This is a genomic window from Amycolatopsis sp. lyj-90, from assembly GCF_046549035.1.
Taxonomy (GTDB): Bacteria; Actinomycetota; Actinomycetes; order Mycobacteriales; family Pseudonocardiaceae; genus Amycolatopsis.
In genome coordinates, this window is the sequence record NZ_JAJPWP010000003.1 from 502797 (window position 1) to 557507 (window position 54711).

Annotated in this window: 64 protein-coding genes and 1 tRNA gene (2 of these 65 running past the window's edge); 35 read left to right on the forward strand and 30 right to left on the reverse strand. The window is 67.0% G+C overall.

All coding sequences use genetic code 11. From position 1 onward, the window contains the following. The 3 genes from mfd to ACLJPX_RS13880 form a co-directional block, all read left to right on the forward strand. A protein-coding gene (mfd, locus tag ACLJPX_RS13870) for a transcription-repair coupling factor (RefSeq protein ID WP_410600743.1) crosses the window boundary here: on the forward strand, positions 1–3373 show its 3' portion. 182 nt of this gene lie to the left of the window's left edge; the window shows 3373 of its 3555 coding nt (coding positions 183–3555); its start codon lies off the left edge, out of view; its stop codon occupies positions 3371–3373. Positions 3374–3615: 242 nt separating this feature from the next. Further along, positions 3616–4620, forward strand: coding sequence for a hypothetical protein (locus ACLJPX_RS13875; RefSeq protein WP_410600435.1), 1005 nt, complete (start codon positions 3616–3618; stop codon positions 4618–4620). Continuing rightward, positions 4617–5537 carry a MazG family protein gene (locus ACLJPX_RS13880; RefSeq protein WP_410600436.1) on the forward strand — a complete coding sequence of 307 codons (921 nt, stop codon included), beginning with the start codon at positions 4617–4619 and terminating at the stop codon, positions 5535–5537. The genes ACLJPX_RS13875 and ACLJPX_RS13880 overlap by 4 nt, the downstream gene beginning before the upstream one ends. Here the strand turns inward: ACLJPX_RS13880 and ACLJPX_RS13885 are convergent. Further along, positions 5534–6448 (reverse strand): NADP-dependent oxidoreductase, encoded by a 915-nt coding sequence (locus tag ACLJPX_RS13885; protein WP_410600437.1) that lies wholly within the window; start codon positions 6446–6448, stop codon positions 5534–5536. The genes ACLJPX_RS13880 and ACLJPX_RS13885 overlap by 4 nt on opposite strands. Before the next feature lie 67 nt (positions 6449–6515). Here ACLJPX_RS13885 and ACLJPX_RS13890 point away from each other — a divergent pair, with 67 nt between their 5' ends. From ACLJPX_RS13890 to ACLJPX_RS13915, 6 genes are read left to right on the forward strand one after another with little or no spacing between them, the layout of a single operon-like run. Next, positions 6516–6932 carry a winged helix-turn-helix transcriptional regulator gene (locus ACLJPX_RS13890; RefSeq protein ID WP_410600438.1) on the forward strand — a complete coding sequence of 139 codons (417 nt, stop codon included), beginning with the start codon at positions 6516–6518 and terminating at the stop codon, positions 6930–6932. Between the two features lie 54 nt (positions 6933–6986). Next, entirely contained in the window at positions 6987–7529 is a 543-nt protein-coding gene (locus ACLJPX_RS13895) for a sigma-70 family RNA polymerase sigma factor (protein WP_184895647.1), read from the forward strand. Continuing rightward, positions 7526–8344, forward strand: a complete 819-nt coding sequence (locus ACLJPX_RS13900; RefSeq protein WP_410600439.1) for a zf-HC2 domain-containing protein — start codon at positions 7526–7528, stop codon at positions 8342–8344. The genes ACLJPX_RS13895 and ACLJPX_RS13900 overlap by 4 nt, the downstream gene beginning before the upstream one ends. Before the next feature lie 17 nt (positions 8345–8361). Continuing rightward, positions 8362–9165, forward strand: coding sequence for an ABC transporter ATP-binding protein (locus tag ACLJPX_RS13905; RefSeq protein ID WP_410600744.1), 804 nt, complete (start codon positions 8362–8364; stop codon positions 9163–9165). Continuing rightward, complete coding sequence (locus tag ACLJPX_RS13910) at positions 9162–10532, forward strand: hypothetical protein (RefSeq protein ID WP_410600440.1); 1371 nt, start codon at positions 9162–9164, stop codon at positions 10530–10532. Before ACLJPX_RS13905 ends, ACLJPX_RS13910 begins: the two co-directional genes overlap by 4 nt. Next, positions 10529–11101, forward strand: a complete 573-nt coding sequence (locus tag ACLJPX_RS13915; protein ID WP_410600441.1) for a hypothetical protein — start codon at positions 10529–10531, stop codon at positions 11099–11101. The genes ACLJPX_RS13910 and ACLJPX_RS13915 overlap by 4 nt, the downstream gene beginning before the upstream one ends. A gap of 65 nt (positions 11102–11166) precedes the next feature. Here ACLJPX_RS13915 and ACLJPX_RS13920 read toward each other — a convergent pair whose 3' ends face one another. From ACLJPX_RS13920 to ACLJPX_RS13940, 5 genes are read right to left on the reverse strand one after another with little or no spacing between them, the layout of a single operon-like run. Further along, positions 11167–11577 carry a PPOX class F420-dependent oxidoreductase gene (locus ACLJPX_RS13920; RefSeq protein WP_101610599.1) on the reverse strand — a complete coding sequence of 137 codons (411 nt, stop codon included), beginning with the start codon at positions 11575–11577 and terminating at the stop codon, positions 11167–11169. Between the two features lie 34 nt (positions 11578–11611). Next, positions 11612–12877: an iron uptake transporter deferrochelatase/peroxidase subunit gene (gene efeB, locus ACLJPX_RS13925; protein ID WP_410600442.1), complete on the reverse strand. Its 1266-nt coding sequence runs from the start codon at positions 12875–12877 to the stop codon at positions 11612–11614. Further along, positions 12874–14004 carry an iron uptake system protein EfeO gene (efeO, locus tag ACLJPX_RS13930; protein ID WP_410600443.1) on the reverse strand — a complete coding sequence of 377 codons (1131 nt, stop codon included), beginning with the start codon at positions 14002–14004 and terminating at the stop codon, positions 12874–12876. The genes efeB and efeO overlap by 4 nt, the downstream gene beginning before the upstream one ends. A 5-nt stretch (positions 14005–14009) precedes the next feature. Further along, positions 14010–14852, reverse strand: a complete 843-nt coding sequence (gene efeU, locus ACLJPX_RS13935; RefSeq protein WP_410600444.1) for an iron uptake transporter permease EfeU — start codon at positions 14850–14852, stop codon at positions 14010–14012. A gap of 38 nt (positions 14853–14890) precedes the next feature. Beyond that, positions 14891–15037, reverse strand: coding sequence for a hypothetical protein (locus ACLJPX_RS13940; RefSeq protein WP_410600445.1), 147 nt, complete (start codon positions 15035–15037; stop codon positions 14891–14893). Between the two features lie 78 nt (positions 15038–15115). Here ACLJPX_RS13940 and ACLJPX_RS13945 point away from each other — a divergent pair, with 78 nt between their 5' ends. Then, the gene (locus ACLJPX_RS13945) at positions 15116–15823 is read left to right on the forward strand and encodes a murein transglycosylase (RefSeq protein ID WP_410600446.1); all 708 of its coding nucleotides are present in this window, start codon (positions 15116–15118) and stop codon (positions 15821–15823) included. Here ACLJPX_RS13945 and ACLJPX_RS13950 read toward each other — a convergent pair. Beyond that, positions 15796–16716: an NAD(P)/FAD-dependent oxidoreductase gene (locus tag ACLJPX_RS13950; protein WP_410600447.1), complete on the reverse strand. Its 921-nt coding sequence runs from the start codon at positions 16714–16716 to the stop codon at positions 15796–15798. The two genes, ACLJPX_RS13945 and ACLJPX_RS13950, sit on opposite strands and share 28 nt — an antisense overlap. Positions 16717–16770: 54 nt before the next feature. Between ACLJPX_RS13950 and ACLJPX_RS13955 the strand changes: the two genes are divergently transcribed. Further along, positions 16771–17340 (forward strand): helix-turn-helix domain-containing protein, encoded by a 570-nt coding sequence (locus tag ACLJPX_RS13955; RefSeq protein ID WP_101610594.1) that lies wholly within the window; start codon positions 16771–16773, stop codon positions 17338–17340. Between the two features lie 9 nt (positions 17341–17349). On the opposite strand, the gene ACLJPX_RS13960 is transcribed toward ACLJPX_RS13955, so the two are convergent. Next, positions 17350–17763 (reverse strand): tetratricopeptide repeat protein, encoded by a 414-nt coding sequence (locus ACLJPX_RS13960; RefSeq protein WP_184895625.1) that lies wholly within the window; start codon positions 17761–17763, stop codon positions 17350–17352. Positions 17764–17835: 72 nt separating this feature from the next. Between ACLJPX_RS13960 and ACLJPX_RS13965 the strand changes: the two genes are divergently transcribed. From ACLJPX_RS13965 to ACLJPX_RS14020, 12 genes are all read left to right on the forward strand, one after another. Beyond that, entirely contained in the window at positions 17836–18312 is a 477-nt protein-coding gene (locus tag ACLJPX_RS13965) for a VOC family protein (RefSeq protein WP_410600448.1), read from the forward strand. A 93-nt stretch (positions 18313–18405) separates the two neighbouring features. After that, entirely contained in the window at positions 18406–19692 is a 1287-nt protein-coding gene (gene eno, locus ACLJPX_RS13970) for a phosphopyruvate hydratase (protein ID WP_101610592.1), read from the forward strand. Between the two features lie 186 nt (positions 19693–19878). Further along, positions 19879–20241, forward strand: coding sequence for an FtsB family cell division protein (locus ACLJPX_RS13975; protein WP_101610591.1), 363 nt, complete (start codon positions 19879–19881; stop codon positions 20239–20241). Between the two features lie 18 nt (positions 20242–20259). Continuing rightward, positions 20260–20775, forward strand: a complete 516-nt coding sequence (locus tag ACLJPX_RS13980) for a DUF501 domain-containing protein (protein ID WP_369862179.1) — start codon at positions 20260–20262, stop codon at positions 20773–20775. Between the two features lie 184 nt (positions 20776–20959). Beyond that, on the forward strand, positions 20960–22117 hold the full coding sequence (locus ACLJPX_RS13985; RefSeq protein WP_410600449.1) for a lytic transglycosylase domain-containing protein: 1158 nt from the start codon (positions 20960–20962) through the stop codon (positions 22115–22117). 76 nt (positions 22118–22193) lie between these two features. Next, a complete protein-coding gene (locus tag ACLJPX_RS13990; RefSeq protein ID WP_410600450.1) occupies positions 22194–23147 on the forward strand; it encodes an exopolyphosphatase in 954 nt (317 codons plus the stop codon). 257 nt (positions 23148–23404) lie between these two features. Further along, a complete protein-coding gene (locus ACLJPX_RS13995) occupies positions 23405–25021 on the forward strand; it encodes an ABC transporter substrate-binding protein (protein ID WP_101610588.1) in 1617 nt (538 codons plus the stop codon). A 93-nt stretch (positions 25022–25114) separates the two neighbouring features. Next, positions 25115–26041, forward strand: a complete 927-nt coding sequence (locus ACLJPX_RS14000) for an ABC transporter permease (RefSeq protein ID WP_101610587.1) — start codon at positions 25115–25117, stop codon at positions 26039–26041. Beyond that, positions 26034–26987 carry an ABC transporter permease gene (locus tag ACLJPX_RS14005; RefSeq protein ID WP_101610586.1) on the forward strand — a complete coding sequence of 318 codons (954 nt, stop codon included), beginning with the start codon at positions 26034–26036 and terminating at the stop codon, positions 26985–26987. The genes ACLJPX_RS14000 and ACLJPX_RS14005 overlap by 8 nt, the downstream gene beginning before the upstream one ends. Before the next feature lie 5 nt (positions 26988–26992). Continuing rightward, positions 26993–27994: an ABC transporter ATP-binding protein gene (locus tag ACLJPX_RS14010; protein ID WP_101613508.1), complete on the forward strand. Its 1002-nt coding sequence runs from the start codon at positions 26993–26995 to the stop codon at positions 27992–27994. Further along, on the forward strand, positions 27987–28985 hold the full coding sequence (locus tag ACLJPX_RS14015) for an ABC transporter ATP-binding protein (protein ID WP_410600451.1): 999 nt from the start codon (positions 27987–27989) through the stop codon (positions 28983–28985). The genes ACLJPX_RS14010 and ACLJPX_RS14015 overlap by 8 nt, the downstream gene beginning before the upstream one ends. 76 nt (positions 28986–29061) lie before the next feature. Then, positions 29062–30783, forward strand: coding sequence for a S8 family serine peptidase (locus ACLJPX_RS14020; RefSeq protein WP_410600452.1), 1722 nt, complete (start codon positions 29062–29064; stop codon positions 30781–30783). Positions 30784–30874: 91 nt separating this feature from the next. Here the strand turns inward: ACLJPX_RS14020 and ACLJPX_RS14025 are convergent, their stop codons facing one another. After that, on the reverse strand, positions 30875–31843 hold the full coding sequence (locus ACLJPX_RS14025; RefSeq protein ID WP_410600453.1) for a hypothetical protein: 969 nt from the start codon (positions 31841–31843) through the stop codon (positions 30875–30877). A gap of 116 nt (positions 31844–31959) precedes the next feature. Continuing rightward, a complete protein-coding gene (locus ACLJPX_RS14030) occupies positions 31960–33456 on the reverse strand; it encodes a S10 family peptidase (protein WP_410600454.1) in 1497 nt (498 codons plus the stop codon). 28 nt (positions 33457–33484) lie between these two features. Between ACLJPX_RS14030 and nfi the strand changes: the two genes are divergently transcribed. The 5 genes from nfi to ACLJPX_RS14055 all read left to right on the forward strand — a co-directional run bounded on the left by nfi (position 33485) and on the right by ACLJPX_RS14055 (position 36972). Continuing rightward, the gene (gene nfi, locus ACLJPX_RS14035; RefSeq protein ID WP_410600455.1) at positions 33485–34165 is read left to right on the forward strand and encodes a deoxyribonuclease V; all 681 of its coding nucleotides are present in this window, start codon (positions 33485–33487) and stop codon (positions 34163–34165) included. Continuing rightward, positions 34162–34854, forward strand: a complete 693-nt coding sequence (locus tag ACLJPX_RS14040) for a uracil-DNA glycosylase (protein WP_410600456.1) — start codon at positions 34162–34164, stop codon at positions 34852–34854. Before nfi ends, ACLJPX_RS14040 begins: the two co-directional genes overlap by 4 nt. Before the next feature lie 84 nt (positions 34855–34938). Next, a complete protein-coding gene (locus ACLJPX_RS14045; RefSeq protein ID WP_007028829.1) occupies positions 34939–36267 on the forward strand; it encodes an NAD(P)/FAD-dependent oxidoreductase in 1329 nt (442 codons plus the stop codon). 77 nt (positions 36268–36344) lie between these two features. Continuing rightward, positions 36345–36845, forward strand: a complete 501-nt coding sequence (locus tag ACLJPX_RS14050; protein ID WP_410600457.1) for a DUF4231 domain-containing protein — start codon at positions 36345–36347, stop codon at positions 36843–36845. Positions 36846–36895: 50 nt separating this feature from the next. Then, positions 36896–36972: transfer RNA gene (locus ACLJPX_RS14055), tRNA-Leu, on the forward strand. 10 nt (positions 36973–36982) lie between these two features. Here ACLJPX_RS14055 and xerC read toward each other — a convergent pair. From xerC to ACLJPX_RS14140, 17 genes are all read right to left on the reverse strand, one after another. Continuing rightward, positions 36983–38107 carry a tyrosine recombinase XerC gene (gene xerC, locus ACLJPX_RS14060; protein WP_410600458.1) on the reverse strand — a complete coding sequence of 375 codons (1125 nt, stop codon included), beginning with the start codon at positions 38105–38107 and terminating at the stop codon, positions 36983–36985. A gap of 104 nt (positions 38108–38211) precedes the next feature. Next, the gene (locus tag ACLJPX_RS14065) at positions 38212–38388 is read right to left on the reverse strand and encodes a helix-turn-helix transcriptional regulator (protein ID WP_410600459.1); all 177 of its coding nucleotides are present in this window, start codon (positions 38386–38388) and stop codon (positions 38212–38214) included. Then, a complete protein-coding gene (locus ACLJPX_RS14070; RefSeq protein WP_410600460.1) occupies positions 38385–39734 on the reverse strand; it encodes a replication initiator in 1350 nt (449 codons plus the stop codon). The genes ACLJPX_RS14065 and ACLJPX_RS14070 overlap by 4 nt, the downstream gene beginning before the upstream one ends. Positions 39735–39829: 95 nt before the next feature. Beyond that, entirely contained in the window at positions 39830–40675 is an 846-nt protein-coding gene (locus ACLJPX_RS14075; RefSeq protein WP_410600461.1) for a hypothetical protein, read from the reverse strand. A 56-nt stretch (positions 40676–40731) separates the two neighbouring features. Then, positions 40732–41433, reverse strand: a complete 702-nt coding sequence (locus ACLJPX_RS14080) for a DNA methylase (protein WP_410600462.1) — start codon at positions 41431–41433, stop codon at positions 40732–40734. An 81-nt stretch (positions 41434–41514) separates the two neighbouring features. Then, on the reverse strand, positions 41515–41835 hold the full coding sequence (locus ACLJPX_RS14085; protein ID WP_410600463.1) for a hypothetical protein: 321 nt from the start codon (positions 41833–41835) through the stop codon (positions 41515–41517). Positions 41836–41853: 18 nt separating this feature from the next. After that, positions 41854–42096 (reverse strand): hypothetical protein, encoded by a 243-nt coding sequence (locus tag ACLJPX_RS14090; RefSeq protein WP_410600464.1) that lies wholly within the window; start codon positions 42094–42096, stop codon positions 41854–41856. A 25-nt stretch (positions 42097–42121) separates the two neighbouring features. After that, on the reverse strand, positions 42122–42346 hold the full coding sequence (locus ACLJPX_RS14095) for a hypothetical protein (protein WP_410600465.1): 225 nt from the start codon (positions 42344–42346) through the stop codon (positions 42122–42124). Then, positions 42343–42765, reverse strand: a complete 423-nt coding sequence (locus ACLJPX_RS14100) for a hypothetical protein (protein ID WP_410600466.1) — start codon at positions 42763–42765, stop codon at positions 42343–42345. The genes ACLJPX_RS14095 and ACLJPX_RS14100 overlap by 4 nt, the downstream gene beginning before the upstream one ends. Before the next feature lie 22 nt (positions 42766–42787). Next, positions 42788–44233 carry a type IV secretory system conjugative DNA transfer family protein gene (locus tag ACLJPX_RS14105; RefSeq protein WP_410600467.1) on the reverse strand — a complete coding sequence of 482 codons (1446 nt, stop codon included), beginning with the start codon at positions 44231–44233 and terminating at the stop codon, positions 42788–42790. A 136-nt stretch (positions 44234–44369) separates the two neighbouring features. Continuing rightward, complete coding sequence (locus tag ACLJPX_RS14110) at positions 44370–44588, reverse strand: hypothetical protein (protein ID WP_410600468.1); 219 nt, start codon at positions 44586–44588, stop codon at positions 44370–44372. Between the two features lie 286 nt (positions 44589–44874). Then, on the reverse strand, positions 44875–45051 hold the full coding sequence (locus tag ACLJPX_RS14115) for a hypothetical protein (protein WP_410600469.1): 177 nt from the start codon (positions 45049–45051) through the stop codon (positions 44875–44877). Next, a complete protein-coding gene (locus ACLJPX_RS14120; RefSeq protein WP_410600470.1) occupies positions 45051–45326 on the reverse strand; it encodes a hypothetical protein in 276 nt (91 codons plus the stop codon). The genes ACLJPX_RS14115 and ACLJPX_RS14120 overlap by 1 nt, the downstream gene beginning before the upstream one ends. Further along, positions 45326–45715, reverse strand: a complete 390-nt coding sequence (locus ACLJPX_RS14125; RefSeq protein ID WP_410600471.1) for a hypothetical protein — start codon at positions 45713–45715, stop codon at positions 45326–45328. The genes ACLJPX_RS14120 and ACLJPX_RS14125 overlap by 1 nt, the downstream gene beginning before the upstream one ends. Next, on the reverse strand, positions 45712–45852 hold the full coding sequence (locus ACLJPX_RS14130) for a hypothetical protein (protein ID WP_410600472.1): 141 nt from the start codon (positions 45850–45852) through the stop codon (positions 45712–45714). The genes ACLJPX_RS14125 and ACLJPX_RS14130 overlap by 4 nt, the downstream gene beginning before the upstream one ends. 197 nt (positions 45853–46049) lie before the next feature. Then, a complete protein-coding gene (locus ACLJPX_RS14135) occupies positions 46050–46277 on the reverse strand; it encodes a hypothetical protein (RefSeq protein WP_410600473.1) in 228 nt (75 codons plus the stop codon). A 269-nt stretch (positions 46278–46546) separates the two neighbouring features. After that, positions 46547–46885 (reverse strand): hypothetical protein, encoded by a 339-nt coding sequence (locus tag ACLJPX_RS14140; protein WP_410600745.1) that lies wholly within the window; start codon positions 46883–46885, stop codon positions 46547–46549. Between the two features lie 110 nt (positions 46886–46995). On the opposite strand from ACLJPX_RS14140, the gene ACLJPX_RS14145 reads away from it, so the two are divergent. The 4 genes from ACLJPX_RS14145 (at position 46996) to ACLJPX_RS14160 (ending at position 50338) form a co-directional block, all read left to right on the forward strand. Next, the gene (locus tag ACLJPX_RS14145; protein WP_410600474.1) at positions 46996–47784 is read left to right on the forward strand and encodes a GntR family transcriptional regulator; all 789 of its coding nucleotides are present in this window, start codon (positions 46996–46998) and stop codon (positions 47782–47784) included. Between the two features lie 399 nt (positions 47785–48183). Then, positions 48184–48630 carry a GntR family transcriptional regulator gene (locus ACLJPX_RS14150; protein WP_410600475.1) on the forward strand — a complete coding sequence of 149 codons (447 nt, stop codon included), beginning with the start codon at positions 48184–48186 and terminating at the stop codon, positions 48628–48630. 367 nt (positions 48631–48997) lie between these two features. Further along, positions 48998–49228 (forward strand): DUF2188 domain-containing protein, encoded by a 231-nt coding sequence (locus ACLJPX_RS14155; RefSeq protein ID WP_410600476.1) that lies wholly within the window; start codon positions 48998–49000, stop codon positions 49226–49228. 777 nt (positions 49229–50005) lie between these two features. Then, on the forward strand, positions 50006–50338 hold the full coding sequence (locus ACLJPX_RS14160; RefSeq protein ID WP_199192890.1) for a RidA family protein: 333 nt from the start codon (positions 50006–50008) through the stop codon (positions 50336–50338). Here the strand turns inward: ACLJPX_RS14160 and ACLJPX_RS14165 are convergent. Then, entirely contained in the window at positions 50286–51599 is a 1314-nt protein-coding gene (locus ACLJPX_RS14165; protein ID WP_410600477.1) for a LysR family transcriptional regulator, read from the reverse strand. The genes ACLJPX_RS14160 and ACLJPX_RS14165 overlap by 53 nt on opposite strands. Between ACLJPX_RS14165 and ACLJPX_RS14170 the strand changes: the two genes are divergently transcribed. Next, a complete protein-coding gene (locus ACLJPX_RS14170) occupies positions 51598–52554 on the forward strand; it encodes a ParB/RepB/Spo0J family partition protein (RefSeq protein ID WP_410600478.1) in 957 nt (318 codons plus the stop codon). The two genes, ACLJPX_RS14165 and ACLJPX_RS14170, sit on opposite strands and share 2 nt — an antisense overlap. A 33-nt stretch (positions 52555–52587) precedes the next feature. Here the strand turns inward: ACLJPX_RS14170 and ACLJPX_RS14175 are convergent, their stop codons facing one another. Next, on the reverse strand, positions 52588–53154 hold the full coding sequence (locus ACLJPX_RS14175) for a GNAT family N-acetyltransferase (RefSeq protein WP_410600479.1): 567 nt from the start codon (positions 53152–53154) through the stop codon (positions 52588–52590). 130 nt (positions 53155–53284) lie between these two features. Then, positions 53285–53662 carry a cupin domain-containing protein gene (locus ACLJPX_RS14180; RefSeq protein WP_410600746.1) on the reverse strand — a complete coding sequence of 126 codons (378 nt, stop codon included), beginning with the start codon at positions 53660–53662 and terminating at the stop codon, positions 53285–53287. Between ACLJPX_RS14180 and ACLJPX_RS14185 the strand changes: the two genes are divergently transcribed. Both ACLJPX_RS14185 and ACLJPX_RS14190 read left to right on the forward strand, forming a co-directional pair. After that, a complete protein-coding gene (locus tag ACLJPX_RS14185) occupies positions 53570–53845 on the forward strand; it encodes a hypothetical protein (protein WP_410600767.1) in 276 nt (91 codons plus the stop codon). The genes ACLJPX_RS14180 and ACLJPX_RS14185 overlap by 93 nt on opposite strands. 138 nt (positions 53846–53983) lie before the next feature. Then, a protein-coding gene (locus ACLJPX_RS14190) for a non-ribosomal peptide synthetase (protein ID WP_410600480.1) crosses the window boundary here: on the forward strand, positions 53984–54711 show its start. Its footprint extends 1069 nt past the window's final position; the window shows 728 of its 1797 coding nt (coding positions 1–728); its start codon is at positions 53984–53986; its stop codon lies off the right edge, out of view.

Sequence of the window (54711 nt, forward strand, 5' to 3'; positions counted from 1 at the left end):
GGCCGAAGAACTGACAGCCTCGCTGAAGTCGTTCCTCGGCGAAGACGCCGTCGTCGACTTCCCGTCCTGGGAGACGCTGCCGCACGAGCGGCTGTCCCCGCGGGCGGACACCGTCGGACGGCGGCTGGAGGTGCTGCATCGCCTGAAGACCGGCGCCGACGCCCTGCGCGTCGTCGTCGCGACCGTCCGCAGCCTCATCCAGCCGATGGCGCCCGGGCTCGGTTCGCTCGCGCCGATCGACCTGGTCGTCGGCGAGGAGCAGAGCTTCGAAGGGCTGCTGGAGCAGCTGGTCGAGCTGGCGTACACACGGGTGGACATGGTCGAGAAGCGCGGCGAATTCGCCGTGCGCGGCGGCATCCTCGACCTGTTCGGACCGACGGCGCAGCATCCGGTGCGGATCGAGTTCTGGGGCGACGAGGTCAGCGAGATCCGCGCGTTCGCGGTGTCCGACCAGCGCTCGCTGCCGGGGGAGATCCAGCACGTCAGCGCGCCGCCGTGCCGTGAGCTGCTGCTCACCGAGTCGGTGCGGGCGAAGGCCGCCGAGCTGGCGACGACCTACGAGGCGGACGCGCAGCTCACCGAGATGCTCACCAAGCTGTCCGGCGGGATCCCCGTCGAGGGCATGGAGGCGCTCATCCCCGTGCTGTGCGAGGGCGAGCTGGACCTGCTGACCGACGCGATGCCGCAGGGCACGCACGTGCTGCTGGCCGATCCGGAGAAGATCCGCGCCCGCGCGGCCGACCTGGTCCGCACCGGGCAGGAGTTCCTCGAGGCGTCCTGGACCACGGCCGCCGCGGGCGGCCAGGCGCCGATCGATCTCGGCGCGTCCGCGTACCGGGACCTCGCGGAGATCGCGAAGCGCGCTCAGGAGACGAAGCGTCCGTGGTGGACGCTGACGCAGCTGGCCAGCGACGATCCCGACGTCTACAGCGTCTCGATCGAGGCCGCGCCGAACTACCGCGGCGAGGTCGAGCGCGCGACCACCGACCTGCGCGCGCACACGGCCGCGGGCGGGACGGCCGTGCTCGTCGTCGCCGGGCACGGCACCGCTGCCCGCGCGGTCGAGCAGCTGTCGGCGGGGGACGTGCCCGCGTCACTGGCGGAAGGTCTCATCGGGCCGCTGACGGCGGGCGTCGTCACGGTGACGTGCGGCGGGCTTTCGGACGGCTTCGTGTCGCCGGAGCGGGCTCTCGTGGTGCTGTCCGAGTCGGACCTGACCGGCCGGGGTTCCGGCGCCGGAACGTCCACAAAGGACTTCAGTACCAAGATGCCGTCGCGGCGGCGCAACGCCGTCGACCCGCTCGCCCTCAAGACGGGCGACTACGTCGTGCACGACCAGCACGGCATCGGGCGGTTCGTCGAGATGGTGCAGCGCACCGTCGCCGGCGCGACCCGTGAGTACCTGCTGCTGGAGTACGCCTCCTCCAAGCGCGGGCACCCCGGAGACCGGTTGTTCGTGCCGACCGACCAGCTCGACGAGGTTTCCCGCTACGTCGGCGGCGAGCTGCCGACGCTGAACAAGCTCGGCGGGTCCGACTGGAAGAACACCAAGGCCAAGGCGAAGAAGGCGGTCAAGGAGATCGCCGCCGAACTGGTGCAGCTCTATGCCGCGCGGCAGGCCGCGCCCGGGCACGCGTTCGGGCAGGACACCCCGTGGCAGGGCGAACTCGAGGACGCCTTCCCGTTCACCGAGACCAACGACCAGCTCGCCGCGATCGACGAGGTCAAGTCGGATATGGAACGCGGTGTCCCGATGGACCGCGTCATCTGCGGCGACGTCGGCTACGGCAAGACCGAGATCGCGGTGCGCGCGGCGTTCAAGGCGGTGCAGGACGGCAAACAGGTCGCGGTGCTGGTGCCCACGACACTGCTCGCGCAGCAGCATCTCAACACCTTCACCGAACGGATGAGTTCGTTCCCGGTGAAGATCAGGGGACTCTCGCGGTTCACGAACAAGGTCGAGTCCGACGCGATCCTCGAACAGCTGTCCTCGGGTGACGTCGACATCGTGATCGGCACGCATCGCCTGCTGCAGACCGGGATCCGGTACAAGGATCTCGGCCTGGTGATCGTCGACGAGGAGCAGCGGTTCGGCGTCGAGCACAAGGAACACATCAAGGCGCTGCGGACACACGTCGACGTCCTGACGATGTCGGCGACGCCGATCCCGCGAACGCTGGAGATGTCGCTCGCCGGGATCCGCGAGATGTCCACGATCCTGACCCCGCCCGAGGACAGGCACCCGATCCTGACCTACGTCGGCGCGTACGACGACAAGCAGGTGGGCGCAGCGATCAGGCGTGAACTGCTGCGCGACGGCCAGGTCTTCTACGTGCACAACAGGGTTTCTTCGATCGAAAAGGCCGCGAAGCGTATTCGCGAGATGGTGCCGGAGGCGCGTGTCGTCACCGCGCACGGGCAGATGAACGAGGACAAACTCGAGAAGATCATCCAGGGTTTCTGGGAGAACGAGTACGACGTACTCGTCTGCACCACGATCGTCGAAACCGGGCTGGACATCTCGAACGCCAACACGCTGCTGGTGGAACGAGGGGACCTGCTGGGCCTGGCGCAGCTGCACCAGCTGCGCGGCCGGGTCGGGCGCGGTCGCGAGCGCGGGTACGCGTACTTCCTGTACCCGCCGGAAGCGCCGCTCACCGAAACGGCGCACGACCGGTTGGCGACCATCGCGCAGAACACCGAACTGGGCGCGGGGATGGCCGTGGCGATGAAGGACCTGGAGATCCGCGGCGCGGGCAACATCCTCGGCGCGGAGCAGTCCGGGCACATCGCCGGTGTCGGTTTCGATCTGTACGTGCGGCTCGTCGGCGAAGCGGTCGACGCGTTCCGGCGGCACGCGGGCGCGGACACGGCGGAGGAAGAAGAACTCGCCGATGTCCGGGTCGACCTCCCGGTGGACGCGCACATCCCGCACGACTACGTCCCGGGTGAGCGGTTGCGGCTGGAGGCGTACCGCAAGATCGCGGCCGCGCCCGATCAGGCCGGGCTCGACGCCGTGCGCGAAGAACTGGTCGACCGCTACGGCCAGCCGCCCGCCGCCGTGCGACGGCTGCTCGCCGTCGCCGCGTTCCGGCACACCTGCCGCGCGGCGGGTGTCACCGAGGTCGCCGTCCAGGGCTCGTCGATCCGGTTCGCGCCGCTGCCGCTGGCGGATTCGCAGATGGTGCGGCTGAAGCGCTTGTACCCCAAGGCTCTCTTCAAGGCGGTGACGAACACGGTTTCCGTGCCGAAGCCGACCGAGGGGCCGGCGGGCGGCCGAATCGGTGCTCCGGTGCTGAGGGACGAGGAACTGCTGGATTGGTGCGCGAAGCTGCTGACGAACCTGATGAAGTCGCCGGCACCCGTCGCGTGAGCGAACTCGAATCGCACCAGATGTCTACCGGTGAACCCGCGGCCGCGATCGACGTCGACAGGGCGTGACCTGGTCTTCCACGTCAGGGAGAGCGGAGACGGCGCCCTGCCGCCGCGATAGCGGGGCCTTCGGCCGAGGCGGGTTCACGCGTTGGGTTGCTTCCGGTCGAATCTCAGCTCCGCCAACAGGCCCTTATGACCTGGTTCTCTCGCTGGGGCCGGTATGAGAGGGTAGGCCCTGTGATGCGGATCATGGGGCGCCGTCGTGCGCTGGTCGGGGTTCTTGCCGGGTCTCTCCTTCTCGCCGGATGCAACGCCGGACCGGGACAGGTCGGTGCGGCGGTGATCGTCGACGGCAAGTCCGTTTCGGTCGATCGCGTGCAGCAGCTGATCGACAAGGCCGTCCGTGAGCATCCGTACGGGCAGCAGCTCGCCAAGGAGCACAAGCTCGACCTCGTCGGCCGCGAGATCGTGCGCCAGGAGATCCTCCACGACCTCACCGAGCGTGCCGCTCAGCGCGAAGGCGTCCGCGTCGACGAGTCCCTCGTCGTGGCCGCGTTGCAGAACGATCCGCTGGCGAAGCCGATGGAGGCGAAGCAGCAGGACGATCCCGCGATCAGCGTGCAGCAGCTCGTCGCGCGCGTGCGGGATCACCGCGAAGCCCTGGTCGACGCGGCGCTGCAGACCCAGCTCGCGGTGAAGTATCTGGACAAGCTCACCGTCAGTTTCGATTTCAGCTCGGTCTCCTCGACCGACGCCACCGGTTCCGACGCGGACAAGCTGCGCGAGCAGGCGATCGAGAAGGCCCGGAAGTTCGCCGCCTCGCCGAACGCGGCCGCGGAACTGATCGCGCAGGACCAGAAGACGTCCGACACGCAGGCAGGCACCGGTCAGAAGCTGCCGGCGATGCAGTCGCCCGCGACCGCGGCCACCGTCCTGTTCGGGCTCGAGCCCAACACCGTCGCCGCGTTCCAGCCGACGCCGCAGCAGCCGCTGTGGGTCGTCGTCGTGGTGCGTGAGCGGACCGCCGACAAGCCCGTCGCGTCGGATCAGGCCGCGCAGCCCAGCGCCCAGCAGCTGGCCAACGTGGGTATCCGGCTCCTCCAGCCGTACCTGGACCAGGTCGGCCTCAAGGTCAACCCGCGCTACGGCGTGTGGGATGTCGTGGGCATGGACCTCGCGCCCAACGAAGCTTCGAAAAAGGGCATCGTGCTGCCGGTGCACGGCGCCACCCCGCAAAACCCGTGACCGCTGCCGTCGTCGTGATCGCCCGCGGGGCGACACTGCCCGCCGCGGCACTTCCGATCTTGCGAAACAGCGACGCCGTGTACGCGGCTTCGGATGTCGATCCCGGCGTTTTCGGTGTGCCCGCGCTCGGTGACGCACCGGTGCGCGGCCTCGTGCTCATCGCCGGTTCGCGCCGGGAACCGAAGGCCGCGGCGCTGATCAGGGCGGGTGCCCGGGTGCTGGAAGCGCCCGTTCCGCCGCTGGTCGAGGCCGCCGAGGTGATGGACCGGCTCCGCTCGCCGGGCGGATGCCCGTGGGACGCCGTCCAGACGCACGAGTCGCTGCGTCAATACCTGGTCGAGGAGACCTACGAGCTGCTCGACGCGATCGAGGAAGGCGACCGGGCCGCCCTGCGCGAAGAACTCGGTGACGTCCTGCTCCAGGTGTTGTTCCACGCGCGCGTCGCCATCGAGGACGCGACCGATCCGTTCGGGATCGACGAGGTCGCGTCCGATCTGGTCGCGAAGCTCGTCGGACGTCACCCCCACGTCTTCACCGACGCCCCGCGAGTCGAGACCGTCGACCACCAGAACCTCAAGTGGGAAGAACTGAAGCAGGCCGAGAAGAGCCGCCAGTCCATTGTGGACGGCGTCGCGCTCGGCCAGCCCGCCGTGGCGCTGGCCGGGAAGCTCGGGCAGCGCAGCGGCCGGGCCGGGATCCCGCTCGACCTGTTCCCCGAAGGTTCCGAAGCGGCGGCCCAGTTGTTCCGGGTCGCCGCGACCGCTCGCCGGGCCGGGATCGACCCCGAAGGCGAGCTCCGTGCCGTCGCGAAGCGGTTCGCGCAAGACATCCGCGATGCCGAACAGGCCGCCCGAGACGCCGGTCTCGAACCGACGACGCTCGAGGCCGACGGCTGGCGCAAGTTCTGGCCGAGCTAGACCGTCAGGACGAGCTTGCCCTGGACGCGTCCGGATTCGCTCAGTTCGTGCGCCTTCGCCGCTTGTTCGAGCGGGAGGACCTCGGCGATCGAGACCCGCAGGGAACCGGCGTCGGCCAAAGTCGCGATTTCCGCCAGATCCGTTCCGGACGGGGCGACGTAGAACTCGGCGAAATGGAGACCGAGGCCCTCGGCCTTCCGCCGGACCTCCGTCCGGTCCGGACCGTGCCCGACGATGTCGATCAGCGCACCGCCCGGTTTGAGCGTGTCCAGTGACCGGGGACCGTACTCGCCGGAGATCGGGTCCAGCACGACGTCGACGTCCTGCGATTTCGCGAAATCGCTGGTCGTGTAGTCGATCAGTTCGTCCGCGCCGAGCTCACGGAGGAAGTCGTGCTTGGCCTCGCGCGCGGTGCCGACGACGTACGCGCCCTTGGCCTTGGCGATCTGCACGGCGAGATGCCCGACCCCGCCCGCCGCGGCGTGGACGAGCACGCGGTGTCCCGGTCCGACCGGGAACAGCCTGGTGAACGGCTGCCACGCGGTCAGCGCCGCGATCGGGAGCGCGGCCGCGTGGACGTGATCGAGACTTCGCGGTTTCAGCGCGAGCGCGTCCTCGCTGACCGCGACGTATTCGGCGTACGAGCCGTCCGGCGGGAACGTGACGCCGTAGACCTCGTCGCCGGGCTGGAACCGCGTTCCGGCGGAATCGACCACGCCCGAGAAGTCGAGCCCCACGGTCAAGGGCAGGTCGCCGACGACCAGCCCGTTCCGGATCTTCCAATCCGCCGGATTCACTCCTGCGGCGTGGACGCGCACGAGGACCTGACCCTCGCCCGGAACAGGCTTTTCCGATTCGGTGAGGTGGAGAACGTCGGGTCCGCCGAACGAGACTTGCTGGATCTTCCGCATGGGAACGAGCATGTCGCTGCCAGGTACCCGTTGTGAAGTAGGCACCGCACTGGTATCTAGGTACCTCATGGGTACCTTCGATGAGCGGCGGATATTCGAAGAATGGGTGGCGGTGCACGGTCGTGACTGCCCGTCCAGGACGGTCATCGAGGTGCTCGCGAACAAGTGGGCGCTTTACGTTCTCGGGGCGATCCGGCGCTACGAGCGGCCGATGCGGTTCAGCGAACTTCGCCGTTTGCTCGACGGGATCACGCAGAAGATGCTGACCCAGACCCTCCGCTCCCTGGAACGGGACGGGCTGATCCGGCGGGACGTCTATCCCACCGTCCCGCCGCGGGTCGAGTACGGGCTCACCCCGCTCGGCGTCGATGTCGGCAGGCTGACGAACGCCGTCGCCGAATGGGCCGTCGAGAACGTCGACCAGATCTTCGCCGCACGCTCCGCTTTCGACGAGAAAGCGTCCGAAGTGGTACGGCCGCTGTGATGCGGGACACAATCGGGTGAGAACCGATTCGGCGGACTCGGCGTCTTGCCGGGTGTGAAGGGAACGGAACCGGACGAAGAGCAGCTCGTCCGCCGCACGGCCAAAGGTGACCGCGCGGCGTTCGAGGAGCTCTACCGCCGCACGTCGCCGTGGCTGGCCGTACGCCTGCGCCGTCGCTGCGCCGACGAGCAGATCGTCGCCGAGGTGATGCAGGAGACCTACCTCGCGGTTTGGCGTGCGGCCGGCGCGTTCGCCGGTTCGGCCGTCGGCGGGAGCGCCGTCGGCTGGTTGTGGACGATCGCCGCGAGGCGGCTCGTCGACGCTTTCCGCCGCCGGGCGAAGCACGCGCTGCCGCTGCCGGTCGCGGAGGCGGCCGTGGCGCCCGCCGCCGAAGACGAGGCGCTGGCCGGTGCGGTCGGCGACCACGTCGGCGACGCGCTGCGCCGGCTCGCTCCCGAACTAAGGCAGGTCTTGCAGGCCATGGTGCTCGACGGGCTGACCGTCCGGGAGACCGCGGTCCTGCTCGGCGTGCCGGAAGGAACCGTCAAAACCCGCGCCAGGCGGGCTCGGATCGCGATGCGGGAGGCGCTGTCGTGAACAAGGAACACGTGTCCGGACAGCTCCTTGCCGGCTATGTCCGAGGGGACGAAGGCTTGGCGGGCGACGAGGTCTGGGCGATCGAAGCCCATCTCGAAACCTGCGCGGAATGCCGGGGGAGGCTGTCCGCGGTCAGCCTGCCCACGGTGTCGGCGCTGGTGGACGACGTCTGGGCGGGGCTGGGCCCGAAACTAGCCGAAACGGGGCCGGGGCGGTCACGGAGCCGGTGGGCCGGGCGGCTGCACACCTGGGTGACGCCGGTGATGCTGCCGTGGCTGGTGATGATCATCCTGCTCCCGGCGACGGGATTCCTCTTGGACTGGGCCAGCTTCACGTGGAGCCGGAACTACTCGTTCGTCCAGCTCTTCTCACCGGTGCTGCCGGTGCTCGGGGTCGCGGTGTCCTGGTCCAAGGGCCTCGATCCCGCTTACGAACTCGTCACTTCCGCGCCGAGGGGCGGGTTCTACCTGCTGCTGCGCCGGACGACGGCTGTCCTCGCCATAGTGCTGCCGATGCAGGTTCTCGCGAGCTGGCTCGGCGGTGATGGCTTCGGGGGGCTCGCTCTCCTGCCGAGCCTGGCCTTCACCACCGGGACACTCGCGCTCGGCGGGCTGATCGGGGTGACCCGCGCGGCGTATGTCCTGGCCGGGATCTGGGTGGTGGTGGTCCTGGCGCCCGCGGTGGCTTCGCAGGGACGAGCCACCGTGCTCGAACCCGACCTGCTTCCGGTTTGGGGCGTGATCTTCGCGCTGACCATGGCCGTGGTGGTGCTCCGCCGGAGCGCCTTCGGCCTGCTCGGCGGATCCGAACGATGAACGAAGGGGAGAACATGATGCGTGCCGTCGGGGCCGCGGAGGTCGCACCCACGACCTACGCGTGGCAAATCGAGGCGGAGGAACTGAAGGTCCGGGTCGGCAAACGCAAGTACGCCGTGAACGGGCTCGACCTGGAACTGGGCACGGGGGTGCACGGTCTGCTCGGCCCGAACGGGGCGGGGAAGACCACGCTGATCCGGGCGCTGGCGACGGTGCTCCGGCCGGCGGAGGGAAGGCTGGCGCTGCTCGGTGAGTCCGTCGGGGGGCTCACCGATCAGCGCCGCCTGCGCCGCCGGATCGGCTATCTGCCGCAGAATTTCGGCTACTACAAGCGCTTCACCGTCCGCGAGTTCGTCGAGTACATCGCGTGGCTCAAGGAAATGTCCAAAGAGGACATCCCGGGAGCGGTGCAGCGTTCGATCGAACGGGTCGGCCTCGCCGATCGCGCCGACGACAAGATGAAGACGCTTTCCGGCGGCATGGTGCGGCGGGTCGGGATCGCCCAGGCGATCGTGAACGACCCCGACCTCCTCCTGCTGGACGAGCCGACCGCCGGACTCGACCCGGCGCAGCGCGTGCGGTTCCGGGAACTCATGCAGGAAATGGGGCGTGACGCCTGCGTCGTCGTCTCGACGCACCTCGTCGAGGACGTCGCCACGGCGTGCACCGACGTCGTCCTGTTCGAAAACGGCAAACTCGTCTTCCAGGGGACCCCGGACGAAATGGCCGCCGCCGGGACCGCGGAGTACGTCGGCGACAGCCCGATCGAGCGCGGCTATTCGGCGCTGCTCGGGCACGAGCCGGGGAGGGGTAACTGGTGAACACGCGGATTCTGCGGATCGAACTCCGCCGTTCCATCGCCCCTTGGGCCACGCTCGCGATCCTCGTCGTCGCGTTCGGATTCCTGTACTCGTTCTCCGGTCCGTGGACGAGATCACCGATCGCGTGGAACGAGCACTGGGTGCCCGCCGCGGAATGGAGCCGGTTCCTGCTGGTGTTCCTGTGGCCGATCGCGATCGGCGCCGGTGTCATCCAGGGGATGCGGGACAGCCGGTCCGGCACGGCCGAACTCATGACCACCCTGCCGCGGCCCGGCTGGCAGCGGGCCGCGAAACTCGCCGGCGCGCTGGGCGGCCTGCTGGTGCTGGGCTACCTGCTGATCTTCGCAGTCGGCGCCGTCCAGGCGATCTTCAACGGCGGGTTCTTCACCTTCGGCTGGCTGCCGATCGTCGTGGTCGGTGTCCTCGGGATGCTCGCGGGCGCCTGGATCGGGCTCGGGATCGGCCGGTTGCTGCCGCATCCGCTGACCGCGCCCGCGGTGGCCGTCGCCGCGTTCGCGGCCGCGATCCTGTTCCAGCTCGCCGCGGGGGAGGGCAGCTTGCTGTCCGGGTTCGTGCCGTTCCGGGTCTCGCTGCTCTCTCCCGCGATGGACGTCGTCGACGATCCGTTCAACACCACCGCAGGCCGGATGGATCTCGGGCAGGTGATCTGGCTCGCCGGACTGGCCGCGACAGGGTTCCTCCTGCTGGCGGTCCGCTCCAAGCGGGCGAAGGCACTCGCCGTCGTCCCCGCGCTGGTGGCGGTCGGGATCGCCTTGCCCGTTCTTCCCGGCACCACGGCCGAAGGGAAGGTCATCGACCCGCACGCGACGGCGATGATCTGCGACGGCCCGGTCTGCGTCCCCCGCATGCTCGAGTCCGAACTGCCCCGTCTCGCCGGGCCGGGCAAGAAGGCGTTGCGGCTGCTGGGAACACTGCCGGACGCGCCGGTCAAGGTCGCGGTACAGGACCGGCGGCTGGGCTACGACGAGGTGCCGCCGCGTGCCGCCGACACCGTCTCCCTGGACCTGCTGGATTGGTCCGTCCGTTCGCTCTTGGTCCCGGAAGACGTGACGCGGGCGCTGGTCGCCGGCGCCGGGACGCCGACCTGCTATTCCGCCCATGGCGTCGACAAGTCCTTTATGGACGAACTCACCGCGCGATCGATCACCTCGAACTGGTTCCTCGGCGAGTGGAAGACGCTGAGCGGTTACTGGAGCGACGAGGTGAAGAACGAAATCGCCCAGAAGCAGGAGACCTTCCGTGCCCTCCCGGCCGACGTGCAGCGAGAGCGGGTCATCGCGGTGCGACAGGCGGGCCTGGCCTGCCGGGGTAACCAGCTCGACATCCTGCTCGGTGGGGCCCGATGAGGTGGGCGGTGCTGTACGCGCGGTCGCGGAGCGTGCCGGCCTCGTTCGCGGCGCTGGTGGTGACCACGGCGGTGATCTGGTTCCTGGCCAGGGACCACTGGTCGATGATCCCGGTTTCCCTGGCGCTCACGGCCGCGGTCGCGGTGATGGCGACCGGGCTGAGCGGACAGGACGCCGATCTCGACCGGACCGCCGCGATCCGGTGGATTCCCCGTCGCGGCCTGCATCTCCTCCTGATCGGCGGCCTCGGTTTCGGCGCCGTGCTCCTGCCCCGGCTGTGGGAGGCGGAGCAGGTGCCGGTGGAGATCCTTACGCGGAACGCGGGCGGACTGCTCGGCCTCGCGGGGATCTCCGCGGTGCTGTTCGGCGGGGCCTTCGGGTGGGCGTTGCCGCTGTTCGTGTTCGTCGTCTCGTTCGTGGTCTGGGCCACCACGTCGGGCACGGACACCGCGCACCTGGCGATCACCTGGCTTCTCCAGCCCGCCGGCGTCCCCGCGGCCACGTGGACCGCCGTGGTACTCGGTGTGGTGGGCCTGGGTACCTACGCGGTCTTCGGTAATCGCCGCTGAAGTGTCATGAAAGGGGCTTTCCTGACGGAATTCGTCAGGAAAGCCCCTTTCATGACATCCGCCGGTCAGACGTTCCGGTTGTGCGGGACGAGGTCGAGCGGGTCGTGGTCCGGGTCGTCGACGCCGAGGCTGATGATCCGCGAGGGGTGGATCCGGATCACCGCGCCGTCGAAATGACCGTCGGCCGTGCGGGCGCCCGTCAGCGCCTCGGCCCGGCCGCGGATCTCGAGGCAGCGGATCCTCGGCGGGTCCTGCGACGGCATGTCGTCCACCACGAACGCGGCCTGCCCGTTGGCGGCCACGTTCCGGAACTTCTTGCTCTTCGCCAGTTCGTAGCCGGTGATGTCGATCGTCCGGGTCTCGGTGTTGTAGGCATAACCGACCGGGCTGACCTGCAGTGTCCCGTCCGGCTGGGCCGTCGCGAGCCGTCCGAGTCCCTGAGTGGCGAGGTAGTCGAGTTCCGCTTCACTGAACATGGAATCCAGTGTGCGACCTCCACTTAGCTGGAGGTCAAGCGAACAGGCCCTCGCCCCAGAAACCGCCTTCACGCACGCCCGGTGGCACGGCGAAATGAGCGGATCCGGTGTGCTGGAGGTACTCCATCATCGCGTCCTTCGACGACAGCGCCTGCTGCATCGGCACGAACTGCTTGCGCGTGTCCCGGTTGAAGGCGAGGAAGAACAGCCCCGCGTCGAGGTGCCCGACACCGTCGGAACCGTCGACGAAGTTGTAGCCGCGCCGCAGGATGCGCGCCCCGTTCAGGTTCTCGTGCGAGGCGAGCCGGACGTGTGAATCCTCCGGGATGAGTTTCTCGCCACCCGCGCCGCCGACGTTGAAGTCGGGCTCGTCGAACTCGGCGGCCTGTCCCAGCGGCGCGCCCGTGCCCTTCGACCGGCCGACGATGCCTTCCTGCCCCCGCAACGATTCCCGGTCCCAGGTCTCGATGTGCATGCGGATCCGGCGGGCCACCAGGAACGACCCGCCCGCCATCCACGGCTGCCCGTCTTCGGCCGTCGCCCACACCTGGTCGCGCAGGACGTCGGCCTCCTCGGCCTTGACGTTGCGCGTCCCGTCCTTGAACCCGAACAGGTTCCGCGGCGTGGACTGCGCCCGCGACGTCGACGAACTGCGGCCGAACCCGAGTTGCGACCAGCGCACCGCGGTGACGCCGAAGCCCAGCCGCACCAGGTTCCGGATCGCGTGCACCGCGACCTGCGGATCGTCCGCGCACGCCTGGATACAGACGTCGCCACCGCTGCGTGCGGGGTCGAGTTTGTCCGCCGGGAACAGAGGGAGGTCGATCAGCGCGGCGGGCCGTTTCGGGGCGAGCCCGAACCGGTCGTCGAACAGCGAAGGGCCGAAACCGATCGTCAGCGTCAGCGACGACGCCGCCAGGTCGAGGGCCTCGCCGGTGTCACTCGGCGGCGCGGCGGGGGCGCCACCGACGGCGCCGCCCGTTCCGACCTCCCGGCCCGCGGTCATCCGCCGTGCGGCGTCCGTCCACGTGCGCAGCAGCTTGACGAGCTTTTCGCGATCCTTCGTCGTCACGTCCAGCGCGACGAAATGCAGGTTCTCCTGGACCGGCGTCACGATCCCGGCCTGGTGCTCGCCGTGGAACTCGACGACGCTCTGCGCGGCCTGTGCCGGGCTGTCCCCGCCGAGCAGCCGGTTCGCCCCGAATCCGGCGGCCGCGCCGGTTCCGACGAGAGCGGCACCCGCTCCCGCCATGCCGAACAGCTTCCGGCGGGAGACCCGGGTGTCCTCCGTCCCGGTCATTGCGCCGCGACCTCCGCGACCTTGCTCAGCGGCTCGCTCAGCGCGTCGACCGCCGACGCGAATTCCTTGATCTGGTCCTGGCTCAGCGCGGTGTACAGCTTGAAACCGTCGCCTTCGCGCTGCTTGTCCAGCAACGCCTGCACATTGCCGAACTCCTTGTCCAAAGTGGACACCAGGGCCGGGTCTTTCGCCTGCAGCAACGGGCGCAGCGAGGCGATCGCGGCCTTCGAACCGTCGAGGTTGCCCTGGAAGTCCGAGAGGTCGGTGTGCGAGAACGCCTCCTCTTCGCCGGTGATCTTGCCGGTGGCGATCTCGTCGAGCAGTTCCTTGGCGCCGTTGGCCAGGTCGAGCGCGTTCAGTTCGATCGCGGCCGACTTGGTGACGAGTTCCTTGACGTCGGCGAGCAGCTGGTCGGCGATCTGGGGCGCGTCGGGCTGCAGCCCGGTCACCCAAAGGTCCTTCTCCAGCCGGTGGAACCCGGTGAACTTCTGACCCGGTTCGAGGTCGGCTTCGCGCGCGTCGATCTTCGGGTCGAGGTCGCCGAACTTCTCGGCCACCGGCTCGACCCGCTCGAAGTAGACGCGGGTCCGGGCGTAGGCGGCCTTCGCCTCGTCGGTCTTGCCCGTCTTCACGAGCGCGACGAATTTGGTGGTCTCCTCGTCGAGCGCCTTGGTGTTGTTCGCGACGTACTCCGCGTAGCTCTTGACCGCCTGCGCCTTCTGCGAGTTCGGGTCGGTCTGCTTCGCACCGCCGCCCGTGACGGTGAAGTCGCCGCGGAGGCCGTTGCCGGTCATCCCCGGCTTGCACGCGGTCTGGTACTTGCCCGCTTCGGCGACCTCGACGATGAGCCGCCGGTTCAGCCCGGGCGCGATGTTCTCGACCTCGCCCATGATCCGGTCGCCCTCGGCGTAGAGGTAGAACTCGGTGACCTTGCTGCCCTTGTTGGTGATTTCGAAGGTCACGTTGCCCGCGCTCGCGGTGTTCACCGAGACGGCGCACGCGCTGTCCGTTGCTTCGACCTTGATCGGGCCGCCTGCCACGGCGGGGGTTTCCTCGCCACCACCGCAGGCGGTGAGCACCAGGGCGCCGACGCCGGCGAGAGCGGCGAGCGGGAATCGACGGGACACGGTGGTCACTCCTTAACCGCGGCCGCGACGGGAGCCGTCGCGGCCTTCTTCTTGGGCCTGAGGAAAAGCGGCAGCACGATCGCCACGTACGCGACCCACGCGACGGCCTGCAGGACCGTCGTCTGCTGCGAATAGTTGAAGATCCCCTTGAGCAGCGCGCCGTACCAGCTGGTCTCCGGCAGGACGGCCGACGCGTCGAAAGCGAGCGTGGTCAGACCGGGGAGGAAGGCGGCTTCCTGCAGGTCGTGCAGGCCGTAGCCGAGGACGCCCGCCGCGACGAACACCAGCAGGACGCCGGTGATCGTGAAGAACCTGCCGAGGTCGAACCGGACGGCGCCGCGGTAGATCAGATACGCCAGCACGACCGCGGTGAGGATGCCCGCGGTGAAACCGATCAGCGGTTCGGTCGTCCCGCCCTGGGCGGTCTGCACGGTCGAGTAGAAGAACACCGCCGTTTCCAGGCCTTCGCGGCCGACGGCGAAGAACGACAGGACGAGGACGGCGACCGGGCCCACGTTGAGCGCTTCGTCCAGCTTCCCGCGCAGCTCGGCGGCGATCGTCCTCGACGCCTTGCGCATCCAGAAGATCATCGCCGTCACGAAACCGACCGCGACGATCGACAGGGTGCCGCCGAGCAGTTCCTGCTGCTCGAAGGACAGCTGAGCGGTGGAGTAGGTGAGGATCGCGCCGATCCCGACCGACAGCAGGACGGCGACGCCGACACCGAGCCACACCCAGCGCAGCGCGTGCTTCCGATCGGTCTTGACCAGGAACGCGACGAGGATGCTGACGACGAGGGCGGCCTCCAGACCTTCACGCAGGCCGATGAGCGCACTCGCGAACCACACGTCGTTCTCCCTGGTCGTCCTGACTGAACCCCCTGGTTTTAGGTAAGCCTTGCCTGAAAGTCCAGCTCGGCCGGGTGGTGGCGAATGTGGACGAACCGCTTGAACAGACCTTGATCGGACGGGCGCGCGGAAAGCATCCGCAGGTCAGCGCGCACCGCGCGGATCACATAACGAATCGGCGCCACGATCGCCGGTTTACCGTCCGCTGACCTGCTCCTCCGAATGGGTCATCCCCCGGCAGTGTGGCGAAGTAACCTGACCGGGTGGCCGAAACCGCCCAGTCGAGCATCGACGCCCCGGAGCATCCAGCGCGCCCTCTGCCGCCGTACGTCCCCAGGCTCGCTTTCGCGGGCGGGCTCGTGCTGACCGGTGTGGTGCTGATCATGACCGTCGGGATGAACCGGCCGGGTGGGGACGAGCCGCCCCCTCCGGCGCAACCGCAGCCCGCGCTCGCGGTTCCCGACCAGAAGCCGCAGCCGGGGGTGGCGACGCCGCGAGCCGGGCTCGCCGCGCCGCCCGACCGGCCCACCGTTTCCGACGCGGCCGAACTCGAGACCTGGGCGAACCGGGTGGCCGCGAAGACGCGGCTGTCCGCCACCGATCTGTCCGCTTACGGCCGGGCGGAGATGTGGCTTCGGCGGCAGAAGCCGGGTTGTCACCTCTCTTGGGCGACCCTCGCCGGTATCTCCCACGTCGAGACGGCGCAGGGCAGGCCCGGCCCGATCACGCTCACGCCCGACATCTGGGCCAAGCACGCTGTCCGGGCCACCAGCGACGGGAAGCCGCCGGATCCGAAGAACCTCGATGACGCCGCCTTCGCCACCGCCCGCTACCTGTGCGCCGCCGGCGACGACGTCGCCACCCCGGAGGGATGGTGGAAGTCGATGCGGATGTTCAACCCCGCCGTTCCGTACGCCCAGGAGGTCTTCAGCGCGGCCGACGCCTACGCGGACGCCAGCGTCGCGCCCTGATCCTCGAGCACCAGGCCGAAGTTGAGCGCGGTCGCCATCCGGTAGGCGTCGCCCGCCGCGACGACCAGCTGCGCCATCGGGTCGACGACGTTCCCCGCCGCCCAGACGCCGTCCACGTTCGTCCGGCCCTGCGCGTCCACCGCGACGAAACCGTCTTCGGTGCGCGCGCAGCCGAGCTGGGCGAGCAGCCGGTCGTGCGGGACGAACTTCGGGCCGACGAACACGACGTCGCGTTCGACGAGGTCGCCGTCGACGAGCCGGACCCCGGCCAGCCGGTCGTTTTCGACGGCGAGCTCGGACACCTTCCCGTCGACGATCCGGATGCCCAGTCCGGTCAGCTTCGCCCGGTCGTCCGCCGAGATCTCCTGGGTGTGTGCGAAGAACGTCAGGTCCTTGCTCCACTGCCAGACGATCAGCGCCTGGTGGACCGACTTCTCGGAGGTGGCGAGCACGCCGAAGCGCTGATCGCGCACTTCCCAGCCGTGGCAGTACGGGCAGTGCAGCACGTCGGTGCCGAACCGCTCCGCGACGCCGGGGACGTCCGGCAGTTCGTCGGCCAGCCCGGTGGTCATCACGATCCGGCGCCCGCTGACGACCCGGCCGCTCGCCAGCTCCACCGCTTTGTCGTGCCGCAGCCGGTGGACGACGTCGTCGATGAGTTCCACGCCGTATCCGCGTACTTCGTCACGGCCTATGCCCAGGAGTTCTTTGGGCGGGATGCCGTCCCTGGTCAGGAAACCTTGCGCGTGCGCGGCGGGCGCGTTGCGCGGCGTGCCGCCGTCGATCACGGCGACCTTCCGCCGCGCCCTGCCCAGTACCAAGGCCGCGCTGAGGCCCGCGACACCACCGCCGATGATCACCACGTCGAATTCGTTGCTCATGGTCCCGAGCATCCGACTTCCGTCGAAATCTGGCAAAGTTCATTGCCGGTTTGGCAAACTGGGGGCATGCAGGACATCGAACGGCGGCTCGCCGAGGTCGGCCCGAAGCTCAAGCAGCTCCGCAAGGAACGCGGCACCACCCTCTCCGCGCTCTCGGAGGCGACGGGGATCTCCGCCAGTACGCTTTCGCGGCTCGAATCGGGCACCCGGAAGGCCACCCTGGAGCTGCTGCTGACGCTGTCGGAGGCGCACAAGGTCCCGCTCGACGAACTGGTCGGCGAACCCGAGCCGTCCGATCCGCGGGTCCGGATGAAACCGCAGAAGTTCGGCAGGTTCACCGCCTGGTCGCTGAGCGCGCAGCCCGGTCAGCCGCAGGCGTTCAAACTGCTGATCCCGGTCGAGAACATCGAACCGGTGCAACGGACACACGAGGGCTACGAGTGGATGTACGTCCTCAGTGGACGGTTGCGGGCGGTGCTCGGCGACCGTGACTTCACGATGGGTCCGGGCGAGGCCGCCGAATTCGACACGCGGGTGCCGCATTGGTTCGGAAGCGCGGGACCGGGGCCGGTGGAACTGCTGGTGCTGTTCGGCAAGCAGGGTGAGCGGGCCCACCTGCGGGCCAAGTCCACCTGAGAGCCCGGGTCAGTCGCGCAACGCGATCCGCGCGCTGACCTCGCTGATCGCCTCCAGGTACTCCGGGATCGGGTGCATCGCCGACGCGATCCGCATCTGCGCGAGCGCCTCGGTCAACCGGCCGAGGCGCTGGAGGGTCCGCCCCAAGACGAACCGGGCGTAATGATCGGTGGGGTCCAGCTCCAGCACCCGGGTGAAGGCGCGTTCGGCCCGTCGCAACTGTGCGGAGTGGAAGTACGCGCGGCCCGCCAGCAGTTGCACGCTCGGTTTGTCGGTTTCCTCCTCCAGCAACGGTTGGAGGGCCTTGAGGGCGTCGAGCGGCCTGCGGCTTTCGACCAGGGCCTCGGCCTGTCGGAAGGCACGGAACCGCGATTCGCCGGACGAGTCCGGACCGGGTTCTGGGGCGGGTTCGGCATCCATCATGGTCCGCTCCACGATACCCCTGGGCAGGGCCGTTCACGAGGAGCTGAAACGGTCATGGTGGACTGTCTTGCCATGAGCAGTGCCGAAGAGGACAGGCCCGAATACCTCGGTCTCGCGCCGTACCTCTACTACGCCGACGCGACCGAAGCGGTCGCGTGGCTGGTCAGAGTGTTCGGGTTCACCGAGGAGGTGCGCTTCGCCGACGCCTCCGGTGAGGTGTTCCAGGCCACCCTGTGCGCCGGTCCGGCGAAGATCCAGCTGGCCGGGGTCGGTCCCGAATACTGGGCGGCCAAGGGCGTCGACGGCCCTGTCGGGCAGCTGAACATCGTCTACGTCCCCGACGCCGACGCGCAGTACGAGCGGGTCCGCGCCGCGCTGGGCGACGACGCCGACCTCGACGCGCCGCAGGATCAGCCCTACGGTGCCCGCGTGTTCACCGTCTCCGACATCGGCGGCAACAGCTGGACCTTCTGGCAGCAGTTCTCCGACACCGTCGAGTTGCCGTCGGGCTGGCGGGAAGTCCGCGCAGGTGAACCAGTCGCCGAGTAGGTCCTGTGTGGCGCGTGCCTCCAACGGGTGAACCGTGCCGACGGCTAGGCTGGGGCCGGTCACCGCAGGCACAACCCACATGAGGAGCATGGCGTGGCGCTCATCGAGCAGGTAGGCGCTCGCGAGATTCTTGACTCGCGAGGCAACCCGACGGTCGAAGTGGAGGTGGCTCTCGACGACGGCACGCTGGCGCGGGCCGCGGTCCCCTCGGGTGCGTCCACCGGCGAACACGAAGCCGTCGAGCTGCGTGACGGCGACACCGGCCGGTACAACGGCAAGGGTGTCGAGCGCGCGGTCGCGGCCGTCCTGGACGAAATCGGCCCGGATCTGGTCGGCACCGACGCCGTGGACCAGCGCATCGTCGACCAGAAGCTGGTCGATCTCGACGGCACCCCGGACAAGGGCCGCCTCGGCGCGAACGCCATCCTCGGTGTGTCGCTCGCCGTCGCGAAGGCCGCCGCCGATTCGGCCGAACTGGAACTGTTCCGCTACCTCGGCGGGCCGAACGCGCACGTGCTGCCGGTGCCGATGCTGAACATCCTCAACGGTGGCGCGCACGCCGACACCGATGTGGACATCCAGGAGTTCATGATCGCGCCGATCGGCGCCGAGTCGTTCCGCGAGGCCCTGCGCTGGGGCACCGAGGTCTACCACTCGCTGAAGTCGGTCCTGAAGGGCCGCGGCCTGGCGACCGGCCTCGGCGACGAAGGCGGCTTCGCGCCCAGCCTGAAGAACAACCGCGAGGCGCTCGACCTGATCCTTCAGGCGATCGAGAAGGCCGGGTACGCCCCGGGCCGCGACATCGCGCTCGCGCTCGACGTCGCCGCGACGGAGTTCTACTCCGACGGCGCGTACACCTTCGAAGGCGCGAAGAAGAGCGCCGAGCAGATGTCGGCCTACTACGCCGAACTGCTGCGCGACTACCCGCTCGTGTCCATCGAGGACCCGCTGAGCGAGGACGACTGGGACGGCTGGGTCCAGCTGACCGCCGAGGTCGGCGAGAAGGTCCAGATCGTCGGCGACGACCTGTTCGTCACCAACCCGGACCGCCTCGAAGAGGGCATCACCCGCCGCGCCGCCAACGCGCTGCTGGTGAAGGTCAACCAGATCGGCACGCTGTCGGAGACCCTCGACGCGATCTCGCTGGCCACCTCGTACGGCTACAAGTCGATGATGAGCCACCGGTCCGGCGAGACCGAGGACACCTTCATCGCGGACCTCGCCGTCGCGACCGGTGTCGGCCAGATCAAGACCGGCGCCCCGGCGCGCGGCGAGCGGATCGCCAAGTACAACCAGCTGCTCCGGATCGAGGAAACCCTCGCCGACGCGGCGCGCTACGCTGGCGACCTGGCATTTCCCCGGTTCAGCGCCGAGGGATAACGAGCTATGGCGGACCGGGGGAGGGCGCGGACCCGTCGTAACGGGCGCGCGGAAGGCGGTGGCTCCGGCAGGGGCCGCCGTCCGGAGCGCGCCCGCCGTACGACGACGACGGAGGTCCGCGCCCGAACCCGGCTGCGCCGCAGCCTGGCGGCGAAACGGGCATCGGGTGCCGCGAAGGTGCTCGGCATGTCCACCACCCGCCGGGCCGCGGTGGTGGCGATCGTGGTGTGTGCGCTCGCGTTCACCATCGCCGTTCCGCTGCGCACGTACCTCAGCCAGAAGTCCGAGGTGACCGAGCAGCAGCAGCTGCAGTCCGAGCTGCAGCGGAGCGTCGCCCAGCTGGAAGGCCGCAAGGCCGAGCTGAGCGACCCCGCGCAGATCGAGGCGGAGGCGCGTAAACGCTTCGGTTTCGTGAAGCCCGGCGAGACGCCGTACATCGTGCAGCTTCCCGAGGACAAGGCGCCCGAGCAGGGGCAGCCGCAAGGCCAGCAGCCGGTGCCCGCGGGCTCCTGGTACGAGAAGCTGTGGGATCAGGTCGCGGGCGACTGAAGCTCTCCCTTTAGCCTTATGGGCGTGAACAGCACGGAAAAGTCTTCATACGACCCTGTGACCGACGCCGACCGCGAGATCATCGCGGAACAGCTCGGCCGGGTACCCCGTGCGCTGCGTGCCGTCGCCGCGCGCTGCCCGAGCGGTCACCCGTCGGTCGTGCAGACGAGCCCCCGCCTCGACGACGGCACCCCCTTCCCGACGCTCTACTACTTGACCTGCCCGAAGCTGACCTCGATGGTCGGCACGCTCGAGGCGTCCGGGCTGATGAAGGAGATGACCGACCGGCTCGCGGAGGACCCCGAGCTGGCGGCCGCCTACCAGCGGACCCACGAGAGCTACCTCGCCGAACGCGACGCCATCGATTCGCTCGGGCACGAGGTCAGCGCGGGCGGGATGCCCGGCCGCGTCAAATGCCTGCACGTCCACCTGGCGCACACGCTCGCCGTCGGCCCCGGGGTGAACCCGTTCGGGGACGAAACCCTCGCGCTGCTCAAAGCGAACGGCTGGCCGTCGGGTGACTGCCAGGGGTAACACCGGCCCCTGCTGTACAGATAGTTCCTCCAGGTGGGTTAATTCACCCGTTGTCGACCAACTGGTACTCCCCTATGGGGTGAAACCGGTCACCGCATGCGGCAGGCTGTGCACCAGTTGCGGGTTGTCGGGGTGGGCAAGTAACGGATCGCCGAGTCGTGATCCGCCGGGAGGGTTCTGAGGTATGCGCGTGAGGCACGTGCCAGGCGCGGTGACCGGTCATGTCCGGAGACTCTGTCTCCGGCACCGCACGATCGCCGCGGTGACCGGAGGTGTCCTCGCCATCGTCCCGGCCTGTGCCGCGGTCGTCGGTGCCGGCAGCTGGGCCGCGACGGCGAGCACGATCCATTCGGACAACGTCGCCCTCGTCGGCGGCTACGACCCGAAGAACCCGCTCGTCCACCAGATCGGCGTCGACGGCAGCCTGCCGAACGCGCCGACGCCGCTCCCGCTCCCCGCGGACGAACTCCCCAACGGGCCGCTCGGCATCCCGGTCACCGCGCTCGCCGCGTACCGCAACGCCGCCGACATCCTCATCGCCGAACAGCCCGGCTGTCACATCGACTGGGCGCTGATCGCGAGTATCGGCCGGATCGAGTCCAACCACGCGCGCGGCGGCTACGTCGACGCCAAGGGCAACACCCTCGAACCGATCCTCGGCCCGCAGCTCAACGGCGCCGGCCCGTTCGCGGCCATCCCGGACACCGACGGCGGCAAGTACGACGGCGACACGGTCTGGGACCGCGCCGTCGGCCCGACGCAGTTCATCCCCTCCACCTGGAAGGGCTACGCCTCCGACGGCAACGGCGACGGCGAGTCCAATCCGAACAACATCTTCGACGCGGCGCTGGGCACCGGCCGGTACCTGTGCTCCGGCGGGCTCGATCTGTCCAAACCGGACCAGTTGCGCGCGGCCGTCTTCCGCTACAACAACTCCGACACCTACGTGAACACCGTGCTGATCTGGGCCGAGGCCTACCGCACGGGTGTGCTGCCGACGCCGGACAGCAGGGTGCCGATCGGCGCGCCGAACGCCGGGGCCGCCCCGCCGCCCGCCTCGGTGCCGCCGCCTCCGGTGCCGTCGACACCGCCCGGTTCGGTGACGCCTCCGCCGTCTTCGACCCTGCCGGGGACGAGCACTTCTTCGTCGTCGTCGAAACCGCCGACAAGCTCGAAGCCGCCGCAGTGCCCGACGTCCACCGTGACGGAGACGGTGCCGAGTCCGACCACGAGCGCGACGACCACGGCCCCGACCGCGCCGCCGACGACCTGTTCCTCGCCGACGACGACCACGACGACCACGACGGTGACGTCGACCAGCGCCGCCCCTGAATCCCCCTGATCGCAGCTATCTATCCATCCATGCCCCCGCCACCGCCCTCAACGGAGAAGCTTCGCTCCGCTGTAATCTCCGGGGTATGCCTCGTGTTGCCGCGATCGACTGTGGGACCAACTCCATCCGCCTGCTCGTCGCCGAGCTGACCCCGCGTCACGACGGGACGGTCGACCTGCGCGACCTGCACCGCGAGATGCGGATCGTCCGCCTCGGCCAGGGTGTGGACGCCACTGGCAAGCTGGCCCCCGAGGCGCTCGAGCGCACCCGCAAGGCGCTGGCCGACTACGCGATCGCCGCGCGCCGCAAGGGTGTGGAGAAGGTCCGCATGGTCGCGACGTCGGCGACTCGCGACGCGAGCAACCGCGACGAGTTCTTCGCGATGACGCGCGAGGTGCTCGGAACCGAAGCCGAAGTGATCAGCGGCGACGAAGAGGCGCGGCTTTCGTTCACCGGCGCCGTCGGCGAGCAGGATCCCGACGACGGCCCCTTCGTGGTGGTCGACGTCGGCGGCGGCTCGACCGAACTCGTGGTCGGCACCTGGGACGGCCGCAAGGCGGAGGTCATCGCGGCGAAGTCGGTCGACATCGGGTGCGTGCGGATCACCGAACGCGCGCTGAAGTCCGACCCGCCGACCGCGGACGAGATCGCCGAAGCCCGTGAACTGGCCACCAAGGTGCTCGCCGAGGCCTTCGACGTCGTGGACGTGTCCACCGCCAAGACGTGGATCGGTGTCGCCGGGACGGTCACGACCCTGACGGCCGTGGCACAGGGCCTCTCGGAGTACGACTCCGAGCGCACCCACCTTTCCAAGCTCTCCCACGCCGACATCGACCGCGTCGCCCAGTCGCTCCTCACGGCCGACCACGCGACCCGTGCCGCGAACCCGGTGATCCACCCCGGCCGGGTCGACGTGATCGGCGGCGGCTCGGTGATCGTGCAGGTGCTGGCCGAGCAGTTCGCCACGCGCAGTGGTCCCGGCGAACTGGTGATCTCCGAGCACGACATCCTCGACGGGATTGCCCTGTCGCTGGCCTGATCGCCCGGTTTTCTCTTACGTGAAGCCATTTCTTTCGGTGATCAAGTGGTGACCTCCAGTCCGGATTAGGCCGTTCGGCGCAACCCTGTTCCTACCAACGTTGTGCTCTAACCGGGTGGTCCGGCACACCGTCACACATTTGCAACGCCAACGCACTGTGATCGGCTTCACCTGTCCCATAGCGTCGTCTCACCTTCTGGGCGGTAGGGCGCGACCAGCGCTCGCCGGACTATCCGACGACGAGAGTTGGAGGGGACATGCGGGCTTCACGCGGGTTCTGGGGAGCGACGGCGGTGGTGGCCACGGCGGCCCTGCTGCTGACGGCCTGTGGAGGTGGTGGGTCCAAGGAAGACAAGGGATCCGGTGCCACCGACGCCAACGCGGCGGTTTCGGTCTACGGCACCGAGCCGGAGAACTCGCTGATCCCTGCCAACACCAACGAACTCGGCGGGTCCAAAGCCCTCAAGCCGGTCTTCTCGGCGCTGGTCGGCTACAAATCCGACACCGCCGAGCCGTACAACCTGATGGCCGAATCGATCACCACGACCGATTCCAAGGTCTTCGACATCAAGATCAAAAAGGGCTGGAAGTTCCACGACGGGACCGAGGTCAAGGCCAAGAACTTCGTCGACGCGTGGAACTACAGCGCGAACGGCAAGAACGGCATGCAGAACGCGTCCTTCTTCGAGCAGATCCAGGGCTACGACGAGATCAGCGCGAAAGAGCCGGCCGTCAAGGAGATGTCCGGGCTCAAGGTCGTGAACGACTACGAGTTCCAGGTCACCCTGAAGGGCCCGTTCTCGGTGTTCGCCACCAAGATCGGCTACCTCGCCTTCGCGCCCCTGCCGGACAAGTTCTTCGCCGACCCGGAGGCGTTCGCCAAGGCCCCGATCGGGAACGGACCGCTGAAGTTCGTTTCGCGCACGCCGAACCAGAACATGAAGCTCACGCGGTACGACGAGTACCAGGGCGAGGACAAGGTCAAGTTCAAGGACCTCGAAGTCCGCATCTACACCAGCCAGGAAACGGCGTACCAGGACCTGCTGAGCAACCGCCTCGACTTCATGGAGGCGCTCCCGCCCGCGGCGAAGGCAGGCGGGAAGTACAAGACCGACCTCGGTGACCGTCTGGTGGAAGGCAAGCTGCTCGGCATCGCCGCGCTCGCCATCCCGTACTACGTCCCGGGTTACGACAACCTCGACCTGCGCAAGGCGATCGCGCTCGCGATCGACCGCGAGCAGATCGTCAAGACCGTCATGAACGACACCTACGCGGCGGCCGACGGCTACGTGTCGCGCGGTATCGAGGGTTACCGGCCGGGCGTCTGCGAGTTCTGCAAGTTCGACCCGGTGAAGGCCAAGGAGTACTGGGCGAAGTCCGGGTACACCGGCAAGCTGACCATCGCGTCGAACGCCGACGGTGGCCGTAAGGAACCGCTGGTCGCGGCATGCAACAGCATCAAGAACGCGCTCGGCGTCGAATGCGACTTCGTCCCGGCGACCGACTTCGGCCAGTGGCGCAGCATCGTCAACGGCCGGAAGCTGACCGGGATGGGCCGCTCCGACTGGTCGGCCGACTACCCGTCGATCGAGAACTACCTGAACCCGCGCTACAAGAGCACCGGTTCGTCGAACGACTCGACGTACAACAGCCCGGCCGTCGACGCGCTGCTCAAGCAGGCGGACCAGACCGCCGACAAGGCGGCCGCGATCAAGCTGTACCAGCAGGCGGAGGACCAGATCGCGAAGGATCTGCCGCAGATCCCCGTGTGGGAGGAGAAGGGCGTCGGCGGCAAGTCGAACCGGCTCAAGGTCGCGAAGCTCGACTACGGCCGTCTCGCGGACTACTCGTCCATCGAGGTCGCCGCGAAGTAACCGTGTGGTCGTGCCGGCCGGGAGTGGCGGATCACCGCTCCCGGCCGGCCGGAACCCCAGCTCCCACCACGCGATCTCCAGGACGGCACGCCCATGTCCCAGTACATCCTCCGTCGGCTGCTCCAGCTCATCCCGGTCTTCTTCGGCACCACTTTCCTCATCTACGCGCTCGTGTGGGCGGTACCCGGTGACCCGTTCGCCGGCAAATGCGGTCAGGTCGCCTGCCCGCCCGCCTACATCGAGATGATGACCGCGAAGTTCAACCTCGACGATTCGATCTTCGTCCAGTACTTCAAATACCTCGGGAACCTGTTCACCGGTGACTGGGGCGAGACCTTCAACGGCGTCTCGGTCGGCGAGCTGATCGGGAACGCCTATCCGGTGACCGTGCGGCTCGCGCTGATCGCGGTGGCCATCGAGGCGATCATCGGGCTCTCCGCCGGCATCCTGACCGGCCTGCGCGGCAAGGGTTTCCTCGACAACCTCGTGCTGATGTCCACCACGTTCCTGATCTCGATCCCGGTGTTCGTCACCGCGATCGTGCTGCAGATCATCCTGGGTTCGGAACTGGGCCTCATCGAGGCGAGCGTGTCCGAGGACGCCACGGTCGGTGAACTGATCGTGCCGGGAATCGCGCTGGGCAGCCTGTCCATGGCCTATATCGCCCGGCTGATGAGAACGAGTATCGCGGAGAACCGGCACGCCGACTACGTCCGCACGGCCGTCGCGAAAGGACAGCCGCGCAGCCGCGTCGTCGGTGTTCACCTGCTCCGGAACTCGGTGATCCCGGTGCTGACCTTCATCGGCACCGACATCGGCGCGCTCATGGGCGGGGCCATCGTCACCGAAGGCGTGTTCAACATCAACGGCATCGGCGGGCTCATCTTCCGCGGTATCCAGAACCGGGAGGGCGCCACCGTCACCGGCGTCGTCGTCCTGCTGGTGATGGTCTATCTGCTGGTGAGTCTCACCGTCGACCTGCTCTATGCCGTTCTCGACCCGAGGATCCGTTATGACTGACCCGAACGTGGCCGGCGGCGTGTCCTCCGTGGACGTCGCCGCCGCCGGTGTCGCCGACGATTCCGCGGTGGCGCACAAGCCGCGCAGTCTCGGCGGCGACGCCTGGCGATCCCTGCGCCGCAAGCCGTCCTTCGTCATTTCCGCCGTCATCATCGCGTTCGTCGTGCTCGTCGCGATCGCTCCCGACCTGTTCAGTTCGCGTGCGGCCGGGTTCAGCGATCTGACCCACGCGAACGAAGGACCGTCCGCGGACGCCTGGTTCGGCTACGACAACCAGGGCTACGACGTCTACGCGCGGACCATCCACGGTGCGCGGGCGTCGTTGCTGGTCGGTGTCTTCGCGACCGTGCTGACGATCCTGATCGGCTCGATCGTGGGGATCGTCGCCGGGTACTACGGCCGTCTCGTCGACAGCCTGTTCTCCCGGATCGGCGACATCTTCGCGGCGTTGCCGTTCGTGCTCGGCGCCATCGTCATCCTGACCACGTTCAACGCCCCCGGCACGAACCCTGGCGCGGTCACCATCATCGTGCAGGTGGTCGTGTCGATCGCGGCGCTGAGCTGGCCGGTCGCGATGCGCATCATGCGGTCGGCGACGCTGGTGGCCAAGCAACTCGACTACGTCAAGGCCGCGCGCGGGCTCGGCGCGAGCACCCCGCGCATCGTGTTCCGGCACCTGCTGCCCAACACGGTCGCCCCGGTGCTGGTCTACGGGACCATCGCGCTCGGCGCGTTCATCGGCGCGGAGGCGACGCTGGCCTACCTCGGTGTCGGCGTGCGGCCACCGGTCGTTTCGTGGGGTGTGATGATCAGCGACGCGCGGGACTACTTCCGGGTGAATCCGCACATGTTGCTGTTCCCCGCCGGGTTCGTCACCGTCACCGTGCTCGCGTTCGTCATGCTCGGTGACGGGATCCGCGACGCGCTCGACCCGAAGGCCCGGTGATCGGCTTGTCCTCCACTGAAAACGAACTGCTCCTCGAAGTCGAGGACCTGCACGTCGAGTTCCGGACTTCGGACGGCGTCGCGACGGTGCTCAACGGCGTCGACTATTCCGTGCACGCCGGGGAAACCCTTGCCGTGCTGGGAGAATCGGGTTCGGGCAAGAGCGTCACCGCCCAGACGGTGATGGGCATCCTCGACAGTCCGCCCGCCGTCGTCACCGGCGGCGCCGTCCGCTACCGCGGCGAGGATCTGCTCACCGCCACCGAAGAGCGGCGGCGTGAGGTGCGGGGCGGGGAGATCGCGATGATCTTCCAGGACGCGCTCTCCGCGCTGAATCCCGTCTTCACCGTGGGATTCCAGATCGAGGAACAGTTGCGGGTCCGGCTCGGAATGTCCAAAAAGGACGCTCGCAAGCGGGCGATCGAACTGCTCGACACCGTGCGCATCCCGGCCGCCGCCCGGCGGATCCGCGAGTACCCGCACCAGTTCTCGGGTGGGATGCGGCAGCGCGCGATGATCGCCATGTCGCTCGCGCTCGACCCCGATCTGCTGATCGCGGACGAGCCGACGACCGCGCTCGACGTCACCGTGCAGGCCCAGATCATGGACCTGCTGGCGGAGATCCAGGCCGAACGGCGAATGGGGCTGATCCTGATCACTCACGACCTGGCGGTGGTCGCCGAGGTCGCCGACCGGATCGCGGTGATGTACGCGGGCCGGATCGTCGAACAGGCCGACGTCGCCGAACTGTTCCGCTCGCCGGGGCATCCCTACACCGAGGCGCTGATGGCCTCGCTGCCGCGGCTCGACCTCAAAGGACAGACGCTGGAGACCATCAAGGGCCTGCCGCCGAGCCTGCTGAACGTCCCGCCCGGCTGCCCGTTCCATCCGCGCTGCCCCCGGGCGGAGAGCCGGTGCGAGTCCGAACGGCCCGCCCTGCACAGCCTCGGTTTCGGCCGGGTCAGCGCCTGTCACTTCGCCGACGAGGTGGTGAGCGGCCGTGTCTGAGCCCATTCTGCGCGTCGAAAACCTGGTGAAGTACTTCCCGGTGCGAGCCGGGGTCCTCTTCAAACGCACCATCGGCCACGTGAAGGCGGTCGACGGGGTTTCCTTCGATCTCATGCCGGGGGAAACCCTTGGTGTGGTGGGAGAATCCGGCTGCGGTAAGTCCACTTTGGCCCAGGTACTGATGCGGCTGGAGGAACCCACGGGCGGGCTCGCGACCTTCGAGGGCCGTGACATCTTCGCGTTGCGGGGAGCCGAACTCAGGAAGCTGCGGCGCGAGATCCAGATCGTGCTGCAGGATCCGTACACCTCGCTGAACCCGAGGATGACCGTCGGCGACATCATCGGCGAGCCTTTCGAGATCCACACCGAGGTGGCGCCGAAGGGTTCGCGGGCGGCGAAGGTGCGGGAGCTGCTCGACGTCGTCGGGCTGAATCCCGAGCACATCAACCGCTATCCGCACCAATTCTCCGGCGGGCAACGTCAGCGCATCGGGATCGCGCGGGCACTGGCCTTGCGGCCGAAGGTCATCATCTGTGACGAGCCGGTTTCCGCGCTGGACGTTTCGATCCAGGCGCAGGTGATGAACCTGCTCGGCGAATTGCAGAAGGAATTCGGCCTTTCCTATGTGTTCATCGCACACGACCTGTCCGTGGTGCGTCACCTTTCCACGCGGGTCGCGGTGATGTATCTCGGGAAGATCGTGGAAATGGGGACGGAAGAGGAGATCTACGAGCACCCGTCGCATCCCTACACGCAGGCGCTGCTGTCCGCGGTGCCGGTCGCGGATCCCGCCTTGCGCGGGCAGCGGCAGGTGATCCGTCTCGAAGGTGACGTGCCGAGCCCGCTGGATCCACCGTCGGGCTGCCGGTTCCGTACCCGGTGCTGGAAGGCGCAGGACCTTTGCGCGGATCAGGAACCCGAATTGATCACGCGGACCGGTGGACATTTGTCCGCCTGTCATTTCGCGGAGGAAAAAACTGTCGTCCCCTGACTTTGGTAGGGACTTCGTTGATCGCGTGGGATCACTGACGTAGTTTTCATGAATCGTTTTCTTCAGGAGGCAGGAAATGAAAAGATCCAGATCTCTTGTCGTCGCGCTCGCGGTGCCGCTGTTCGGCGCTATCGTCGCGGCTCCGGTGGCGTCCGCGCAGCCGCAGCTTTCCGGTGCGGCGACCGAATTCTCCGTTCTGGCCCGTGAAGGCCAGAGTGTCGCGTCGGTGGAAAAGGCGATCCGCGCCGCCGGTGGCACCGTCGTGACCAGCAACGTCGCCGTCGGCCTGATCACCGCGTCGGCGCCCGCCAACGGGTTCGCCGAGCGGGTCTCCGCCGACCGCTCCGTTTTCGGCGCGGCCAAAGCGAAGCCGATCGGCACCGCGCCGAAGAACGGCAAGGCGAAGGTCAAGCCGAACGTCGTCGAGAAGGAGAGCCGCGGCGCCGCGTCGGCCAAGAAGCCCGCGAAGCCGAAGGCCGTCGGCATGGATCCCCTCGACGATCAGCTCTGGGGTCTCCAGTCCGTCCGTTCCGACCTCTCGCGCACCAAGCAGCCGGGCGACAAGCGGGTGAAGGTCGGCATCATCGACACCGGTGTCGACGCGAGCCACCCGGACATCGCGCCGAACTTCGACCTCGCCGCGTCGCGGAACTTCACGAAGGACATCGTCGCCGACGTGAACGGCGCCGTCGTCGATGGTCCGTGTGAATTCCGCGGCTGCAAGGACCCGGCGGACCACGACGACAACGGGCACGGCACGCACGTCGCCGGAACCATCGGCGCCGCCGCGAACGGCTTCGGCGTCTCGGGCGTCGCGCCGAACGTGACGCTGGTGAACATCCGCGCCGGCCAGGACTCGGGCTTCTTCTTCCTGCAGTCGACCGTGGACGCGATCACCTACGCCGGCGACGCCGGTGTGGACGTCGTCAACATGAGCTTCTACACGGATCCTTGGCTGTACAACTGCTCCTCGAACGCCGCGGACACCCCCGCGCAGCAGGCCGAGCAGCGCACCATCATCGAGGCGACGACCCGCGCGCTGAACTACGCGTACCGCAAGGGCGTCACGCAGGTCGTCTCGCTGGGCAACCAGCACAGCGACCTCGCCGCCCCGCAGCCGGACGCGTCGAGCCCGGGCTACCCGTCGGGCAGCACGCACTCGCGGCAGATCGACAACGCGAGCTGCCTCTCGCTGCCCATCGAAGGCCCGCACACGATCGGCGTCTCGTCCTTCGGCCCTTCGCAGGCGAAGGCGGACTACTCGAACTACGGCGTCGAGCAGATCTCGGTCTCCGCGCCCGGCGGATACTTCCGTGACTACTTCGGCACCCCGTGGTATCGCACGGTCGAGAACCAGATCCTCTCGACCTACCCGCGCAACGTCGGCGTCGCGGAAGGCAACATCGACGCGGCCGGGAACATCACGCCCGACGGTGTCACCGCCGGAGTCCAGAAGGCGACCGCCGCCGACGGCCGCGTCGGCTACTACCAGTGGCTGCAGGGGACGTCGATGGCGTCGCCGCACGCGACCGGTGTCGCGGCGCTCATCGTTTCGCAGTACGGCAAGGGTTCCCGCGACTTCGGGATGAACCCGGACGCGGTGCAGCGGGTGCTCGAGGGCACGGCTTCGGACATCGCCTGCCCGGTGCCGCGGACCGTCGACTACCTGAAGGAAGGCCGGGACGCGTCGTTCACCGCCACCTGCACGGGTGACGCTTCGTTCAACGGCTTCTACGGCCATGGTGCGGTTGACGCCTGGTCGGCCGTGACCCGCGGTTCCCAGTACTTGCGGGGCTGACCCTCGCTGCTGGGTGCTCGACATGTATTGAACGGGACTTTCATTGCAAATTTCGCAATGAGAGTCCCGTTCATTACAGCCAGGTGTGTGCCTAGGCCGCGCGTTGGTCGCGCACGACGGTGATCTCGGGCGTCGGTCGCCGAGAGGCGGATTCGAACGCGGCGCGCAGATCGGCGACGACTCCCTCGGGATCGTCTCGCAGCTGTGAAGGTAGGGTTTGCAGTACTACGACTCCGGCGCGCGTGTACCGTCCGTTGCGTCTCACGGTTTTCGCGTATGCTGCCTTCTCGAAGTGGAAGTCGTACGAATCGATCTCCCAGGCCATGGCGACCTCTTTGCAGTAGGAGTCCGGCATGGCGATGTAGTTACCTTGGGAATCATAGATTTTGACATTCCTTTCGGCAGCAGGGAGGCCTGCGCGCTGCCAAAGCGAGAGCGCCTCGGCCTCGGGCACTGACTTGACGTTGGAACGAATCTCTCGGATTACAGCCCGTGGAAGCGCTGTGCCGCGCTTGCTGCCGGACTCCAACTCCGCCGATAGCTCGTTGATGCTGCACAGGCCGGAGCTGACAGCCTCGATGAGGATGGCCCGGACAGGATCGATCTCGCGGATACGGCGGACGGCGTCCAAGACCGCGCGAGGTGGTGCGGCTAGCGGAACACCGTCGATCGTTCGCTTGTCGGGCATGTGGATCGTTCGTTCGATGATGGTGAACTTGGCGCTTCTGATCTGGTTCCTGTCCGGTATGAGGACGTGAACGATGTGGTCGGCGAGTGTGTTCCTCAGCCCATAACGTCTCGCTGCTTCGAAACCCGTGATGACTCCCAGGCCATCGGCGTGCATGAGTGCAGCCTCGACTCGCTGCCTGGCTGTCGGAGGGCTTCTGGACAGTAGGACTATGCCTGGAAGAAGGTGAGTCCACCTTCCGCCAGGCTGGCATCTTCGATACGACGTCGGCTGGGAAACTCCTAGTTTCTCGAGTGTCGCTACCCGAATTACGCCGTACTTGCTCTGCCGACGGAGGTCGGCTTCGGTGAGTGTTGCCTTCGACAAGTGCACCTGTCGATGATGGGCCGCACGTCCGACAAGTTCGGGAGGCCATCTGTAATGAACGGGACTTTCATTACAAAATTTGCAATGAAAGTCCCGTTCATTACACGCGCCTGGGGGAGGGGTTAGCGGGCTGAGGCGGCCTTCACGAACTTGGCCAGGTCCTTCGACTGCTGGACCCGCGAAGCCTCGTGCACGTACATCATGTGCCCGGCCGGGTAGTAGGCCGTGTCGATGTTTTCCCGCAGTTCCTCGGGGATCTGCAGTTGCGCGAGGACGTGCTCCGAAGCGAAGTAAGGAGTCGCGCCGTCGTAGTGACCGAAGGCGACGTGCACGCGAAGGTGCGGGTTCGTCCGCATGGCCGTCGCGAGAGAGTCCACTGAGGACACGGAGCGACCCTCGAAGTCGGAGTACGACCAGGCCTTGAAGACGTCCGTCGAGAGGACCTCGTACGGCAGGTCGTTCTCGTAGCCGAGTTCGGCGCGCACGTAGTGGTTGAGTCCGGCCGAGTAGGCGCCGATGATCCGCGAGATCGACGGGTCGTCGCTCATGTGCTCGCGGCCGCCGTCCGGCTCCCAGGTGGTGAACCGGCCGTCCATCCTGCCGACGACGAGCCCCTTGTTCCGCAGCAGTTCGGTGAAGTACCGGACGTGCTCGATCCGCAGGTTCACCCGGTCCACATAGGACTCGCTCAGTCCGGTCAGCGAAGCGAGTGTCGCGACGGCTTCGGCGCGGTCCTGTGTGGACAGACGAGCGCCGCGGGCGAGGGCCCAGGGGAGTTCCTTGGCCGCGAAGTCCTCGGCGTCCGCGAGGACGTCGTCGAGCGGGCGTTCGCCGTGCAGGCCGTGGTAGTGCGCGATCGCCGCGTACGTCGGCACGTAGAGCGAGTACGGCAGGTCGTTGCCTTCGGTGAACCGCAGGGTGCCCAGATCCAGGACGGACGAGATCAGCAGGAGCCCGTTCAGGTACATCCCGTGGCGTTCCTGCAGGTGCGCCGCCAGCCCGGCCGCGCGGAGCGTGCCGTACGACTCGCCAGCGAGGAACTTCGGCGAGAGCCAGCGCTGCTTGCGCGAGACCCACAGCCGGATGACCTCGCCGATGGACTCGATGTCGGCCGTGTACCCGTGGTAGTCCTTGGCCTTCTCGCCGTCCACGGCGCGCGAGTAGCCGGTCGACACCGGGTCGATGAACACCAGGTCGCTGTGCGCGAGCAGGGTTTCCTGGTTGTCGGTCAGCCCGTACGGCGGCGCCGCCGGGTCGTCGACGTCGCCGGACAGCACGCGGCGCGGGCCGAGGAGGCCCAGGTGCAGCCAGATGCTCGCCGAACCGGGGCCGCCGTTGAAGGCGAACGTGACCGGGCGCGAGCCGGGCTCGGCGTCGTCGAGCGTGTACGAGGTCACGAACACTTCGGCCTTGGCCTGGTGGCCTTCGGACTTGCCGTCGGTGGTGACCTCCTTCCGCAGCACGATCCGCCCGGTCTGGGCCGTATACGCGAGCTTCTTGCGCTTGAGCGTCAGGGTGTGCCTCGTGGTGACCAGGTCGTCGATCGGTTCGACCTTGGCTTCCACCGACGGGGTGTCCTTCTCGTCGGTGGCCTTTTCCTCGGGATTGGTGTCCGGCATGCCTCCAACCTACTGGCACTCTGTACGGGTGGACATCGTCTCTGCGCATGATCGGCCGAATACGGTCGCCGAAGCGATCGGGATCCAGGAAGCCCTGCGTGGCCTGGTCGATCCCGAGGACCGTTGTCCACAAGAGATCGTCACGGTCACCGGGCTGGACGTCGCCTACGACGAGGGCAGCGGCCTCATCGCCGCCGCGGCGGTCACGCTCGAGACCTCCGGATTCAGCGTCGTGGAACAGCGGACCGTCGTCTCCGAGGTCTCGTTCCCCTACGAACCGGGCCTTTTCGCCTTCCGTGAGCTGCCGCCGCTGCTCGAAGCCCTGCGCGCGCTCGACCACCCGCCGGACCTCCTGGTCTGCGACGGGCACGGCCTGGCCCACCCGCGCCGGTTCGGGCTGGCGTGTCACCTGGGCGTCGTGACCGGCTTGCCCACCCTCGGCGTCGGCAAGACCCGCTTCATCGGGGAGCACGGCGAGCCGGGCCGGGAGCGCGGCGCCAAGGAACCCCTCGTGGACGACGGCGAGGTCGTCGGCATGGTCCTGCGCACCCAGGACGGCGTGAAGCCCGTTTACGTCTCCACCGGCCACAAGATCTCGCTGGACAACGCGTGTCGCCAGGTGCTGCGGTTGTCGCCCGCGTTCCGTCAGCCGGAGACGACCCGGCACGCCGACCGCCTCGCCCGAGACGCGTTGAAGGAGGCGTTATGAGGTTCCGCTCCATCGCCGAACTCGACGCCGAGGTCGTCGGCTGCCGCGCCTGCCCGCGGCTGGTCGCGTGGCGTGAGGAGATAGCCGTGGTCAAACGCGCGGCCTTCGCGAACGAGACCTATTGGGCCCGGCCGGTGCCCGGCTTCGGGCCGCCGGACGCGTCGCTGGCGATCGTCGGCCTCGCCCCTTCGGCGCATGGTGCGAACCGGACCGGCCGGATGTTCACCGGCGACCCCTCCGGTGACGTCCTGTTCAAGGCTCTTCACCGGGTCGGCGTCGCCTCGCAGCCGACGTCGACCCATCCGGGTGACGGTCTCGAACTGAGGGGCACCCGGATGGTCGCCCCGGTGAGATGCGCGCCACCCGCGAACAAGCCCGAACCTGAGGAACGGGACAACTGCCGTCCGTGGCTCGCGGCCGAGCTCGCGTTGCTGAAACCGACGCTGAGGGCCGTCGTGGTCCTCGGCGCGTTCGGGTGGCAGGCGCTGCTGCCGGTGCTCGCCGAGGCGGGCTGGCCGGTGCCCACGCCACGCCCGAAATTCGGCCACGGGACCGAGGTGCGGCTCGGCGACCTGCGCCTCTTCGGCTGCTACCACGTGTCGCAGCGCAATGTCCAGACCGGGAGGCTGACCCTTGACATGGTGTGCGATGTCATGGCCTCCGCGACCTCGGCGGCGGGCCTGAACTGAATCGGTGCGGAAACCGTGGCGACGCTGGTCACAGCGAGATGGGGTACACGAGCGATCTCAGCGCATGGGTGCGACTATAGAAATATGGCTGGTGTTAAGTCGGAACCGACACGGATCCTCGTCCTTGGTGGTGGGTACGTCGGGCTCTACACGGCGTACGGGCTCCAGAAGATGCTCCGGGCCAACGAAGCGTCCGTGACGGTCGTTGATCCGCAGCCGCACATGACCTATGCCCCCTTCCTGCCCGAGGCGGCGGCCGGTGCGATCGAACCGCGGCATGTGGTCGTGCCGCTGAGGCGCGTGCTCAAGCGCTGCCACGTGCTCACCGCGCGCGTGACGAAGATCGAGCACGAGCGCAAGGCCGTCACGGTCGAGGCCGCCGACGGGCACGTCGAGCAGTTGAACTACGACGTTCTCGTCGTGGCGCTCGGTGCCGTCGCGCGCATCCTGCCGATCCCGGGCCTGGTCGAGGAAGGCATCGCCTTCAAGACCATCGGCGAAGCGATCTACCTGCGCAACCACGTCATGACGAAGCTGGACGAGGCCGCCAGCACGCTCGACCCCGAGCAGCGCAAGCGCCTGTTGACGTTCACCGTCGTCGGCGGCGGGTTCGCCGGTATCGAGGCGCTCGCCGAACTCGAGGACATGACCCGCTTCGCGGTGGAGAACTACTACCCGAACCTCAAGGTCGAGGACATCCGCTGGGTGCTCGTCGAGGCGGCCGGGCGGATCCTCCCCGAGGTGCGCGAGACGCTCGGTGTGTACACCGTCGAGCAGCTCGAGAAGCGCGGCATCGAGGTCTATTTGTCGACAGCGGCGAAGTCGTTCGAGAACGGCCACGTCGTGCTTTCGGACGGCACCGAATTCGACACCGACACGATCATCTGGACCGCCGGCGTGAAGGCGAACCCGGTGCTCGCGAGCTCGGACCTGCCGCTGGACAAGCGCGGCCGCGTCGAGGCCACCGCCGCGATGCAGGTCGTCGGGCACCCCGACGTCTGGACCGCCGGTGACAACGCCGCCGTGCCGGACCTCTCGCGGACCGAGCAGGACCCGACGGCGACCTGCCCGCCGAACGCGCAGCACGCCGTTCGCCAGGCGCGCCTGCTGGCGAAGAACATCATCAAGGTGATCCGCGGCGGCAAGCCGAAGGACTACTACCACAAGAACCTGGGCGCGGTGGCCAGCCTCGGCCTGCACAAGGGTGTCGCCGACGCGCTGAACCTGAAGATCAAGGGCTTCCCGGCCTGGCTCTTCCATCGCGCGTACCACCTCAAGGCGATGCCGACGTGGAACCGCAAGATCCGCATCCTGTTCGACTGGATGCTGGGTGGTCTGTTCCGGCGCGAGGTCATCTCGCTCGGCCAGATCAACAACCCGCGCGAAGAGTTCGACAGGCTGTCGAAGTCCTGAGCTCGTAGCACCGTGAAGGCCTCCTTCCCTACTCTCAAGGTAGGGAAGGAGGCCTTCACGGCGTTTAGGGTGTGCCGGTGCAGGCATTCCGGAAGCTGAAGCCGCCCGTCCAGTCCGCCCTCCCCAAGCCGGGATCGACCCCGCTCGAACTCGCCCACGACCTCGTGGACCGGATCGAGCAGGGGACGAAGTACGCGCGGATCCGCAAACGCCGGTTCCGCACCAGGTCCGTCGTCCTGCGGGTCCTGGCGTTGCTGCTGTCCGCGGCCTCCACGATCATCCTCGGCCTGCAGAACCTGAATCCCTGGACGGGGACGGCGTTCGCCCTGGTCGCCGTCGTCACGGTGGTGAACGTGCTGGAGCCGTTCTTCGCCTGGCGCTCGCTGTGGGTGCTGATGGAGGAAGGCCAGTACAAGTTCTACCGGCTGCGCGACGACCTGACCTACTACATCGCCTCGACGCCGCCGGACGAGCTGGACCGGACCGTCCTGCGCGAGAAGTTCGACGAGTACCAGGCGATCTGGGACCTCGTCGGCAACAGCTGGCTGAAGTACCGCCAAGCGGACAAGGCGAACTAGCCCCTGGCCTCGGTGACCACCGGCCAGGGGCATCGCCTAGGCTTGCCTGTGCCCCGGTAGCCCAACTGGCAGAGGCAGTCGACTTAAAATCGACCCAGTGCGGGTTCGATCCCCGTCCGGGGCACCATCCGTGCAGGTCAGGACGTTTCCTCGCTCGTCTCGTTACTGCCAGCCCCCGGTTTACCCCCGGAATTGGCTGGTTCATCGTCATCCCACATGCATTCCAGGGCGGTCGCGTTGTCCTGGGAGACCGTCGTCCTGCCCATGTAGACGTCCTGCGTGATCGACGGCCGAGCGTGGCCGAGCTGGTCCGCGATCTGCCTGGAAGTGAGCTTCGCGTCGTCCAGCACTGTCGCTGCTGTCTTGCGGAAAACGTGTGACTTGACCCAAGCGAAGTCCTTGGTACCGCGTGCTTCGCGGAAATCTCGCCGAGTGTTCGAGGGGTCACGTAGTCCGCCGAGAGTATCCGGAAAAACCGGGGTTGCCAGGCTCCGTCCAGCCTCCTCCGCAAGGCGCCGACGTTCTCGCAGCAACGACACCGCCCACCCGGGAAGCGGTAGCGTTCGATCGCCGGATTCGGTTTTGAGCTTCTTCACCCGGCGCAGCCCGACCCCTCGAATCCGGATCAACTTCCAGTCGATCGCAACCGTTCCGGCGTCAAGGTCGACGTCTTCCCAAAAGGTCCCCAGCGCCTCGCCAATCCGCACGCCGGTCGCCAGCATGAAGCGCGTCAGGTCTGGCAAGTCCCGCGCTACGGCCTTCGGATCGGTTTCGAGCTGTTCGAGCCACCTACGGCGCTCTGCCGACGATAAGGCGCGAGGTTTCTTGCGCTTCCCGCCTTCGATCCGTTCAAGCTCCCGAACCGGATTCGCACCCAAAGCCCCTTGACGCACAGCGAAGCCAAGAACGCCGCTCACTACAGCACGCGCCGTCCGCGCATGAGAGGCGCTTGTTTTCGCCTTGACGGCGGGAAGAAACGCGTCCAGCCGGGGCACAGTCACCTCATGCAACCGAAGATCACCGAGCGCGGGAAGCACGTGGTTTTTGAGCATGCTCCGGTAGTTGTCCAGCGTGCCGTGTGCGCGTTCTTCCGCTTTGACGCGCTCAGCCTGCCGTATGAGCCACCTATCCGCGACGACGCTGAACTTCGTGTTGTGATCCATATCGCCACCCCCGGGCGCCTTCAGAGCCTCACTGATCGCTTTCTTCAGCAGTCGCTCGGCCTTCGGGCGAGTCGGGCCAGTGCGTTCAATGTCGTGCACCTTCCCGTCGAAACCCCGATAGCTTGCACGAGCCCGGACGCCGGAAGCCGTGTCGCTGAAACGAATCTTTCCGTGTGTCCCCACATCGAGAGGTGGTCGTGCCATCACGCGCCCCCTTGTTCGGCGACCCAGGCGTCGACGTCTTCGGGGCGGTAGCGGAGGTGCTTGCCGATGCGTTTGCCTGCCGGTCCGTAGCCGGTGGTGCGCCACCGGTAGAGGGTGCCGACAGGGACGCTGAGATGGGTCGACAGGTCCTCCACGGTCATGAGCGGCTTGTTCATGGCTGACTCTCCTTCGCGAGTTTGTCTTTACGTTGCTGGCGTTTTCCTTGGTAGATCGCTTCGGCGATCTCGCGTTCGTCGGGGTTGTTGTGGCCGTTTCCGGTGTAGTTCCAGTGGTTGACGACGGTCACGCTGTCCGGGGTGGTCCCGAGGGCTTCGAGGGTGGCGAGGTGCTGGTGTGTGCGGCGGTCGCCTCGGATGGTGGTGAAGGTGACGGAGTAGCGCTGGGATTTGGTGAGGAAGTGGCCTCGGAAGCCGAGCATGTGCGCCCATTTCCGGAGGAACGCGAGATCTTCGGTCGCGCCGAGCTCCCAGGCGGTGGCGATCATGCGTCGATGGTGCGGCAGGACGTCCAGGTGCTCGATCGCGTGTTCGGACCTGATTGGACGGTCGGGGACTTCGCTGGTGCTGGTGCCTTTGGTGGCGTACTTGGCGATGTATCCGGCGAGCGCGCGGTCGCTGATCTCGCCGTCGTCGCCCTCAATCCGGGCGGCGTGTGCCGGGCGGATGGGCCGGATGTCGAGCTGCTGGCCCCAGGTGAACACGTGCTCAGTGCTAACGCCGTCGAGCATGACTTCGCGGGTGACACGGGCGGTTTCGGCGGCCGCGCGGACGGCATGCTCCATGAGCGTGTTGTCGACCCAGGCGGGAGCGGGGTCCTGGGCGCCGTCGGGGCCGTCGAGCCGGATCACGGCGTGGAAGTGGATGAGACCACGTTTCTGGTATTCGGCGACCTTGGCGTAGGAGAGCCGGGCGTGGTCGGCGAACTCGCCGGCCTTGATTCCGGCCGCGCGTGCGATCTCCCGGCGAAGACGGATGGTGAAGCGGTGCCACAGGTCCCCCGTGTGGCCTTGCCAGAGCACCGCACCCCGGTAGTCGTAACTCTCGGGGTCGATCGCGGTGCCGACGCGGGTGTCCGCCTCATGGTGGTTCTCCCCGCAACCGCACGGGATCCGGCGGCCGGTGCGGGTGGTGCGTCGGCCGTGGACGGTGCCGAAGCTCGGAGCGGTGAGGGTGACGAACAGTCGGGGCTTGTCCGCCACGGTCTCCGAGATGGTCTTGCCGCCGGTCATTCCGGCGCGGATGAGGTGGAACGCGTCCGCCGCGTAACGGTCGGAGCAGGCCGGGCACACGGATTCGCGCCGGTTCCCACAGGGGGCATAGACGGTCCCTGCATGGTGGTCGAGGGTGCGGCCGGTGGTCCGGTCGGTGACGACGCGGTAGCCGGACAGGTGCACCGGCTGAAGGCATCCGCCGGTCGCGGTGACGCGGTCACGGACGTGGCGCATGCTCAGGTGGCGGGTGACGCGGGTAGCCAGTGAGGACCCATCGTTCTCGGTGATCATGGCTCTCCATTCGTGCGGGCACGAGAGAGCCGGGCAGACCCCGGCACGGTCACCGGAGGCTGCCCGGCGAACGTGCGTGGTGCGGGAGGAACCGGTCAGGCGGTGACCGGGTGGTGGTTGATCGAGGCGTTCAGTTCGTCCACCAGCGTGGCGAGCATCGCCTCTGGCAGATTGACCCTGGCGGTCAGATCGGCGGCCGTGACGGGCCTGCCGGCGTCGTGGGCGGTCTCGGTGATGCCGGTGACCGTGGTGCGGATGCTGGCCGGGAGCTTCGCGAAGGTGCCGGTCATCCTTGAGGGACGGGGGGTCTGGGTGTCGGCCGGCATGGGCACCGGGGAAGCCGCGGCTTGCCGCACGGTGTTCGCGCCGGCCGGAACGGTGGCGAGGGCCTGTTCCCGGACGCGGGTGCATGTCTGCTGGATCACCGGCATGACTTCCGCCAGCAGGAACACCACGAGCGGGATCACCAGGTGGAAGAACACCATGCCTTTCGAGACCTCGCCGTGAGCGGGTGCGAGTCCGGCCCAGACGTTGGCCACCAGTGTGGCGCCCAGGAGCAGCCGTTTGAGGTAGCGCACGGGCTTGGCGTTCGTGGTGACGCCGTGCGAGAGCATCGAGGCTTCCCAGCGGAGCAGGGTGACCAGGATGCCCGCGAGAGCGGGTTCGGCCAGCCACGCACCCCACCAGAGCGGGTCAGTGATCGACAGGCCACCGGCCAGGAAGTCATGCACTCCGGTGGTGGTGAACCCGAGCCCGATCGCGAGGAACACCCACATGGTGCGGGTGATCGAAGCCCGGAACCGATCGGCGGTGACCGCGCCCAACATCGGATCGGTGGAAAGCCGGTGGACGTCACGGGCTTCGTCGAGCTGATCGGCCAGGGCGCGGACCCGGCGGGAGCGCGGGGTGTCCTCGCCATCGGACTTGGATTTGCCGAACATGGGTGATGCCTCCTTTCGGTGGGGCACGGTCGTTTCGACCAGGGGCGCGGGTCGGATCAGACCGCGATCGGGAGCGCGCCGGCGGTGAGGTGGGAATACAGGGCCTCACCGATGTGGCGGGTGTAGGCGGGCGGAATGGCTTCGGCGATCTCACGACGGACGTCGGTGTGGTGGATGCCCATCGCGTTCTGCCAGTCGGTGACCGAGCCTTTACCGCCTCCGTCGCCGTAGACCGCGACCATGTCCCCGTCGTGGCGGACGCCGTGACGCCAGCCGGCCACCCGGTGGCCCCGGTGGGTGGGATGCGGCGGTTGGGCCACGGTGAAGCCGTCGATCTCGAAGTAGCGATGGCGGAACACCCGCAGATCGAACGCGAGTCCGCAGAGGACCAGGTCCCGGCGGAGGCGGGATCCCTGGACGTTCTCCATCACGGTCGGGACGCCGGCGCGGTCACGGAGATCGGCAAGAACCGCCCGGGCGGCGGGGATCAGGTCCGTGTGGCTGTCCGTCCAGCCCTGCCGGCGCCGGTTGCCGGCGGTGAGAGCACAGGCGTTCTGGCACGGCGGGGAGATGTGGACGGCGTGGAACTCGTGGCCGTGGTCGCGGATGAACTCGATCGCGTCGCCCCGATGGAACTCGTACGGGTAGTTGGGTTGGGGCACGATGTCCACGCCCACGACGTCGAACCCGGCATCGTGGTAGCCCTTTCCGGCTCCGCCGGCGCAACAGCAGGCGTCGAGGATTCTCTTTCGTGCCATGGGTTTACCCCTTTCTCTGTGTCGGTACGGGAGGACACGCAGGTCTTCGTGTGGCACGGCCGAGATCTCGTTCGACAAGCGTCACGAGGACTCCGCGCATGCCGATGGAGCGGTCTGGATGTAGCGGGCTTGCGCGTCGAGCTGGGCCGCGAGATAGCGTGCGAACTCCGGGGGCATAGCCAGTTCCCATGCCCGATCGGGTTTTCCCGGCGGGGACTGGCTCACCCGGAGCAGCACCATAGACGCGGTACCGGAGACGGCCGTGTTCGTGACCGTGGCCCGCTCGAACCGCACACCCTCGATCGAGCGAAGCGGGTAGATCCCTAGCCCGTCCTCCAATGTGGACACCGCCGAGTGCCACACATCCGAGTCGGGCGACGGAACGACTTCCACGTGAGCCATGTTCACCTCCTCGATGAATCACAGAGTCCGGGCGCGGCTGAGGATTCTGTCCGCCTGATACAACAACTCCTCGACATCGCGTTTCGCCTTGTTCCGCTGCGCCGCCAAGGTCTCGATCTCAGCAGAGGAATACCGTCCGGCTTCGAGGTGTGTGATGCTCCAGTCCCAATGGAGCAGGTCGGTCAACAGCTTCCCGATCTTCGTGTTGATCTCCTCGTACAGTTCCTCGAACGAGTCGCCGTAACCGAAGCTGACGTTCATGGAGTACATGATCTGTCCCTTTTGGTCAGTCGCGGGTGTAGTGGATGATCTGGTAGGTGCCGGCACCGTTTCGTTCCGCACGCCATTCCTTCCAGATCCCGACGGTCAGTCCGATGTGGACCAGTACGGTCACGATGATCGCGAGGACGGTCCACCAGAAACCCCGGATGAGAACGCCTTCGAGGATGACGGCGAGGACCGTGAAGCCGGTGAGTTTGAGCCAGAGCCCGAGAAGCTTGAGGGTGATCACTGGTCGTTTCCCTTCTGTTTGGCGATTTCCAGGGCGAGGAGATACAGCTCGTCCGGGGTGACGGTTTCGTGATCGCCCTTGCGCAGGGCGAGGTGTTTCCGGGCGAGGGTGTACGAGATCGAGCTGTACACGGACACCCGCGCCCCGGACGGTCCTCGTCCGTTCAGTTCGATGTGGAGCCGTCCCGAGTTGGTGTGCCACCACTCGCCCTTGAGCCCGGTAAGGAGATGTGTCCAGATCAGGAGTGCGCCGATCTCCGTCACCGCGTCACCGGAGTGGCCGGGCTGAATCGCGATGCTGAACGTTCCCGGTTCCAGTCGCATCGAAAACGGTTCAGGTGCGGGAGTCTCCCGGGCCAGATGGGTGGCGATGGCTGCAAGTTTGGCGACTCTTTCGAGCGGAGCGAGTGCCGTGGTCATGGTTCGTGTCCTTTCTGGATGGTCAGGCGGCGAAGTGGACGAGCACGCCGCCCGGTTCGTCGTCATCGAACTGCGGGGTGCAGAGCCGGACGAGTTCGTCGATGTCGTCATCGGTGCTGTAGCCAGCGCGGACCCGGATCGGGGTGCGGGACTTCTCCGAGGTCCGGTAGCCGATGCCCTCGCAGCCTTCTTCGGGGATCTCGTCGGCGAGAGCGCCACGAAGCCGGGCGTCTTCACCAAGCACCATGTCCACATAGGACGCGGAGCCGGTGCGCAGCGAGATCCGACGGGTGAACAGATCCCGAACCGGGACGATGTCCTTGGTGGGTTCCTGGACGTAGGCCACGACCGCGAACCCCGCCGCGCGCCCCTGGGTCAGGATCTCCGCGAGGATCCGGTTCACCTGGCTGATCGTGGACCGGCTACCACCGAGGGCGGTGAGCATCGCCAGCTCATCGATCATCAGGACTTCGAACGGGGTCTCGGCCGAGGGAGTGCACTTGCGGAGCTTCTGCTCACGCAGGTAAGCCTGGCGCTCCCGCATCCGGTCCCGGAATTCCAGCAGCACCGCGAGCATCGGATCGACGTCCTCAGGCCCGGTGCCGTCGTCATACTCCACGTCCTCATCGGCGGAGGTGGCGTGCCGGTAGAACAGCGGCTTCCCGCGTTCGGTCTCCATGCCGCCCTTGGGGTCGATCATCCAAATCCGGGCGATCTGCTCCCTGATCATCGGCCCCATCGCCCGAAGCGGGTTCCACAACAACGACCCCTTACCCGAGCCGGTCGCACCGGAGATCAGCCAGTGATGACCGAGCAAAGGTTCCGACCAGATCTCGCCCTGTTCGGTGTCGCCCAGCTCGATCGCCTTCAGGTCGACCTCATCCACCTCGCCGGGCAGGTCCGCCGGGGGGATCACGTCGTCGAACGGGTTGCCGTGCACCAGGGTGATCATCAGGATCCGGGGCTTGCTGCCCTTCTCGATCGCGATCACATCCGCCCCAAGCGCGGCGGCCAGCTCCTCCTGGGTGTCCTGGAAGACGCGAAGCGACTGGCCCTTGACGAACTTGACCTTGAGTACGTCGATCGACGGGGTGGGCGCGGCGACTCGCAGCAGGCGGGGAACCAGGAGTTCACCGGTGCGCCGGTCCTGCCCCACCAGGTCGCAGGCGTCCAGGGATTCTTTCCAGGACTTGCCGATGTAGCGGGTCCAGCGACGGCGAACGGCACGAAGCCGCGGTGACGCCAACGCCGTGTAGGAGTCTTTGTGCAGATAGCGCCAGGACAGCCCAGCGCCGACCAGCCCGGCCACCGCGCTACCGGTGGTGACCGCGCCCAGTTCGACGACGCTCGTGCCGAAAACGGCCGGCATAGTCGTGACGCCCGGGTGGCGCAGCATCCAGCCCGCGCACCGGGCCGGGATGGGGGTCTTCCCGCTCTGACGGCGGGTCTTGGACTTCGGGGTCTTCATCGGTAGATCTCCTGTGCTTGGTGGACACAGGAGGGCCGTAGAGCCCCGGACACTGGACGCGGGGTCTACGGCCCTCACTACGTCCAGACGGATCGGTCATTCGCGGTATGCGGTTGTCGGTACTACATCGAGCGGGTCAGCGTCGCCGCGCGGCGGGCCTCTTCTTCGAGCCGCCGGCGAACAGCGGCTTCGCGGCTTCCACCGTGGTGATCGCGGTCGCGACCTTGCGCGCGGCATGGGTGTGCTGCTTGCCGAATCCGGCGACCCGGTTGGGCAGGCTCGTCATCGCCGTGCGCAGCTTCTTCATCGCGTTGTCCAGCTCAGTCAGCTTGCCGTCGATCTGGTTGGTGCTCATCGGTTTCTCCTCAGTGCTCAGTTCACAGCCAAGGCTTAGCCATCTTGGAATCGGGCGGCTTCTGCACGGAAAATGTCGGCGAGCTCGTCGAAGTAGTTCTTGATTTGCAGTGCGCGCGCTGCAAGATCACCGCGAGCGATCTTCCGGCCATGGGGATACTCTCCTGCCTCCTCCCGTGCGCGGAGCGCGTAGTATTCCTCCGCCAACGCGCGTACGTCTCCACTCATATTGAAGTAACGATTACGTCGATCCTGGTACCCGTGGGCAGTCATTACTGCTTTCCTCTCTAAGTCTTTTTGGCCAGCCGTCGGCATTCCGGGCAGTAGGTGGCGAACCAGAACCCGATGTAGGCGGTCTCGACGTCGGCCACGTTCGCGGTAATCCCGCACGCGGCGGTCATCTCACCCGACCAGAATGACTCCTCCACTGCGATGTGGACCAAGTCCTCTTCTCGGGTAGTCATCAGACTCGCCAGTCCCGCGAGATCAGTTCCGCCTTGCGCTTGAGCGCGGCCTCCCGGAGTTCGTCCAGGGCGCTGGAGGCGGCCCGAAGATCCGATTGCACGTCGGACTTGCTCGGAACCTGCCAGCCCTCAAACCGGTCCGCCGTGGCGCCCTTGTCGTCCAGGGACTTCCCGAGCTTGCCGACCTCGTCGAACGCCTTGCGGACTTCATCGAGCGCGAACTCGAACTCGACGAACCGGGCCTTGTTGACCTTGTTGATCGTCTGTGACGTCATCACGATGCCTTTCGCTTGCGGGAACAGGAAATCGGCGCCAAGCTGCGCCACTGACGGGCCTTCGTCTTCGTGGCCTTGGGCACCAGGACCGAGTTACCCGGCCCCTCGTACCCGTGGTGGGTGTAGACGTGCACACCTCCCTTCGTCAGCCACTTCGCGGTCAGGAGTTGGTGCACGGCCTCCTCCTCCGGGCGGGGGGCGGTCTCGATCGTCTTGCGGGCCACCAGGTGATACACCCGTTCCGACGGTCCGACCAGCACATACCCGGTGTTCTCCGCAACCTGTAGCACCTTCTCGATGAGGGCCATGTCGTTGATCGGCGGGGCGGACGGTCCCGGCGTCACCGGCTCGTCGGCCGGATTCCCGAACAAGTCCAGCGCGCCGGTCATCGCTTCCTCCGCGTGCCGGCCACCGCCAGCAGCCCCAGGATCAGGGCGACCACTCCGGCCACCGGCATGGCGACCACCAGCGCGGCGACCAGCAGCAGCCACAACGGATAGAACGTCACATTCGCGACACTCGACATCTCAGTACCTCACATATTCCACTGGCGACCGCACACATTGCAGGTCGCGACACGGGTCGGGGACAGCCAGAAATTCGCCGAACACACGTGATTCCCCATCACGCACCCCGCTTCGGGCCATCCGGGTCGAACGACGAAAGACCAGTTCGCAGAGCATTCACAGTCAACTCAGCCATCGCTTCTCATTCCTCCTATCGCTACATCGTGACAATCTCGACATCCTCAAGGCATCCGCAAATTTTGCTTATCTCGCCACGCGCCCACCGCAATCCGTCGATCATGCGGTTATTCGAAAGGCGGAGATTTGGATTCGCCAACTCGACCGACGTCATCAGGCCCTCAAGGTCGGCAACGATGCTCCACAGGTCGCGCGACGCCAGGCTGTACACCTCCAGGATTTCCTCCTGTACATGCCGCGTGATCACAGGTCCTCCGCATCCACCAGGTGCAGCCAGGGCCACGCGTTCAACTGTGCGGCCAAAATTTCGTGCTCACTCATTCTCAAAACCTCACTTCGTCTAGGACGGATACACCCGCCAGTTCCCGACGAAATGAGGTCAGGAACCAAAGCGCGTAGCCGTATTAGGCGCGATTTTGGGCATAGTTGGGCTCACTATGTATTTGTCAATGATCAGAAGAATTCAGTGCCCGACTGGGCAGAATGGCGATTTGCCAGGAATCACGCGACGCGCGATCAGAACAGGGGCTTCATTCCGGCCGCACCCCAGGCCACACCCGAGACAGTCTCGCCCCGGTCGTTCTTGAACGAGTACGGCGTCACACGCGGGTCGATCAACTCGACACGGGTCATGTCGTCCTCCGAGAAGGCGTCGCCGGGGTCGGCATCCAGGGTCACCCGAATCTCCTCACCCTTCTCCCCCTTCGCCTTCACCATGAGCGCCACCACGAACTTGGCGTTGCCCTCGCGGTCCGTCACGGTCTCCTCGCGGCCGTCGACCTTCCGCATCTTCATCTCCGGGTTCTCCGAAACCGTGAGCCGGTAGCCCGCCAGGTTCACCGGGATGTTCCTCATGTCTGCCTCCTGGTAGCTGGTATCGTGTTCTATACCTAGTATGTGTTGATAGACCAGGTATGTCAACGCATACCAACTGAGTCACTCGAATGGACTAAGGACGGCAGGCGATGAGCAGCAACGACCGAAGTGCCACAAAGCCCCCTCCGCAGTACATGCAGATCGCCGAAGATCTCCGGCAGCAGATACGCGCAGGCCTTCTTCCTGTCGACAGCCCCGTGCCGAGCGCTGCTGCTCTCTGCAAGCAGTACGACGTCAGCATGATCACCAGCAAGAAAGCTCTTCAGCTCTTGCAGAGTGAGGGGCTGGTCTACAGCGTGCCGGGGAAGGCGACCTTTGTTGCGGAGATGAAGCGCATGGTCCGAACCATGCCCTTCCGTCACTTTCAAGCGGCCGAGCGGACTTACGTTCACGAGGCAGGGCGAGCGGGGCGAACGCCGGCAGCAGAGCACGAGACGCGGGTCATCGACGCGCCCGACTGGGTTGCGCGACGTCTTGAAATTGAGCTCGGAGATGCTGTCACTGAGACCAAGTACCGAATCTCGGCTGATGATCGCCCAATGAGCATGTCGACCTCCTGGGAGCCTCGCAGCATTACTGAAGGAACCAGCATCGAGCACCCGCATGAGGGGCCTCACGCCACGCATGGGCTCAATGCCCGGTTCGCCGCCATCGGCTGGACCTTGACTCAGATCGAAGAGAACCTTGCTGTTCGTGAGCCGACACCCATCGAGGTTGCAGCCCTCGCCATCCCGCCGGGTGTCGCAATCGTTGAGATCAGGCAGACTGTGCGTGCAACGCACGACGACACCGATGATCTTGTTCCCATTGAGGCCGCTGACATCATCTTTCCAAGTGATCGATACGAGTTCACATACCTCATGGACCGACCCAAGTAGGACGAGCGTATGAGCCACCACCTCGAAGCCGAAGACGCGCCTTACGTATCGGACGCCCTGGGAGCAGTCGACCCGGGGCGTCCATACGGCGAGGCAACGCCGCACGAGGTCATCCTTGACTTCGGAGAGACATACCCAGTCCGATTGAACGGGTGTCCCAACTGTGGCTATCGCGACGTGGCCTTTACGGCATCTCGGTGCTACCACTGCAAGGCCGAGTTCACCCCGGCGAGCGACCTTCCACCCCGAGCTAGTTGAAGACTTTCAGACCTCATCGACGATACCGTTCAGCCTGAAACGCCCCATGATCGCTACGTGGGCCGCACCTCGCGATCATGGGGCGTTTCCCTGGATGGGCCTACTGTTAGGGGTCCACCTGGATGCCAAGGGGGCACATGCATGGCTGAACCGGCATATGTAGCGATCGCGAATGCCTACGCACGTCGCATCCGGACTGGAGAGCTGTCGCCAGGGATGCAGCTTCCAAGCTATCCGGAGATTGCCAGCGAGTACGGGGTGTCGGATATCGTCGTTCGGAAGGCCTTGGGACTTCTGCAAAATCAAGGGCTCATTCGGTCCGTGAGACGTCGGGGCGTTTTCGTAGCTGATCTTCATGACCTGACTCTGTCGCCTGGTGAGCCTGAGTCGGAGCCCGAAGCGACGTTCGATAGCGAGTCTGGGCAGGGCGAAAATCAGGAAGCTACGAACGCCTACACGCGCGCGCTTGACGAGCTTCGGGCTATGCAGGCCCGGCACCATACGGAGATGCGTCAAAGCTTTTCCGAGGTCAAGCAGGGCGTAGATCAGATCAACGCCCTGCTCCGAACTCTGATCGACAAGGCCTGACATCCCGTTCATGTGCCCGCCGCGAAGCTTGCGTGTTCAGAGTTTCATTACTTATTCAAGGCGGCCCCTCCGGGGCCGCTGGCCAGGGTGTTTGATCCACGGGCAAGCCCCGCCGGGGCGTGCGGGCTGGCGCCCGGTCCCCGGCGGTCGCCCGTGGAAAAGCCAGTCAGCGGCCCACCCGTCGGAGGGGCCGTCAACAAGATTTTGAGCCGTGGACCAGGGGATACGACAGTGCCGGCGTGGCGCCGCGGTGAGGTTTCGTCAACAAGGACGCCCAACCTGAGTCGATCACCTCTCGGTAACAACCGTTACGCAGTCCTGTAGCCAGACGACTTCGCGGGAAACACGGCTGCTCACGGAGGCTCAAATGGCAGAAGGCGACGTTCACACGGTGAAGCACGGAGACGGTTGGGCGAACAAGGTCGAGGGCGGCCAGCGCGTGAGCAACACGTCGTCGACCAAGGCGGAAGCTCAGGCGAAGGGCCGGGAGATGGCCATCGAGCGAGGCGTCGAACACGTCGTCCACAAGCAAGACGGCAAGATCGGTGAGCGGAACACCTACCCGCGCTCTCGTGACCCTCGGGAGAGCAAGGGCTAGCGATTCATCTTCGACCACGAAAAACAATGTCCTCGCCGGACGGGCAGGTCTCCGGGATGGGCGAGGAGAGCGCGGAACTCGCGTTCGTGTGTGCCTGTCGTCCATCCCATCGACCTCCTGAGGGCTATCGAGTCTGTCAAGGGGGCGGCCTGGCGGTACGCTCACGACGGTGGGAGCGGTGCCCCCTTGACAGACTCGATCGGGCTGACGCCAGGTCGATGGGATGGACGAAGAGGCCCCCACTTGTAGGTTGAGATCGAAGATCAACCCCCGTCTTTCCCCCGGAAATGGACGCCAGCGGGTGACGAGCAACGAGCAACGACGCTCATTAGCATTTGCGAACCGTGCAGGTCACGTGTAGGCACGGCAGTGAATGACGAATGTCGATCACTGCCGCGCCAAAATCGACCCAGTGCGGGTTCGATCCCCGTCCGGGGCACAAACAGCATCCTCACGAAGCCGCTTCGGCAGGCGAGTGTGGCCGGTCAGGTGAAAATTCAACTGAACCGATTCCCCGGCGAGCCATGCCGATCTCGCATGATTGCCATGAGAAACGCTCGTTGGTCGCGTACCGCCGACGACCATAAAGTGGTCGTGCGATGACCTGGACTCGTCGGCCGGAAACGTGGCGGCCGACGGATTTCCCGGCAGCCACAAAGGATTCCCGCCCGCGAGCCCGCGTCGATCGAAACGAGTCCGGCAATGCCTCGTATTGTGCACAGTGACCCGCCCGGCGTACCCGCGCCGCCTCCGGGGGCCTTCTCTCACGCCGTTCGCGTGAATGGAGACTCCGGCGCCCTGCTGTACGTTTCCGGGCAGATCGCCGTCGACGACCAAGGCGCGCTGGTGGGGAAGGGCGACGTCGGCAAGCAAACGGAGCAGGTTTTCGACATTCTCGGCAGGATTCTCGCCGCGCACGGCGCCGGTTTCGACGACGTGGTCAACATCCGGACGTTCTTGACCGACATGGACCAATTGCAGGGCTACTTGGCCATTCGTAAACAACATCTGACCGGGACGCCGCCTTCCAGCACCACCGTCGAGGTGAGCAGGCTGTTCAATCCCGACGCGCTTTTGGAAGTCGACCTCGTCGTTTCGCTTCCGGCGTGAGGTCCGGGGTCTTCGCCAGGTCGGCGGCCACGGAACGCAGATCCGCGAGGAACGCGGACACCGCCGGATATCGGTGCGCGTGCGGGGGAACGGCCGCGTACACGGTCCGTCTCGGCGGATCGGGGGCGAGCGGCCGCACGGCGATCCTCGCCGGGACGTGGGGAGTCATCATGCCGGGGACGAGGGCCACGCCGAGCCCGTCGGCCACCAGTTCGAGTTTGACCATCCACTCGCCGGCGCGCAGCGGCGTGTGCGGGATGAACCCGGCGGTGGCGCAGGTGGCCTGCAGCGCGGACACGGCTTCGACGGTGTCCGCGACGATCCAGTGCTCGTCGGCCAGTTCGGCCAGGGGGACCTCGTCCCGCGACGCCAGCCGATGTTCTTCGGGCAGGGCGACGTGTATCCGGTCCTCGACGAGATGATCCAGGTGGATGCCGGTGAGATCGGGATTCTTGTGGGTGCTGACCACGGCGATGTCCAGGTCGCCCGCCCCCAGCAGGCGCAGCAGTCGCTCGGTGGTCCCTTCCTGTAGCGCCAGCGAGATTCCCTCGTGCCGGGACTGGAAACGTTTCAGCGCGCCGGAAACCAGCGCCAGGTTCGCGGTGGGAAAAGCGCCGATCCGCAAGTGCCCGACGTCGAGCCGCCGGACGGCGTCCAGTGCGCGAATGGTGTCGGAGAACCGTTCGAGGAGCGCTTTCGCGTGGGGCAGCAGATGTTCTCCGGCCGGGGTGAGCCGGACTCCTCGAGCCCGCCGGGCGAACAGTTCCACCCCCCAAACATCTTCTAGGGAAGCCATTTGCCGTGAAACCGCGGACTGGGTGTATCCACCCGCGGAGGCCGCGGCGGTGAACGATCCGCGTTCGGCGACCGAAACGAACGTTCGCAGCAAAACCGGGTCCGGTAGCTCTGAAGGCACAGCGCTCGATCTTACGCCGTTCGGGGACGCGGCGGCTTGACTTCGGCGACGAAAGGGCAGAGGAGGGGGCAGTCGAGCGTGGTGCCCGGGTCGCTGTGGGAGGGTGAAGTACGCGAATCTGGGTGGCTGTAAGGGAAACGCGCGCCGGTGGAGAAGTTTTCCTTCGAGGGCAACCGATTTCCTTTTCGGTGCGTCAAACGATAGTAATAGGTCAGATGCCGTCTTGGGGGCGGTATCCGGATCGGACGTTTCCAACGTGGGATTCGACGGGGGACAGGTCTTGGACGTGAATACCGGAGATGCCGGGGAATACGGGCATGAAGATGATCGGAGCCCTGTCGTCATGGCTCCGATCGCCTCACTGCTGCCCTCCGATTCGCCCAGGATCGGTGGCGAAGACGTGGAGCACGTGCGTGAGCTGGCGGAGCTGGACACGAGTTTGCCGCCGATCGTCGTGCATCGCGTGACGATGCGGGTGATCGACGGGATGCACCGGCTGCGGGCGGCCGTGCTCCGCGGTGAAGAGCAGATCGCGGTGCGGTATTTCGACGGCACCGACCTGGACGCGTTCCTGCTGGCGGTCCGGCTCAATTCCACGCACGGGCTGCCGTTGTCCCCCATCGATCGCGCGTCGGCGGCGGCACGGATCATCCGTTCCCATCCGCACCTGTCGGACCGCGCGATCGCCGAGTCCACGGGACTCGCGCACAAGACCGTGGCCGCCATCCGGTCCCGCTCGGCGGGAGAGGTCCCGCAACCGGAAACGCGGGTCGGCCTGGACGGGCGCGTCCGCCCGCTCAACGCCGCGCAGGGGCGTCTGCGCGCCCGTGACCTGATCGCCAGTGACCCGAAGGCTCCGTTGCGTCAGATCTCGCAGTCCGCGGGCGTCTCCGTGAGCACGGCGAGGGATGTGCGCGAACGGTTGCGGCGTGGTCAGGATCCGGTTCCGTTGCGGCAGCGTCGTGCCAAGAAGTTCCCGGCTCCACCGCATCGCGGCCAGGCGGCCTCCGAGGCCGGTGACGGGTATACGGCCGATTCGCTCGCCGAGGACGCCGTCGCGGCCTTGGAGGCCTTGCGCATGGATCCGTCCTTGAGGTTCACCGAAGCGGGACGCACCGTGCTCCGGTTGCTCGATGTCCATGTACTCGGGACGGAGGGCTGGGACAGGCTGGTCGACGGTATCCCCGAGCACTGCAGTGTCGCCGTCGCGGACATCGCCCGTAGCTGCGCCGAGTCCTGGCGCGAGTTCGCCCGTCAGCTGGAGCAGCACCGGCCGGAACGGCCGGCGGCCGCCGAGTGAGCGTGTTTCCCGGCGGCCGCTGAGCGAGCTCGCTCAGCCGGACGTGGCGGGCGGGTTCGCCGCCCGCCACTCGGCGGCGAGTATCGACCACACCTCGATGTCCTGACCGACGCCGTCCATGGGGAACGCCTCGCGAAGCATGCCTTCGCGCTTCATCCCGAGCCGCCGCGCCACGGCGATGCTCCGTTCGTTCGCCGGAAAGGTGCGCCATTCGACGCGGTTCATCCCACGCTCGTGGACGGCCCAGTCGATCATCAGCCCGGCCGTTTGCTGGATCAGCCCGCGTCCTTGCGCTTCCTGCGAGAGCCAGACGCCGATCTCGCAGGTCGAAGTCCGGGGTTCGAAGATGCGGAACAGGGTGCCGCCGGCGAGTTCGCCGTCCAGCCAGATCCCGTAGATCCGTCCGCCGTCGGAGGCCTGCTGATCGGCGTACCGCTGGAGGAACTGCCGGGCGGTCTCCTCGTCGACGATGGTCCGGGCCCAGGGCAGCCACGGCGCCAGGTGTTCCCGGGCCCGGTGGACGTAGGCGGCGAATTCGGCCGCCAGCCAGGGTTCGAGCGCGCGGAGATCCGCGTCCGGGGCGAGGCGGTGACGCAGCAAGGCGATCCTCCGTTTTGATCGGTTGACTTCGTTTTGATCGGTTGATTGGACGTTACCGCAGAAAAAGGCGGGGAATCCCGGCCCGTTCGTGTTCGAGTGGGGAGAGTTCCCGGTCGAACACCGGCCTGTGCTATTCCAGGACGATCATGTCGTGCTCGGCGGAGATGCGCCCGATCTCGGTCTGGTCGAGCGGCTGGTCTCCGCCGGCGGAGACCAGCGCGCGCAGGACCCGGTCCCAGCCGCCCGGCGCGTTGATGTTGAGCATGCGCACCGGGGCGTCGGTGTCGTTGCGGTAGCAGTGCGCGACGCCGGGAGGAAAACAGGCGTACGAGCCGGGGCCCGCGGAAACGGTGCGCTCTCCGATGCGCAGGGTCACGGTTCCTTCCAATACATAGAAGGAATCGCATAGGCGTTCATGGCGATGCAGTGGCGGGCCGCTCGCGCCGGGCCGAAGCCGGTGTTCGACAACGGAGAACGCTCCGCCCGTCGCGTCTCCGGAAGCCAGCACCAAAGAGACATTGCCGTCACCGTAGGTGAGGATTTCACCTTTGTCCGAGGTGCGAAGAAAGATCGCGGGAAGTGTCATGCGGCAAAAGATATCCATGATCCGCATGGTGTGACCGCCTTGGGTGCGACGCGGGAGAATCCTTGCCTCGATTGGCGTATTGATGGCACCGCCCGCATCACCTAGCTTGGCGATCGGGGCTGGGGTGCGGTGAAACAGGCGGGCTTCTACTGCCTGGCAAGGTTCTGATCTGTTCAATCATGTTCTGGGGGATGTTGCTTCATGGGGTCTGCCGAACACGCGACAAGGACAAAACCTTCTCTGGTGAATTCTTTCTCGGCGCCCGCCTCCGGCAAGGGAATAGCGACCCTGGTGGAGGAATGGGTAAAGCGCCGGCCGGAGACCTGCGCGGTGCGCGAACCGGTCACCGGCCGGTCGATGAATTACCGTGAGCTCTGGCAGCACGCCGGACGGCTCGCCGAGGTTCTCATGGCCCAAGACGTGCGCCCCGGCGATCTTGTCGCGGTCGATCTCCCACGCTCCCTCGACTTGGTGGTGGCCTTTCTCGGGGTCGTCCGGGCCCGCGCGGCCTACCTGCCCTTGGACGTCCACGCCCCCGCGGAACGCATCGCCGATATCGTCGAGGAATCGGGTTCGCGGGTGCTGATCTGCGCCCCGCAGGCCGAAGCCGGACGCCAGGCGATTCTTCCTTCCGGTGTGCGGGTGTTTTCGGTGCCGCAAGAGCGGGGCGAGACGGATTCGACGGCACCGATGGAAGCCGCGGCCGGTGAGGATCCGATCTACGTCACCTACACCTCGGGTTCCACCGGACGGCCGAAAGGCGTCGTCATCCCGCATCGCGCGGTGAACCGGTTGGTGGTGGAGCCGAACTACTGCACGATCGACCCGGGCGATCGCGTCGCGAACACGTGCAATCCCGCCTTCGACGTGACCACCTGCGAGATTTGGAGCACGCTCACCTCCGGCGGGACCATCGTGCCCTTTCCCCTGCTCACCGACGTCACCATGAACGCCTGGGCGGATTTGGTGCG

Bases quoted from the DNA above. Each gene is read 5' to 3' on its own strand.
- ACLJPX_RS14125 (WP_410600471.1), bottom strand. From the start codon at position 45,715: ATGACCGGCGCGCTGGACTTGTTCGGGAATCCGGCCGACGAGCCGGTG.
- ACLJPX_RS14020 (WP_410600452.1), top strand. From the start codon at position 29,062: ATGAAAAGATCCAGATCTCTTGTCGTCGCGCTCGCGGTGCCGCTGTTC.
- ACLJPX_RS14080 (WP_410600462.1), bottom strand. From the start codon at position 41,433: ATGGCACGAAAGAGAATCCTCGACGCCTGCTGTTGCGCCGGCGGAGCC.
- ACLJPX_RS13915 (WP_410600441.1), top strand. From the start codon at position 10,529: ATGAGGTGGGCGGTGCTGTACGCGCGGTCGCGGAGCGTGCCGGCCTCG.
- ACLJPX_RS13905 (WP_410600744.1), top strand. From the start codon at position 8,362: ATGCGTGCCGTCGGGGCCGCGGAGGTCGCACCCACGACCTACGCGTGG.
- ACLJPX_RS14110 (WP_410600468.1), bottom strand. From the start codon at position 44,588: ATGAGCACCAACCAGATCGACGGCAAGCTGACTGAGCTGGACAACGCG.
- ACLJPX_RS14045 (WP_007028829.1), top strand. From the start codon at position 34,939: ATGGCTGGTGTTAAGTCGGAACCGACACGGATCCTCGTCCTTGGTGGT.
- ACLJPX_RS14140 (WP_410600745.1), bottom strand. From the start codon at position 46,885: ATGAGGAACATCCCGGTGAACCTGGCGGGCTACCGGCTCACGGTTTCG.
- ACLJPX_RS14120 (WP_410600470.1), bottom strand. From the start codon at position 45,326: ATGACGTCACAGACGATCAACAAGGTCAACAAGGCCCGGTTCGTCGAG.
- ACLJPX_RS14030 (WP_410600454.1), bottom strand. From the start codon at position 33,456: ATGCCGGACACCAATCCCGAGGAAAAGGCCACCGACGAGAAGGACACC.
- ACLJPX_RS13975 (WP_101610591.1), top strand. From the start codon at position 19,879: ATGTCCACCACCCGCCGGGCCGCGGTGGTGGCGATCGTGGTGTGTGCG.
- ACLJPX_RS14090 (WP_410600464.1), bottom strand. From the start codon at position 42,096: ATGAACGTCAGCTTCGGTTACGGCGACTCGTTCGAGGAACTGTACGAG.
- ACLJPX_RS13985 (WP_410600449.1), top strand. From the start codon at position 20,960: ATGCGCGTGAGGCACGTGCCAGGCGCGGTGACCGGTCATGTCCGGAGA.
- efeB (WP_410600442.1), bottom strand. From the start codon at position 12,877: ATGACCGGGACGGAGGACACCCGGGTCTCCCGCCGGAAGCTGTTCGGC.
- ACLJPX_RS14040 (WP_410600456.1), top strand. From the start codon at position 34,162: ATGAGGTTCCGCTCCATCGCCGAACTCGACGCCGAGGTCGTCGGCTGC.
- ACLJPX_RS13965 (WP_410600448.1), top strand. From the start codon at position 17,836: ATGAGCAGTGCCGAAGAGGACAGGCCCGAATACCTCGGTCTCGCGCCG.
- ACLJPX_RS14100 (WP_410600466.1), bottom strand. From the start codon at position 42,765: ATGACCACGGCACTCGCTCCGCTCGAAAGAGTCGCCAAACTTGCAGCC.
- ACLJPX_RS13995 (WP_101610588.1), top strand. From the start codon at position 23,405: ATGCGGGCTTCACGCGGGTTCTGGGGAGCGACGGCGGTGGTGGCCACG.
- ACLJPX_RS14075 (WP_410600461.1), bottom strand. From the start codon at position 40,675: ATGTTCGGCAAATCCAAGTCCGATGGCGAGGACACCCCGCGCTCCCGC.
- ACLJPX_RS13960 (WP_184895625.1), bottom strand. From the start codon at position 17,763: ATGATGGATGCCGAACCCGCCCCAGAACCCGGTCCGGACTCGTCCGGC.
- ACLJPX_RS14165 (WP_410600477.1), bottom strand. From the start codon at position 51,599: ATGACGACAGGGCTCCGATCATCTTCATGCCCGTATTCCCCGGCATCT.
- ACLJPX_RS13990 (WP_410600450.1), top strand. From the start codon at position 22,194: ATGCCTCGTGTTGCCGCGATCGACTGTGGGACCAACTCCATCCGCCTG.
- ACLJPX_RS13890 (WP_410600438.1), top strand. From the start codon at position 6,516: ATGGGTACCTTCGATGAGCGGCGGATATTCGAAGAATGGGTGGCGGTG.
- ACLJPX_RS14065 (WP_410600459.1), bottom strand. From the start codon at position 38,388: ATGAACAAGCCGCTCATGACCGTGGAGGACCTGTCGACCCATCTCAGC.
- ACLJPX_RS13885 (WP_410600437.1), bottom strand. From the start codon at position 6,448: ATGCGGAAGATCCAGCAAGTCTCGTTCGGCGGACCCGACGTTCTCCAC.
- ACLJPX_RS14005 (WP_101610586.1), top strand. From the start codon at position 26,034: ATGACTGACCCGAACGTGGCCGGCGGCGTGTCCTCCGTGGACGTCGCC.
- ACLJPX_RS14130 (WP_410600472.1), bottom strand. From the start codon at position 45,852: ATGTCGAGTGTCGCGAATGTGACGTTCTATCCGTTGTGGCTGCTGCTG.
- ACLJPX_RS13875 (WP_410600435.1), top strand. From the start codon at position 3,616: ATGCGGATCATGGGGCGCCGTCGTGCGCTGGTCGGGGTTCTTGCCGGG.
- ACLJPX_RS14070 (WP_410600460.1), bottom strand. From the start codon at position 39,734: ATGATCACCGAGAACGATGGGTCCTCACTGGCTACCCGCGTCACCCGC.
- ACLJPX_RS14150 (WP_410600475.1), top strand. From the start codon at position 48,184: ATGGCTGAACCGGCATATGTAGCGATCGCGAATGCCTACGCACGTCGC.
- ACLJPX_RS14170 (WP_410600478.1), top strand. From the start codon at position 51,598: ATGGCTCCGATCGCCTCACTGCTGCCCTCCGATTCGCCCAGGATCGGT.
- ACLJPX_RS13955 (WP_101610594.1), top strand. From the start codon at position 16,771: ATGCAGGACATCGAACGGCGGCTCGCCGAGGTCGGCCCGAAGCTCAAG.
- ACLJPX_RS14085 (WP_410600463.1), bottom strand. From the start codon at position 41,835: ATGGCTCACGTGGAAGTCGTTCCGTCGCCCGACTCGGATGTGTGGCAC.
- ACLJPX_RS14145 (WP_410600474.1), top strand. From the start codon at position 46,996: ATGAGCAGCAACGACCGAAGTGCCACAAAGCCCCCTCCGCAGTACATG.
- ACLJPX_RS13920 (WP_101610599.1), bottom strand. From the start codon at position 11,577: ATGTTCAGTGAAGCGGAACTCGACTACCTCGCCACTCAGGGACTCGGA.
- ACLJPX_RS14155 (WP_410600476.1), top strand. From the start codon at position 48,998: ATGGCAGAAGGCGACGTTCACACGGTGAAGCACGGAGACGGTTGGGCG.
- ACLJPX_RS14105 (WP_410600467.1), bottom strand. From the start codon at position 44,233: ATGAAGACCCCGAAGTCCAAGACCCGCCGTCAGAGCGGGAAGACCCCC.
- ACLJPX_RS14115 (WP_410600469.1), bottom strand. From the start codon at position 45,051: ATGACTACCCGAGAAGAGGACTTGGTCCACATCGCAGTGGAGGAGTCA.
- ACLJPX_RS13980 (WP_369862179.1), top strand. From the start codon at position 20,260: ATGGGCGTGAACAGCACGGAAAAGTCTTCATACGACCCTGTGACCGAC.
- ACLJPX_RS13950 (WP_410600447.1), bottom strand. From the start codon at position 16,716: ATGCTCGGGACCATGAGCAACGAATTCGACGTGGTGATCATCGGCGGT.
- ACLJPX_RS14000 (WP_101610587.1), top strand. From the start codon at position 25,115: ATGTCCCAGTACATCCTCCGTCGGCTGCTCCAGCTCATCCCGGTCTTC.
- ACLJPX_RS14185 (WP_410600767.1), top strand. From the start codon at position 53,570: ATGGCGATGCAGTGGCGGGCCGCTCGCGCCGGGCCGAAGCCGGTGTTC.